The 56,241-nt window shown below is 65.5% G+C and carries 48 protein-coding genes (2 of these 48 running past the window's edge); 15 read left to right on the top strand and 33 right to left on the bottom strand.

Annotated features, from left to right (window positions below; translation table 11 throughout):
- Both ACVNHC_RS19315 and ACVNHC_RS19310 read right to left on the bottom strand, forming a co-directional pair.
- A protein-coding gene (locus ACVNHC_RS19315) for an SLAC1 anion channel family protein (RefSeq protein ID WP_457168815.1) crosses the window boundary here: on the bottom strand, positions 1 to 475 show its start. It extends 503 nt beyond the left edge of the window; 475 of the gene's 978 nt are visible here — the first part of the coding sequence; its start codon is at positions 473 to 475; the stop codon falls past the left edge of the window.
- Positions 476 to 587: 112 nt separating this feature from the next.
- Positions 588 to 1,529, bottom strand: coding sequence for an AraC family transcriptional regulator (locus tag ACVNHC_RS19310; RefSeq protein ID WP_457168813.1), 942 nt, complete (start codon positions 1,527 to 1,529; stop codon positions 588 to 590).
- Positions 1,530 to 1,739: 210 nt separating this feature from the next.
- Here ACVNHC_RS19310 and ACVNHC_RS19305 point away from each other — a divergent pair, with 210 nt between their 5' ends.
- The 5 genes from ACVNHC_RS19305 (at position 1,740) to ACVNHC_RS19285 (ending at position 12,684) form a co-directional block, all read left to right on the top strand.
- Positions 1,740 to 6,827 (top strand): autotransporter domain-containing protein, encoded by a 5,088-nt coding sequence (locus ACVNHC_RS19305; protein ID WP_457168811.1) that lies wholly within the window; start codon positions 1,740 to 1,742, stop codon positions 6,825 to 6,827.
- Positions 6,828 to 7,087: 260 nt separating this feature from the next.
- Entirely contained in the window at positions 7,088 to 9,394 is a 2,307-nt protein-coding gene (locus ACVNHC_RS19300) for a TonB-dependent hemoglobin/transferrin/lactoferrin family receptor (protein WP_457168809.1), read from the top strand.
- A gap of 4 nt (positions 9,395 to 9,398) precedes the next feature.
- On the top strand, positions 9,399 to 11,147 hold the full coding sequence (locus tag ACVNHC_RS19295) for an ABC transporter ATP-binding protein/permease (RefSeq protein WP_457168807.1): 1,749 nt from the start codon (positions 9,399 to 9,401) through the stop codon (positions 11,145 to 11,147).
- Positions 11,144 to 11,839, top strand: a complete 696-nt coding sequence (locus tag ACVNHC_RS19290; protein ID WP_457168805.1) for a hypothetical protein — start codon at positions 11,144 to 11,146, stop codon at positions 11,837 to 11,839. Before ACVNHC_RS19295 ends, ACVNHC_RS19290 begins: the two co-directional genes overlap by 4 nt.
- Complete coding sequence (locus tag ACVNHC_RS19285) at positions 11,836 to 12,684, top strand: ChaN family lipoprotein (protein ID WP_457168803.1); 849 nt, start codon at positions 11,836 to 11,838, stop codon at positions 12,682 to 12,684. Before ACVNHC_RS19290 ends, ACVNHC_RS19285 begins: the two co-directional genes overlap by 4 nt.
- 4 nt (positions 12,685 to 12,688) lie before the next feature.
- Here ACVNHC_RS19285 and ACVNHC_RS19280 read toward each other — a convergent pair whose 3' ends face one another.
- The 4 genes from ACVNHC_RS19280 to ACVNHC_RS19265 form a co-directional block, all read right to left on the bottom strand.
- Positions 12,689 to 12,955, bottom strand: a complete 267-nt coding sequence (locus ACVNHC_RS19280; protein WP_457168801.1) for a cytochrome C oxidase subunit IV family protein — start codon at positions 12,953 to 12,955, stop codon at positions 12,689 to 12,691.
- Positions 12,956 to 12,959: 4 nt separating this feature from the next.
- On the bottom strand, positions 12,960 to 13,535 hold the full coding sequence (locus ACVNHC_RS19275) for a cytochrome c oxidase subunit 3 (protein ID WP_457168799.1): 576 nt from the start codon (positions 13,533 to 13,535) through the stop codon (positions 12,960 to 12,962).
- Between the two features lie 469 nt (positions 13,536 to 14,004).
- Positions 14,005 to 15,489, bottom strand: a complete 1,485-nt coding sequence (ccoG, locus tag ACVNHC_RS19270; protein ID WP_457168797.1) for a cytochrome c oxidase accessory protein CcoG — start codon at positions 15,487 to 15,489, stop codon at positions 14,005 to 14,007.
- Entirely contained in the window at positions 15,486 to 15,731 is a 246-nt protein-coding gene (locus ACVNHC_RS19265; protein ID WP_122521648.1) for a DUF2249 domain-containing protein, read from the bottom strand. Before ACVNHC_RS19265 ends, ccoG begins: the two co-directional genes overlap by 4 nt.
- Before the next feature lie 113 nt (positions 15,732 to 15,844).
- On the opposite strand from ACVNHC_RS19265, the gene ACVNHC_RS19260 reads away from it, so the two are divergent.
- The gene (locus ACVNHC_RS19260) at positions 15,845 to 17,053 is read left to right on the top strand and encodes an NnrS family protein (protein ID WP_457168795.1); all 1,209 of its coding nucleotides are present in this window, start codon (positions 15,845 to 15,847) and stop codon (positions 17,051 to 17,053) included.
- Here the strand turns inward: ACVNHC_RS19260 and ACVNHC_RS19255 are convergent.
- The 9 genes from ACVNHC_RS19255 to ACVNHC_RS19215 form a co-directional block, all read right to left on the bottom strand.
- A complete protein-coding gene (locus tag ACVNHC_RS19255; protein WP_457168793.1) occupies positions 17,034 to 18,674 on the bottom strand; it encodes an FGGY family pentulose kinase in 1,641 nt (546 codons plus the stop codon). The two genes, ACVNHC_RS19260 and ACVNHC_RS19255, sit on opposite strands and share 20 nt — an antisense overlap.
- Positions 18,667 to 19,374, bottom strand: coding sequence for an HAD family hydrolase (locus ACVNHC_RS19250; RefSeq protein ID WP_457168791.1), 708 nt, complete (start codon positions 19,372 to 19,374; stop codon positions 18,667 to 18,669). The genes ACVNHC_RS19255 and ACVNHC_RS19250 overlap by 8 nt, the downstream gene beginning before the upstream one ends.
- Before the next feature lie 6 nt (positions 19,375 to 19,380).
- Complete coding sequence (locus ACVNHC_RS19245) at positions 19,381 to 20,865, bottom strand: mannitol dehydrogenase family protein (protein ID WP_457168789.1); 1,485 nt, start codon at positions 20,863 to 20,865, stop codon at positions 19,381 to 19,383.
- 49 nt (positions 20,866 to 20,914) lie between these two features.
- Positions 20,915 to 21,691, bottom strand: a complete 777-nt coding sequence (locus ACVNHC_RS19240; protein ID WP_457168787.1) for an L-iditol 2-dehydrogenase — start codon at positions 21,689 to 21,691, stop codon at positions 20,915 to 20,917.
- Entirely contained in the window at positions 21,688 to 22,686 is a 999-nt protein-coding gene (locus tag ACVNHC_RS19235; protein WP_122521673.1) for an ABC transporter ATP-binding protein, read from the bottom strand. Before ACVNHC_RS19235 ends, ACVNHC_RS19240 begins: the two co-directional genes overlap by 4 nt.
- A gap of 12 nt (positions 22,687 to 22,698) precedes the next feature.
- Positions 22,699 to 23,523 carry a carbohydrate ABC transporter permease gene (locus ACVNHC_RS19230; protein ID WP_050473731.1) on the bottom strand — a complete coding sequence of 275 codons (825 nt, stop codon included), beginning with the start codon at positions 23,521 to 23,523 and terminating at the stop codon, positions 22,699 to 22,701.
- 12 nt (positions 23,524 to 23,535) lie between these two features.
- The gene (locus tag ACVNHC_RS19225) at positions 23,536 to 24,408 is read right to left on the bottom strand and encodes a carbohydrate ABC transporter permease (protein ID WP_186392320.1); all 873 of its coding nucleotides are present in this window, start codon (positions 24,406 to 24,408) and stop codon (positions 23,536 to 23,538) included.
- Positions 24,409 to 25,112: 704 nt separating this feature from the next.
- Entirely contained in the window at positions 25,113 to 26,426 is a 1,314-nt protein-coding gene (locus tag ACVNHC_RS19220; protein WP_122521878.1) for an ABC transporter substrate-binding protein, read from the bottom strand.
- A 141-nt stretch (positions 26,427 to 26,567) separates the two neighbouring features.
- Complete coding sequence (locus ACVNHC_RS19215) at positions 26,568 to 27,524, bottom strand: sugar-binding transcriptional regulator (protein ID WP_050473733.1); 957 nt, start codon at positions 27,522 to 27,524, stop codon at positions 26,568 to 26,570.
- Positions 27,525 to 27,753: 229 nt separating this feature from the next.
- On the opposite strand from ACVNHC_RS19215, the gene ACVNHC_RS19210 reads away from it, so the two are divergent.
- On the top strand, positions 27,754 to 28,017 hold the full coding sequence (locus ACVNHC_RS19210; protein WP_457168783.1) for a helix-turn-helix domain-containing protein: 264 nt from the start codon (positions 27,754 to 27,756) through the stop codon (positions 28,015 to 28,017).
- A 99-nt stretch (positions 28,018 to 28,116) separates the two neighbouring features.
- On the opposite strand, the gene ACVNHC_RS19205 is transcribed toward ACVNHC_RS19210, so the two are convergent.
- The 9 genes from ACVNHC_RS19205 to ACVNHC_RS19165 form a co-directional block, all read right to left on the bottom strand.
- Positions 28,117 to 29,292 (bottom strand): saccharopine dehydrogenase family protein, encoded by a 1,176-nt coding sequence (locus ACVNHC_RS19205; RefSeq protein ID WP_457168781.1) that lies wholly within the window; start codon positions 29,290 to 29,292, stop codon positions 28,117 to 28,119.
- A gap of 18 nt (positions 29,293 to 29,310) precedes the next feature.
- Complete coding sequence (locus ACVNHC_RS19200) at positions 29,311 to 30,090, bottom strand: amino acid ABC transporter ATP-binding protein (protein WP_457168779.1); 780 nt, start codon at positions 30,088 to 30,090, stop codon at positions 29,311 to 29,313.
- An 11-nt stretch (positions 30,091 to 30,101) separates the two neighbouring features.
- Positions 30,102 to 30,767: an amino acid ABC transporter permease gene (locus tag ACVNHC_RS19195; protein WP_058900953.1), complete on the bottom strand. Its 666-nt coding sequence runs from the start codon at positions 30,765 to 30,767 to the stop codon at positions 30,102 to 30,104.
- Between the two features lie 137 nt (positions 30,768 to 30,904).
- Positions 30,905 to 31,825 (bottom strand): 4-hydroxy-tetrahydrodipicolinate synthase, encoded by a 921-nt coding sequence (gene dapA, locus ACVNHC_RS19190; protein ID WP_457168777.1) that lies wholly within the window; start codon positions 31,823 to 31,825, stop codon positions 30,905 to 30,907.
- 18 nt (positions 31,826 to 31,843) lie between these two features.
- Positions 31,844 to 32,587 (bottom strand): 4-hydroxy-tetrahydrodipicolinate reductase, encoded by a 744-nt coding sequence (locus ACVNHC_RS19185; RefSeq protein ID WP_457168775.1) that lies wholly within the window; start codon positions 32,585 to 32,587, stop codon positions 31,844 to 31,846.
- 79 nt (positions 32,588 to 32,666) lie between these two features.
- On the bottom strand, positions 32,667 to 34,088 hold the full coding sequence (locus ACVNHC_RS19180) for an aldehyde dehydrogenase family protein (RefSeq protein WP_457168773.1): 1,422 nt from the start codon (positions 34,086 to 34,088) through the stop codon (positions 32,667 to 32,669).
- Positions 34,085 to 35,473: an FAD-dependent oxidoreductase gene (locus tag ACVNHC_RS19175; RefSeq protein ID WP_457168771.1), complete on the bottom strand. Its 1,389-nt coding sequence runs from the start codon at positions 35,471 to 35,473 to the stop codon at positions 34,085 to 34,087. Before ACVNHC_RS19175 ends, ACVNHC_RS19180 begins: the two co-directional genes overlap by 4 nt.
- Positions 35,460 to 35,732 (bottom strand): 2Fe-2S iron-sulfur cluster-binding protein, encoded by a 273-nt coding sequence (locus tag ACVNHC_RS19170; RefSeq protein ID WP_457168769.1) that lies wholly within the window; start codon positions 35,730 to 35,732, stop codon positions 35,460 to 35,462. The genes ACVNHC_RS19175 and ACVNHC_RS19170 overlap by 14 nt, the downstream gene beginning before the upstream one ends.
- Complete coding sequence (locus tag ACVNHC_RS19165) at positions 35,729 to 36,910, bottom strand: NAD(P)/FAD-dependent oxidoreductase (RefSeq protein WP_457168767.1); 1,182 nt, start codon at positions 36,908 to 36,910, stop codon at positions 35,729 to 35,731. The genes ACVNHC_RS19170 and ACVNHC_RS19165 overlap by 4 nt, the downstream gene beginning before the upstream one ends.
- A 149-nt stretch (positions 36,911 to 37,059) precedes the next feature.
- Here ACVNHC_RS19165 and ACVNHC_RS19160 point away from each other — a divergent pair, with 149 nt between their 5' ends.
- On the top strand, positions 37,060 to 37,989 hold the full coding sequence (locus tag ACVNHC_RS19160) for a LysR family transcriptional regulator (RefSeq protein ID WP_058900960.1): 930 nt from the start codon (positions 37,060 to 37,062) through the stop codon (positions 37,987 to 37,989).
- 939 nt (positions 37,990 to 38,928) lie between these two features.
- Entirely contained in the window at positions 38,929 to 39,753 is an 825-nt protein-coding gene (locus ACVNHC_RS19155) for a transporter substrate-binding domain-containing protein (RefSeq protein WP_457168765.1), read from the top strand.
- 235 nt (positions 39,754 to 39,988) lie between these two features.
- Here the strand turns inward: ACVNHC_RS19155 and ACVNHC_RS19150 are convergent, their stop codons facing one another.
- The 6 genes from ACVNHC_RS19150 to ACVNHC_RS19125 all read right to left on the bottom strand — a co-directional run bounded on the left by ACVNHC_RS19150 (position 39,989) and on the right by ACVNHC_RS19125 (position 46,163).
- Positions 39,989 to 40,768, bottom strand: coding sequence for an aldolase/citrate lyase family protein (locus tag ACVNHC_RS19150; RefSeq protein WP_457168763.1), 780 nt, complete (start codon positions 40,766 to 40,768; stop codon positions 39,989 to 39,991).
- Positions 40,768 to 41,583, bottom strand: coding sequence for a 2-oxo-hept-4-ene-1,7-dioate hydratase (hpaH, locus tag ACVNHC_RS19145; protein WP_457168761.1), 816 nt, complete (start codon positions 41,581 to 41,583; stop codon positions 40,768 to 40,770). Before hpaH ends, ACVNHC_RS19150 begins: the two co-directional genes overlap by 1 nt.
- Position 41,584: 1 nt before the next feature.
- Complete coding sequence (locus ACVNHC_RS19140) at positions 41,585 to 42,484, bottom strand: fumarylacetoacetate hydrolase family protein (RefSeq protein ID WP_457168759.1); 900 nt, start codon at positions 42,482 to 42,484, stop codon at positions 41,585 to 41,587.
- Between the two features lie 720 nt (positions 42,485 to 43,204).
- Positions 43,205 to 44,185: a 3,4-dihydroxyphenylacetate 2,3-dioxygenase gene (hpaD, locus tag ACVNHC_RS19135; protein WP_457168757.1), complete on the bottom strand. Its 981-nt coding sequence runs from the start codon at positions 44,183 to 44,185 to the stop codon at positions 43,205 to 43,207.
- A 56-nt stretch (positions 44,186 to 44,241) separates the two neighbouring features.
- Positions 44,242 to 45,756 (bottom strand): 5-carboxymethyl-2-hydroxymuconate semialdehyde dehydrogenase, encoded by a 1,515-nt coding sequence (gene hpaE / locus ACVNHC_RS19130; RefSeq protein ID WP_457168755.1) that lies wholly within the window; start codon positions 45,754 to 45,756, stop codon positions 44,242 to 44,244.
- 2 nt (positions 45,757 to 45,758) lie between these two features.
- Positions 45,759 to 46,163 (bottom strand): 5-carboxymethyl-2-hydroxymuconate Delta-isomerase, encoded by a 405-nt coding sequence (locus ACVNHC_RS19125; protein WP_119396825.1) that lies wholly within the window; start codon positions 46,161 to 46,163, stop codon positions 45,759 to 45,761.
- A gap of 559 nt (positions 46,164 to 46,722) precedes the next feature.
- On the opposite strand from ACVNHC_RS19125, the gene hpaR reads away from it, so the two are divergent.
- Positions 46,723 to 47,211, top strand: coding sequence for a homoprotocatechuate degradation operon regulator HpaR (gene hpaR, locus ACVNHC_RS19120; RefSeq protein WP_457168753.1), 489 nt, complete (start codon positions 46,723 to 46,725; stop codon positions 47,209 to 47,211).
- Between the two features lie 455 nt (positions 47,212 to 47,666).
- Here the strand turns inward: hpaR and ACVNHC_RS19115 are convergent, their stop codons facing one another.
- On the bottom strand, positions 47,667 to 49,703 hold the full coding sequence (locus ACVNHC_RS19115; RefSeq protein ID WP_457168751.1) for an oxidoreductase: 2,037 nt from the start codon (positions 49,701 to 49,703) through the stop codon (positions 47,667 to 47,669).
- A 124-nt stretch (positions 49,704 to 49,827) separates the two neighbouring features.
- Here ACVNHC_RS19115 and ACVNHC_RS19110 point away from each other — a divergent pair, with 124 nt between their 5' ends.
- Positions 49,828 to 50,544 carry a TetR/AcrR family transcriptional regulator gene (locus ACVNHC_RS19110; RefSeq protein WP_457168749.1) on the top strand — a complete coding sequence of 239 codons (717 nt, stop codon included), beginning with the start codon at positions 49,828 to 49,830 and terminating at the stop codon, positions 50,542 to 50,544.
- A 61-nt stretch (positions 50,545 to 50,605) separates the two neighbouring features.
- On the opposite strand, the gene ACVNHC_RS19105 is transcribed toward ACVNHC_RS19110, so the two are convergent.
- Together ACVNHC_RS19105 and ACVNHC_RS19100 are read right to left on the bottom strand one after the other, a co-directional pair.
- Positions 50,606 to 51,520 carry a proline iminopeptidase-family hydrolase gene (locus tag ACVNHC_RS19105; RefSeq protein WP_457168994.1) on the bottom strand — a complete coding sequence of 305 codons (915 nt, stop codon included), beginning with the start codon at positions 51,518 to 51,520 and terminating at the stop codon, positions 50,606 to 50,608.
- Positions 51,521 to 51,573: 53 nt separating this feature from the next.
- A complete protein-coding gene (locus tag ACVNHC_RS19100; protein WP_050473755.1) occupies positions 51,574 to 52,356 on the bottom strand; it encodes a LuxR family transcriptional regulator in 783 nt (260 codons plus the stop codon).
- A 125-nt stretch (positions 52,357 to 52,481) separates the two neighbouring features.
- On the opposite strand from ACVNHC_RS19100, the gene ACVNHC_RS19095 reads away from it, so the two are divergent.
- The 4 genes in view from ACVNHC_RS19095 to ACVNHC_RS19080 are tightly spaced (at most 51 nt apart) and all read left to right on the top strand, a layout consistent with a single transcriptional unit that may run on beyond the window.
- Positions 52,482 to 53,372 (top strand): proline iminopeptidase-family hydrolase, encoded by an 891-nt coding sequence (locus ACVNHC_RS19095; protein ID WP_457168747.1) that lies wholly within the window; start codon positions 52,482 to 52,484, stop codon positions 53,370 to 53,372.
- A gap of 51 nt (positions 53,373 to 53,423) precedes the next feature.
- On the top strand, positions 53,424 to 54,362 hold the full coding sequence (locus ACVNHC_RS19090) for an ABC transporter permease (RefSeq protein ID WP_058900972.1): 939 nt from the start codon (positions 53,424 to 53,426) through the stop codon (positions 54,360 to 54,362).
- On the top strand, positions 54,359 to 55,210 hold the full coding sequence (locus ACVNHC_RS19085; protein ID WP_050473758.1) for an ABC transporter permease: 852 nt from the start codon (positions 54,359 to 54,361) through the stop codon (positions 55,208 to 55,210). The genes ACVNHC_RS19090 and ACVNHC_RS19085 overlap by 4 nt, the downstream gene beginning before the upstream one ends.
- Positions 55,207 to 56,241, top strand: partial view of a dipeptide ABC transporter ATP-binding protein gene (locus ACVNHC_RS19080; protein ID WP_457168744.1) — the 5' portion only. The gene runs 666 nt beyond the window's last position; 1,035 of the gene's 1,701 nt are visible here — the first part of the coding sequence; it begins with the start codon at positions 55,207 to 55,209; the stop codon falls past the right edge of the window. The genes ACVNHC_RS19085 and ACVNHC_RS19080 overlap by 4 nt, the downstream gene beginning before the upstream one ends.

The following is a 56,241-nucleotide window of genomic DNA, read 5'->3' as shown; positions in this document are numbered from 1 at the left end:
CCACATTGCCCACCGCCGGAATGAACCAGGCGGGCGTCAGGGTCTGGTGCTGGAAGGGGCGGTGGCCGATCCAGGCGGAGACGACCGACAGCGCCAGCACGCCCTGCAGGGCCGTGGCGGGCAGCCAGATGGCCGTGGCGATGAGGGGGGCCGGCTCGGCAAGGGCAGCGGCGAGCAGCAGCAGCGAGATGGGAATGGCCGGAAAGAAGGCGATGCGCACCGGGTGGCGCCATTCGGCGGCCACATCGGCGCTATGGCGCAGCAGCTTTGCCCCATAGAACAGGCTGACAACCGCAAGCCCTGCAATGGACAGCGCCAGCAGCATGCCGGAGACCTGATGCGGCCAGCCAAAGGCGGCCTCTGCGGCACGCCAGGCCAGCGTCAGGCCCATCATGCCCATGCCCGTGGCGAAAAAGGTGATGGGAAAATGCTCCAGCCGTGAATGCTTCACGCTGGCAACGGCAGTCTCGTCCATATCCGGCCCCTCTGTGCCTCAAGCTGAATGGTGTCAGCACAAGGCGAACTCATATTTTCAAAATATCGAAAATAAAAGCAAGTCCGTCAAAATGCGAAGGTTTGCCGCAGGGCTAGAATTCAAGGGGCAGGACGATATCGAGATCCTGACTGCCGCCGGCGGGATCCCACGGGGCCGTGCGGTAGAACTCGTAGCCGCCGTTGCTGTCGGGTGCGAAGGCTTCGCCGGTCTGGTTGATCCAGTCGATGCTGATCCAGGCATAGGTGGCCAGAACGAGGTCATAGCTCCCGGTATGGCGGATGTTGACGTAGCGCCCTTCCGGAAAGACATGCGGGTAAAGGCCGGTGCCGGACCAGTCCTGCCCCGTGTCGATCACCGCGCAGTCATGCCGGTAAAGGCCGGGGGGCGTGATCATGGGGGAGTCGAAAAAGATGCTGACGGGCTGCAGGTCCTCGCGGAACAGCCCCTTGTCCCGCAGATAGGCCTTGAACTGCTGCCAATGCTCTTGAAACTGCGGCATGGGGCCATGAAACCGCATGGCCAGCAGCCTGACCGGCTGGCGCCGCTGGGTCACCACAGGCACGGCAGGCGGAGCAGCTATGCCCGAGGCCGCCGGCAGCAGCTTCTGTGCCTTCTGGCGGAACTCCGAAGGCACGGATCCGAACTGGGTGAAAAAGCCGCGGACAAAGGCTTCATGGCTGGAGTAGCCCGCATCAAAGGCAATGCGGGTGATGGGAAGCTGGCTCATCTGCAGGTTCATCGCAGCCCGGTCCAGCCGGATACGGCGCATATAGGCCGAAGGGCTCTCCCCCATCACATCCTGAAAGACGCGCTGAAAATGGAAGGGGCTGAGGCCCGCGTCGGCGGCCACATCCTCCAGCACGATCCGTCCGGCGGGCGTGCGCTCGAGAAAGCGGACGGCACGGGCAATGCGCGGGTCCTCCAGCATCACAGGGGGGAATACGGTGCGCTTCTGCCCCTTCTCTGTCGGCCAGCCCGCCGTGAGGAGCTGCTCGTCGCGGATTGCCTCTTCCAGTGTTTTCAATGGGTTCACTTTCGCCTCAAGCCGTTGGTGCCGCTCTGCCCAACACCGGAAGGGATACAGCAATTGCTGAAAATAGACGGCAGGAATGGTCTTCTGATCACAGTGCAGTCATGGCTGTTCCCAGGCTTGTGCCGCTGCGTTGATACCGCAAGAAATATCAAGCACTGTCCACTCCAGTGATGCTACCTGAACGGGCAACGTATCCGGATCAGGTGGACCATGCAGCATCGATTTTTTCTCCTGCGCTCGAAGCAGGCATGGTCTGCAGCCTCGCTGACGCTGGTATTGGGCGTGTTTCCGGCCCAGGCGCAGAACCTTTCCGGGACCGGCACAGCCGATGTTTCCGCCGGACAGACGTGGGTCAGCAATGCTGACAATAGCAGCACCGTCTGGAGCGGCACCCTTCAGGGCGCAGGGAACTTTGAAAAGGCCGGCACCGGCACGCTGACTTTCTCCGGCACGAACACCTACACCGGCACTACGACGGTCAGCGGCGGAACGCTGGTAATCTCTAATGGCCTTGCCATTTATGACCATGGCCAAGTGATCGTAAGTGGCGGGGCGACGCTTCAGGTCGACACTGGCGAGAATGTAGGATCGCTTTCGGGAAGCGGCAGCGTCGTTCTCAATGGTGCTCTGGCCACTAACAATAACGATTCCACATCGTTCTCCGGCAACCTGTCCGGACCTTCAACACTGATCAAGCGCGGTACTGGTACACTTACATTATCCGGAACCAACACCAATGGCGGCGGCATCTCGGTCGACGCCGGCCATGTTATCCTCTCCGGCGGCAATGCGGTGGCTGATACTGCGGCGCTGACCCTGATTGGCGGCACGGCCGAATTGCAGAGCAGCGAAACGGTTGGTTCCCTGTCGGGGACGAGCAACCTCAATCTCAACGCCAACACCCTGACGGTCGGCGGCACCGGCGTTTCGGCCTATTCCGGCGTCATTTCGGGCAGCGGCGCGCTGGTCAAGAGCGGCACAGGCACGCTGACGCTGTCCGGCAGCAACACCTACGGCGGGACGACGACAGTCTCCGGCGGCACCCTGTCCGTTGCATCGGACGGCAACCTTGGGGCCGGGGCGCTGGTTCTGAACGGTGGCACGCTGGCCGTCACCGGCGCCACGGCGATCGACAATGCCGTCACCCTCGGGGCCAGTTCCGGCACCGTTGATACCGTCAGCAATGCGGTGACGTTCAGCGGCACCATCAGCGGCGGCGGCTCCCTCACCAAGACCGGCGCCGGGACGCTGACCCTGTCCGGCACCAGCAGCTACACCGGCACGACAACCATTGCTGCGGGTACGCTTCTCGTTGCGGCAAGCGGTGCGCTGGCCAATGACTCCACCTATGAGGTTGCCTCCGGTGCAACGTTGCAGACGGCTGACGGCGTCACCAATCAGATCCGTGGCCTCTCCGGTACCGGCGATGTCGTTCTGGGCAATGGCACTCTGACGGTTGCCGTTGCGGATACCGTCACCAACACCTTCTCGGGTACCATCTCGGGCACCGGAACTTTTGCAAAGGGTGGTCTTGGCATCCTCGTTCTGACCGGGGCCAGCAACGCGGTAGATGCTGATCTGAGGATGTCAGGCGGCATCCTGGAGTTTGACGGCGGCACCTTCACCGCAGGCGGTGACTTCATCATGAACGCCGGACAATTCCACATCAAAAATGGCGGCAGCCTGACCTCACAGATGTTCGTTGTTGAAGGCGTCATGGAAGTCTCCGGCGGTTCGACCGTCACCGCCAATGACTACACGCAGATTGGCGTGACCGGAAATTCGACCCTGACGATTGCCGGCGGGCAGATGGAGAGCAAGGGCCAGGCCCAGATTCTCGGGCTGTCCGGCAGCTCTGTCACCGTGTCCGGCAGTACCGGCAGCTGGACCATTGCCGACAAGCTGACCATCGGCATCGGGCAGGGCGGCACGAACAACCTGACCGTTGTGGATGGCGGCACGGTGGCGGTCACCAACGGCATTTCCGTGGACGAGTACAGCGCCATCCGGCTTGGCACCGGCGGGCAGACCGGCACGCTGACGGCAGCATTCATCGACAGCGCAGGATCCATTGAGGCAAACTTCACCGGCAGCCTCAGCCTCGACATGCCCATCAGCGGTACCGGCACTCTGGCCAAGAGCGAGGCCGGGACGCTGACCTTGTCCGGCGCGAACACCTACACCGGTGCGACGGCCGTCTCCGGCGGCACGCTTCAGGTTGAAGGCTCGCTCGGCAACACGGCTGTGAGCATCGCATCCGGTGCCACGCTTGGCGGCAGCGGCAGCATTGGCGGCACGGTGACGGTGCTGAATGGCGGCAACCTCAACCCCGGCAGCAGCCCCGGCACGCTGACGGTTGGCAGCCTTGTGCTGAATGACTCCAGCCTGCTCAATTTCGAGCTGGACACGCCGGGCGTCGTGGGAAGCGGCGTCAACGATCTGGTGTCCGTCACCAATGGCCTGACGCTCGACGGCATTCTCAACATCATCACGGGCAGCAACTTCGGCACGGGCACCTACCGGCTGTTCGACTACGGCACGCTGACGGCGGACAACGGGCTGGTGTTCGGCGATGTGCCTGCGGGCTACGAACTCACCTTCTCTCTGGCCACGCCGGGAGAGGTGAACCTCGTCGCCGATTACACCGGCCTGCAGTTCTGGAACGGCGGGCAGACTACGGCGAACAACGCCGTCAACGGCGGCTCCGGCACATGGGACAGCAGCACCACCAACTGGACCAGCCAGGCTGGCAATGTCGCCACGAGCTGGGCCGGCCTGACGGCGGTCTTTGCCGGCGCCACGGGCGGCACGGTCACCGTGTCGGGCACCCAGACCGTGGCAGGCCTGCAATTCGCCACGGATGGCTACACGCTGTCAGGCACGGGCCAGCTTGAGGCAGGCTCCGGCGGCCTGGAGCTGCGCATCGACACTGGCCTGACGGCCACCATCGCAACCGGCATCAGCGGCTCCGGCGCCGTCAGCAAGACGGGTGTGGGCACCATCGTCCTGTCGGGCAGCAACAGCTACACCGGCGGCACGTTGCTGAATGCGGGCACGCTGTCGGTCTCTGGCGATCAGAACCTCGGCGGCACGAATGGCAGCCTCACCTTCAATGGCGGCACGCTGGCCACGACGGCCAACATGTCTTCCAGCCGCACGATGGTCTTCAACAGTGCCGGCCGGTTTGATGTGGCAACCGGGGAGGATCTGCAGTTGACCGGTACGCTCACCGGTTCCGGCGGACTTGTGAAGTCGGGCAGCGGCGCGCTCTATCTGACCGGCACCAGCAGCTATTCCGGCGGCACCACCATTTCCGCCGGCACGCTGCAGGTGGGCGACGGCCACAGCTCCGGCTCGCTCGGGGCTGGCAATGTCACGAACAATGGCGCGCTGGTGTTCAACCGCGCGGATGTGGTGACCTTCGCCGGGGACATAAGCGGTACCGGCACGCTGGAACAGGCGGGCAGCGGCACGCTGGTGATCACCGGCCGGGTGGATCTCTCGGGCGCAACCCTCATTTCGTCCGGCACGCTGCAGATCGGCGATGGCGGCACCAGTGGTGAAGTCACCGGCGCCATCGTCAACAACGGCCAGCTGATCTTCAACCGGTCCGATAGCTACACGGTGTCCAGCACTGTCAGCGGTTCGGGCAGCATCGACTTCACGGGCGGCGGCCAGGCGCAGTTCGAGGGCAGTTTCGCAGGCTCCACCTCCGTCATCGACGCGCAGCTAGTGCTGGACGGTACAGGTCTGACGGGCACACAGGTGTCCGTGGGCGGTGGCACCGGGCAGACCGGTATTCTCGGGGGCAATGGCACCATCGCCAGCCTGACCGTCCTGTCCGGGGGCATTGTTGCACCGGGCAATTCCATCGGCACCATCAACGTGGCCGGGCCCGTGTCCTTCGCGGCAGGCTCCGTCTATGAGGTGGAGGTGAATGCCAATGGCACGTCCGACCGTGTAATCGCCACGGGCACGGTGACCATCGACAGCGGCGCATCCGTGCGCGTGCTGGCCGAAAGCGGCAGCTATTCCGCCTCCACCACCTACACCATCCTGAGTGGTTCCAGCGTGTCGGGCAGCTTCGATCCGCTGGTCAGCACCAACTTCGCCTTCCTTGACGCAGCGCTCAGCTATTCGGCGACGGATGTGCTGCTGACGCTGACCCGCAACGACATCAGCTTTGCCGAACTGGGCCTCACGCCCAACGAGATCGCTGCGGCCTCGGGGCTTGAGAGCCTGTCCAATGCGTCTGAGCTGAAAGATGCAGTGACCGGCCTGTCGGCAGACGGCGCCCGCACTGCCTTCAATCAGGTCTCGGGCGAAGCGCATGCTTCCGCCGCCGGGCAGATGCTGGAAGACAGCGCCATCCTGCGCGGCACAGCCCTCAAGCGCCTGACGCAGGAAGCGTTCGACCGGCGGTTCGAGGGCGGCGACCTTGCCTTCGAAGGCACGCGCATCTGGGGTGAGGCGCTCGGCAGCTTCGGCCGGGCGCGGGCGGCGGACACGGCCTTCGGCTTCAGCCGCAACATGGGTGGTCTGGTTGCGGGCATCGAGGCGCGGCCAACGGACAACGTGATGGCCGGCATCATGGCCGGTTACACGGGCAGTTATCTGGACAGCAAGCCGCTTGGCTCCAGCGCAACCGTGACGGCCTATCATGCAGGCGTTTACGGCAGCTATGACTTTGCCGCCACGGACTGGGGCGCTGTGTCGCTGCGTGGTGGTGCCAGCTACAGCTGGCAGGATGTCTCCACCCGGCGCAACGTCAACTTCGCCAGCATCTCGCAGCAGTTGAAGGCGGATTACGGCGTGTCGCAGGTGCAGGGCTTCGGCGAGCTGGCCTATGGCCACATGTTCAGCGGCGTGATGGAGGGCGCCTTCGTGGAAGGCTTCACCGGCCTTGCGTTGGTGCATCAGGACGGGGCCAAGTTCACGGAAGCCGGCGGCAGTGCGGCGCTGACCGTGCGCGGCAAGGCGATGGAAACCGCCTTCTCCACCGTGGGTGTGCGCGGTGCGGTGCAGACCGGGGTTCAGGGCATTCCGGTCAAGCTGACGGGTGAGTTCGTCTGGCGCCATGCCTTCGGCGATGTTGCGGCAACCCAGACCATGGTTCTGGCCGGTGGCAACCCGTTCGCCATCCGTGGCCGGGCGCTGGACCGGGATGCGCTGCTGATCGGTACGGGCGTTTCGATGACGATGACGGAAAAACTGGACCTCACGCTCGCCTATCAGGGCGAACTGGCGGCCAAAGCCACCGACCACAGCGTCAAGGGCAGCTTCCGCCTGCGCTTCTGAGCCTTCCGCAAGCCCGATATCCAGAACCGCCCGGATGCCCGCCATCCGGGCGGTTTTTCTTTGCGCTGGTGGAAAGCCCGGTCCGGCGGGTGTCATCGTCGCGCCATATTTAATACTTGACTCTTAATATCAGGTTTTATATTTCCCGGTTTGTATGAACGGCCGTCATCCTTGCCGTTCTCCCAGCCAGCCCAAAGCAAGCAGTCACACTGTAGACCGGCTCCATCCGCACAGCGGGGAGCTGCCGGGGAGCTATTTTCATGTCGAGATACGAAGGGCGCAAAGCCCTCTGGCTGGCGGGTTGCGCCGGCCTCGCCCTCCTGTGCGCGCAGCAAGGCCAGGCCCTTGCTCAAACTGCCGCCCAAACCGCCACCCAGCCGGACGCTGCGGCCACTGATGCGCAGGCAAGGGCTGATGCGCAGGGGCTGATTACCCAGCTCAGCCGCGTCACCCTGTTCGCAGACCGGCAGGAAACGGCGGTTCTGGATGTTCCCGCGCATGTGTCCGTCGTCACGGGCGCGGATATCGAGCGGCTGGGCATTTCCGACATGCAGCAGCTGACGCGCTATCTGCCCGGTGTCACCGTGGCCCGGCAGACCAGCGCCACCGATCCGTTCAACACTTTCGGCGGCTTCACCGTGCGCGGCGTCGGCGGCAACCGGGTGCAGATGCTGGTGGATGGCTCGCGCGTCGCCGAGCGCATCACCGATGGCACCCGCGACTATCTGGACCTCAATTTCGTCCGTCAGGTCGAGGTGGTGCGCGGCCCGGCCTCCGTGCTGTGGGGGGCGGATGCCCTTGGCGGCATCGTCGCGGTGGAAACGCTCGATCCGGAAGACGTGCTCAAGGGCCGCAGCATGGGCGGGCAGGGCCGGGTGGCCTATGACAGCCTTAACGGCTCGGGCACGGTATCAGGCGTGTTTGCGCAGCGCTGGTCGGACACATTTGCCGTTCTGGCGGCGGTTTCCCGCCAGTCGGGGCATGAGGCACGGCTCTCCAACGCCCGCGCCGATGGCGGCATCTATGGCTGCCCGCGCAATCTGACTGCCGGACAGTTGCCCTGCAACAAGCTCGACAGGATGGGCACGGACAGCTACCGCGGCCTGCTGAAGTTCGTCTGGACGCCCACCACCGAACACCGGCTGGAGCTCTCCGCCGACATGATGCGCCGGGATACGGATGTGGACTACACCCGCACCCTCGGCCGCCAGACCAATGGCAACACGGTCACCTCCTATGACCGCAAGCTGGAGCTGACGCGCCACCGCTTCGGCGCCGAGCATCAGTGGACGCCGGAAAACGGCCTGCTGGATTCGCTGAAGACCTCCTTCGCCTTTGCCCCGCACAAATATGACCGCAGCGGTCTTCTGCGCGGCACAACGGCCGCCCTGCAGGCCTACCGGACCGAGGACCTGCTTGGCTATTCGGAAGATTTCTACGAACTCGACGTTCAGGCCACCAAGAGCTTCAACACCGGGGCTCTGTCGCACGAACTGACCTTCGGCTTCGACGGGGATTATTCCACGCAGGACTATGTCCGCCGCGACCGCACCACCAACCTCGTCACCGGCGCGGTGACCGAGGCGCGGGCAGGGGGCTTCAACTTCGCCAATGCGCAGACCCGCCGGGCGGACGTGTATGCGCAGGACAAGATCGGCCTGTTTGACGGCAAGCTGGAGCTGACGCCGGGCCTGCGCTTTGCCACCTACCGCATCGAGCCCAAGCCCGATGCCGACTACAAGCTGGTGGCAGGCTCCCCGCCGTTCGTGCGGCAGGACAACGAGCTTCTGAAAAGCCTCGGCGCGCTCTACCGGGTGGACCAGACCTGGTCCGTCTGGGGCAAGTATGGCGAGGGCTTCAAGATGCCGACCGCCCAGCAGCTCTACACTTCCGTTCCCGGCAGCTTCTTTGATCTTGTCCCGGCAATGGACCTGAAGCCCGAATATGTGCGCTCGCTGGAAGCTGGCGCAAGGGCAGAGATCGACAACGGCTATGTCGCCGTCACCGCGTTCCATGCCCGCTACACGGACTTCATCCAGAACTTCTACAACCCGCCGGGCACCAGCATCTACACCTACCGCAACCTCTCCAAGGTGCAGGTCTGGGGCATCGAGGTGGAAGGGGCCTACAGCCTGACGCGGGATCTGACGGCCACCGCCAGCCTGTCCTGGCAGAAGGGCATCCAGAATGTCTCGGCGGATGCGGACACCACGGCGCACACGCTGCCGCCGCTGACGGCGGTGCTGGGTCTCAGCTACGCGATTCCCGACTACAACCTGACGCTGGATGCGGTGACGACCTTGGCAAGCCCCGTCTACAAGGTGGGCGAGGTCAACGGCTTCAAGCCGGGCGGCTATGCCCTGCTGGATTTCTTCGCCAGCTGGAAGGTCAGCGAGATGGCGTCCTTCGATGTGGGGGTGAAGAACGTCTTCGACACCCGTTATTTCGAGGCCTCCGCCGCGGGCATGACCCTGCGCCCCTCCACGTCCGTTGCCAGCCAGAACCCGCTGGAGCTGCAGACCGGCGCCGGGCGGACCTTCTCCGCCGCCTTCAACGTGAAGTTCTGAGCCCATGCGCACAGTTCTCGCCCGTATCTTCCGCCTGACGCGGCTTGCCGCGTCGGGCCCCGGCGCGCCGGTGGCGCTTATCCTTTATGCTGTTGTTCTCAGCCTGCAATTTGCCGCCGTCTGGGTGTCGGTGCAGCTCATCAACTGGTTCAAGGTCTTCTATGACGCGCTGGAACAGCGGGATGCAGCGGAGGCGCTGCTTCAGGTCGGCCACTTTGCCCTGCTGACAGCCGCCTCTGCCGCCTGCTTCATCACCGGCGACTGGCTGCGCAAGCGGCTGCAGATGCGCCTGCGCGAGCGGCTGACGACTTGCGTGCTGGAGGCCTGGCTCGCCAACAAGGCCTACTGGCATCTGCGCCCCGGCTTTTCGGCGCAGCCGGTGGACAATCCGGACCAGCGCATTGCCGAAGACTGCCGCAAGTTCATTGAGCGGCTGCTCATCGAAACGCTGGACGTGATCTCCAATGTGGTGGCGCTCGTCTCCTATGTGGCGGTGCTCTGGTCGCTCTCGGCTGTTCCGCTCAGCTTCACCCTGTTCGGCCATGATGTGGAGATCGCGCGCTACATGGTCTGGGCAGCCTTCCTCTATGTGGCGGTGTCGAGCCTGATGACCCACCTGCTGGGCCGTCCGGTGAAGGGGCTGGTGTTCCAGCAGGAGCGGCGCGAGGCGGATTTCCGCCATGCGTTGATGCAGCTGCGCGAAGGCACCGATGAAATCGCCCAGTCCTCCGGCGAAGAAGCCGAACGCCGCCGCCTTGAGCGCAGGTTCGGTGAAGTCCGCCGCAACTGGCACCGGCTCATCCGCGCCGAAGTCATCCTCGGCCTGTTCGTCCGGCCCTATGTGCAGACCATCCTGCGCATTCCCACCTTTCTGGCGCTGCCCGTCTATTTCGCCGGGAACCTGACCCTCGGCGGGCTGATGCAGCTGGCACAGGCCTTCTCCACCACCGCAACGACGCTCAGCTGGTTCATCTTCTCCTACCGGGATCTGGCGGAATTCGTCGCCGTGTCGGAGCGTCTGGATGGCCTGCTGGCGCTGGCGCGCCATCCGCAGACGCCTGAGGGCGTGCCGCAGGCGGTCACACGCGGGCCTGCCCCCGGCGGCGGCCTGGCGCTGCGCGGTGTGGCGCTCTCCACCCCGCAGGGCATGCGGCTGGCGCCGGTTCCCGATGTGGCGCTGCGCCCCGGCCAGTGCCTCTGGGTGGCCGGGCCATCGGGGGTGGGCAAGAGCACGCTGCTGGCGGCGCTTTCCGGCCTCTGGCCCTTTGGCGAGGGCCGCATTTCCATGCCCGAGGGGCCGCGCCTTGTGCTGCCGCAGGCCCCGCGCGTCTTCCCCGAGGGCCTTGCCCATGCCGCAACCTATCCGCTGGAGCCGGAGGAGGTGGGGCGCGAGGCCATCGAGACGGCACTGAGGGCAGCCGGCCTCGGTCACAAGCTCGCCGCGCTGGATCTGCCGGGGGCGGAGGGCTTTGCGGGCCTGTCCATGGGCGAGCGCCAGCGCCTTGCCCTGGCGCGGGTCTTCATCCACCGGCCAGCCGTGCTCATTCTGGACGAGGCGACCAGCGCGCTCGATGCCCGCAGCGAGGTGGATCTGCTGGCCCGGCTGCGGGCGGCGCTGCCCGGTGCCACGATCATCTGCGCCGCCCACCGTCCCCCCGAAGCGCTGGGGGACTACGTGACCCTGCATCTGACCGCCTCGGACGCGGCAAACCGCCCGGAGCCTGAATTATCCGCCACAGGAGCCCTTGCATGAGTGAAGAGATCAAACGCCACCGCCTGGATGCGGCACCCGCCTCCGTTTTGGCGCTGCTGCCGGAGATGGACCGGCTGATGGTGATTGTGCGGTCTGGCGGCAGTCTGCACGAGCGGATCGGGCCGGTGGAGCGGGTGGTGCGCGAAAGGGATCTGCTGCGCATCGAAGGCGCCTGCCATGGCAGCGAGATCCGCCTTCCCCTGATCAAGGCGGTCGATTTCGACACGTCTTCCGTGATGAAGGACAAGGTCTATCCGCGCCTTGATTTTCTGGGCTCTGACGGCGGCGTGCTGTTCTCCGTGACCGGCATGGAGGGCGAGGCACCCTTTGCCGCCGCCCTTGCGGCCTTCCCGCGCCTGCCGTCCCTGCGCCCGGAACACCCCGGCACACCGGCGGGGCCGGAAGCGGCAGAAGAGGGCGATGCAGGCGGGGCCTTTCTGGCGGGGCTGACGGGCAAGGGTGAGGCGGCGATCCGCTTCGAGACGCCTGCCATCACCCAGCAATGGACCGGCCCGGTGGAGACCATCCGCCCGATGAGCGGCTATTTCAACATCATCACCAGCCACTTCCATCTGCATCTGCAGGCCGGCAGCGTCAGTGGCTGGAGAGAGGCGGACGGCTGGCAGCATGCGCTTGGCGCGGGCGGCGAAGCAGGTGCCCTTGCGATCCGCCACCCGGCAGCCGCCGCATGAGCGGGCACTCCTCCCCCGTCCGTCCCGGCATCTGGCTGGCGCCAGCGGATGGGCCGGAAGGCGGGCCAGAAGGCGCGGTGCACGTCAGCCATCAGGAGGTGCTGCGCCGGGCGGCTGCCGCGCCCGCCGTCCTTTTGGGCGAGCAGCATGACAAGGTGGCCCAGCACCGCTGGCAATTGCATGTGGCCGCCGGGCTTCTGGCGCTGCGGCCCGGCATCGTCATGGGCTTCGAGATGTTTCCCGCAAGGCTCGATCCGGTTCTGGCCCGCTGGGTGGCCGGGGAGCTGAGCGAGGCGGAGTTTCTGGAACAGGCGGAATGGGGCACGGTCTGGGGCTTTCCGGCAGAGCTTTACCTGCCGCTGTTCCGCTTCTGCCGCCAGTTCGCCATCCCCATGCACGGGTTCAACTGCCGCCGCGCGCTGGTCAGCGAGGTGGGCAAGGAGGGCTGGGAGGCCATCGCGGAAGAGAACCGCGACGGGCTCACCCCCGCCGTGCCCGCCACCCCGGCCTACCGGCAGTATCTGTTTTCAATCACCGGCGGCGGCGCGCCCAACCGCAAGGCGGCGGGCCCCGAAGATCCGGCCTTCGACCGCTTCGTCCGCGCCCAGCAGGTGTGGGACAGATCCTTCGCCTGCCGCATCGCCGCATTACGCAACCAGCCGGAGGCGCCGCTGGTGATCGGCATCATCGGGCGCGGACATCTGGAATTCGGCCACGGCACCCCCGCCCAGCTGGCGGACCTTGGCATCACCGGCACGCAAGTCCTGCTGCCCCATCTTGATGCAGCCCCGCCCGCTGCGGGCATCGCCCATGCGCTCTTCTGCCTTGATCCGGAGGAGGTGTGAGGGTTCACCCTGCCTGACCGGCCAGAACATGCAGGGCGAGGAGGAGGCAGAGGAGGAGGGCGAAGCTGCCGCCCAGCCCCACCTGCCAGCCGCGCCCGGCGTGGCGCAGCTCGGCGAAGACCAGCAGCACGGTCATGACCTTGACGAAGGTGAGCGCGAAGAGCAGTGGTGCGAGGCTGGCGGGCAGGGCGCTTGCGGGGAGGGCAATGATGGGGAGTGACAGGGCGGTCAGCACCAGAAGTGCGGCCGCGCTGATGTGCAGGGCTCTCATCGCATCACCTCAGGATATAGACCGTGGGGAAGATCAGCAGCCACACGATGTCGGTGAAATGCCAGTAGCGGACAAAATCCGGCAGGTTCTGCGCCTGTGACCGGGCAAAGGACACCAGCAGCAGCACCAGCCCGAGGATGACATGCAGGGCGTGGAAGCCGGTCAGCAGGTAATAGATCTGCGCGAAACTTTCCTCATAGCTGAAGGCCTCAAGGCTCTGCGCATATTCGCCCGCCTTGAACACCAGAAACAGGCTGCCGAACCCTGTTGCCCCGGCGAGAAACGGCCGGATGCTGCGGCCAAGGCGCTGGCGCTCCACCGCAATGGCCGCCAGCCAGCCGCTGAGGATGAGCGCAAAGGTCTCCATCAGCGCCGCAGTGCCGGAAAGCTGCGCCTGCCCGGCGAGAAAGGCCTCCCGGTTCAGCAGCTTTGCCACACCAAAGCCGCCCAGCAGCAGGGCAAACACCGCAACATCACCGAGGATGAAGATCCACATCAGCACATTGCCGGGCAGGCCTTCGAGTTCTTCATGTTCCAGCGGGGCAGCGGTCGACGGGTGGGGCATCGGATGGGCTTTCATGTTCGCGCTCACGGCGGCAGTTGGTGTTGACCCGGCACGGCGTTTCAGCTTCCAGCCCCCTTGAGGGGCAGTGTTTACATTGGATGCACGGAGGAGGAGTGCACAGGCATGATGGCAGGGCCCCTCCGCCCCCCTCCCCCTGGTGGGGAGGGGTGAGGGGTGGGGGGCTCCGAGCCTGCAAGGGTTTGAGAAGGCGGACTTTTCCTGAAGAAGCTGGAGAGGAGAAACGGGCTGTAATCAATGGATACTCTGCCAGCCGGATAGGCCTTCCCCCCACCCCTAACCCCTCCCCACCAGGGGGAGGGGGGCGGAGGCGCCGTACCGGAATGACCAGAACGCAGGCTTTCCTCAAACCATAACCGGGGAGCCTGACTGGCAGTCCGTTGTGAACACTGCCCCTCAAGGGGGATGGGAAACGAGAGGCCCTGCCACGGATCAAATGCCTCACTGCCTCCAATGCAAACCCAGCTCATGGCAGGAAGAACCGGCTCTGCGTTGCCGCTTCCCCGCCGTTTGCCGGGTTCTGCAGGGTGAAGCGGATGTCTCCGGCGAGTTTACGGCTGCCTGTCAGCGTCACCCGCAGCTTGCGGCTGCCATCGGCGGCAAGGTCCACGGCGAGGCTGCCATCTTCATCCGGCTCAAGTCCGGGGGAGGCGAGGGTGAGCGGGGCAGTGCCCGTGGCCGACAGGCGGATGAGTGCTGCCTCGCCCGTGGTGTTGGTGATCCGCACCTCATAGGCATTGCGGATCTGGCCATCGCTGAGCTGCACGGCGGCGGGGCTGCGCTCGTGGATGACGGCAAGGGCCAGCGTGGCACGCTCTGACAGGTGGATGGCCATGCCGGCGGCCAATGCCAGCGCGGCGAGCGCAATGGCCAGCACCTTGGGCCGCAGCAAGCGCACGGGCAAACGTTGCTGGCCCTGCATCTCGCGCTCGATGTTGGTCCAGCTCTCGTAGTCGATCAGCCCGCGCAGCCGGTCGAGGCGGAACATGGTGCTGTCGCAGGCATCCACGCACAGGCCGCAGTTGATGCAGGCAATGCTCGGCCCCTGGCGGATGTCGATGCCCATGGGGCAGACGGCGACGCAGGCATTGCAATCGACGCAATCGCCCGCCGGAAGGCCCATGTCCCGGGCGGTGACGGCCTTCTTGGCCGACATGCGCGGCTCGCCCCGCTGCGGGCGGTAGTTCACGGTCAGCGCCTGCGCATCCCAGATCGCCCCTTGCAGGCGGGGCCAGGGGCACATGAAGGTGCAGACCTTTTCCCGCGCAAGGCCCGCGAGGCAATAGGTGGTGAAGGTGAGCGTCAGCACCATGCTGTAGGCGAGCAGCGGTGCGTCGCCCGAAGCAAGACTGCGCAGCAGGGTCGGCGCATCGGCGAAATAGAGCACGAAGGCGCCGCCCGTGGCCGCCGCAATGCCCAGCCAGACCACGTGCTTGGCCGTCTTGCGCCAAAGCTTCGAAAGGGTGAGCGGCTGCTTCAGCGCCTGCATCTGCTGGCGGCGGCCGCCCTCGAACTTGCGTTCGACCAGCAGGAAGAGATCCGTCCAGATGGTCTGCGGGCAGAAGAAGCCGCACCAGACGCGCCCGGCCAGCGCATTCATCAGCACGAGAATGAGGGTCGCGAGCACCAGAAGGCCGGTGAGGTAATAAAGCTCCTGCGCCCGGATTTCGATGAAGAACACGTAGAAGCGCAGATTGGCGAGATCAAACAGAACCGCCTGATCCGGCTGACCGGCCCCGCGCCCCCAGCGCAGGAAGGGCAGCACGTAATAGACCGCAAGGCACAGCACCAGCAGCCGCCATTTCAGCGTGCGGAACTTGCCCGTCACCGCCTGCGGAATGACGCGGGTGCCATTTGCGGCGGGCAGGCCCTGCGGCCGGGGCGGCCTTGCAGCGATTGGCTTTGCAGAGATGGGTTTGCCCGTTATAGGGGGAATGATCTGATAGGTCATGGCCTGCCGATCCGCACCCGCCAGATCTGCGGGCCGCTTTCCAGAGTGTCCCAGGTGAAGCCCGCGACGGACCGCTGGGCGAATTGCGCCTTGAGGGGCGAGGGGTCGCGGTCGTTGACGAGATCGAAGAACCCGCCGGGCTGCAGGGCGTCGAAGGTTTCGCACACAAGCGCCCGGCGGATGACGCAGGGCAGGCCGCAGACATCGATGGCGGGGATGGTCTCGAACTGCGGAACGGTCATGCGGGCCTCCGGGCATTGTCTTGCAGGATCAGCCGGATCCTGACAGGGCGGGGGCGCTGCTTCTTTGTGCGGGCACAAACTCGGCAGGCGCAGGCGCCGCTAATGTCCGGCGCATGTCCCGTGACGTTGCGCCGCCTTCTCCCGAACTCACGCCCGCCATCACGCCCGCTGCTGGCCGCCTGCTGCCGTGCCAGCCACTGTTTCTGCTGGCCGGTCTCTGGGCATCGCTCGTGCCGCTGGTCTGGCTGCTTCCGGCCGGATGGCTGCCGGAGCGCGGGATCTGGCATGCGCGCGAGCTTCTGCTGGGCATGGCAGGGGCAGCGGCCGGCGGCTATCTGCTGACATCCCTGCCCGCCTGGACACAGGGGCAGCTTGCCCCGCTCCGCGTGACAGCGGGGGCCGTGCTTCTGTGGGGCCTGGCGCGGGGGGCGGCGGGCCTGGAGCTGATGGCCGTGCTGCCCGCAGGCGGCTGCATCGCGGGCCTTGCCAATGCCCTGTATTTTCTGTTCGTCGCCATGGTCCTGGCGGTGCCGCTGGCCCGCGCCGGAACGCTGGCCCGTGCCGGAGTGGCGGGCCGGGGCTGGATTGCGGCGGGGCTGATGCTGGCGGCTGCGGCAGGTGCGGGCCTGTCCGGCTTCGGGCACGGGCCTGCCGCCGTCCTGATGCTGCCCTTCACCCTGCTGCTGGCCCATGTGGGCGGCAGGGCGGTTCCTGCCTTCACGGGCGTCTGGCTGGCGCGGATATCCGCCGCAGCCGCCCCGCCTCAACTCCTTGCCCCGGTTCCCCTGCTGCCGGTCATCGCCGCCGCAAGCCTGCTCGAATGGTCCGGCTGGCGGGTGGCGTCCGGCTGGCTGTGGCTCGCCGCGGCGGGGCTCGTGCTGGTGCGCCTGCCGTCCTGGAAGACCTTCAGAACCGTCCGCTATCCGGCGCTCTTCTGGCTGCACATTGCCTATGCTTGGCTCCCGGCCGCCTTCCTGCTCCAAGCTTTGGCCATCTGGCGGCCGGAGCTGAGTGATCCGGCCTCCGCCCGCCATGCCCTGACGATAGGCGCCATGGGCGGCATGATGATGGCGGTGATGCTGCGCCCGGCGATGCGGCGGCATGACCGGCGCCTGCTCATGACACCGCTGATGACCACCGCCCTGATGCTGGTGCAGATCTCGGCGCTGCTGCGGGTTCTGGCTGCGGGCATCGCGTTTGACGGGGCGGTGAAAGCGGCTGCGCTCGCCTGGGTCCTTGGCTGGGCCTGCTTCACCTGCGCCTTCTGGCCCGCCGTCTCCGGCCCCGTCCCCCGCCCGGCCTTCAGCGCGCGGCGGGAGTGAAGCTGGAAGAGGTTGCGCTGGTTCCGTCAGGTTGCTGCAGCATGATCGCGGTGAGTTCTGCGCGGTGGCGCATCATGGTGGTGTGGAGGGCTTTGTCGCGGTGGAGGGCGGCGGCGGCTTCCGGCTGCGGGGTGAAGATCCGCATGGCAAAGCGCATCGCCTCGCCCGCCTCATGGACAGAGGGGAAGGCCCCGGCGGCTACAGCGGCATGCAGGGCGGTGCCGAGCAGCACCGCATCGCAGTTCGCCGGAACATGCACGCTTGCGCCCGTGGCATCGGCATGGAGCTGGGCCAGCAGCGCGTGCCCGGCAAAGCCGCCGCCGAGCAGAAGCCGCTCCGGCCTGCCAGCGTCAGTGGGTTGATGGTCGAGAATATGGCTGATGCCGCAGGCCAGCGCGACGCAGCTGCGCCAGTAAAGCCGCAGCAGCCCCTCTTCCGAGGAGTCCAGATCCAGCCCGGCGAGGCTGGCCGTCAGGCGCGGATCGGAGACGGGCGAGCGGGTGCCGTGGATATCCGGCAGCACGGTGATGGGCAGGCCGAAATCCCGGCCTTCGCTTTGCAGCCGCGCGCCGATGGCATCCAGAATGGCCCGGTGCCGCGCCTGCGATGGCTCGCCGCCGCCGGGGTGTGTCTTCAGCACATGGTCGAGAAAGGCACCGGAGGCGGACTGTCCCGCTTCCAGCAGATACAGCCCCGGAATGGCCGCGCCCTCGAAGCCGCCCCAGCAGCCGGGGCCGGAAACGGGCGTTTGCGTCAGCCGGATGATGCAGCTGGACGTGCCCGCGACGAAGGCCGCTTCCTGCGCAAGCGGCGCTGGCTCGCGCTCCCCGGCGGCAAAAAGGCCGAGGGCGCCGGCATAGGCATCGATCAGCCCCGGCGCCACGAGGCAGGCGGTGGTGAGCCCGAGGGCTTCCGCCGCTTCCGCCGAGAGATGGCCCACCGGCTGGTGGATGGGCTGCGACTGCGGCGGCAGGCCCGCGCGCTCCATCAGATCCTCAAGGCCCGCCTTTGCCAGAAAATCCTGCGGCGGCGCGCCGGGCGCTTCCGGCGTATAGCCCCATTTGGAGGCCATGGGCGAATGGCTGCGGGTGGTGGCGCCTGTGGCCCGCCAGGTCAGGTAATCGGCAAGATCGAAGATGAGACCGGCCCGGCGCCATATCTCCGGCAGGTGCCGCTTCAGCCAGAGCAACTTCGGGATCTGCATTTCCACCGAAAGCCTGCCGCCGAACCGGGCCAGCAGCGGATCTTCGATGGCGTTGCACTGGTCCGTCTCCGCGATGGCGCGGTGGTCCATCCAGAGAATGGTGTCGCGGGTTGCAGCGCCCGTGGTGGAGATGGAAAGCGGCTGGCCCTGTGTGTCGCGCACCACCAGCGAGCAGGTGGCGTCAAAGCCGATGGCGAGAATATCTGCGCCCGCAAGACCGGCCTCGCCGAGGGCTGCGCGGACCGCGCGGCAGACGGCGGACCAGATCTCTCCGCTGTCCTGCTCCATGTGCCGGGCCTGGGGGCTGTGCAGCGACACCGGCACAACGCAGCGGGCGAGTTGCTGGCCGCGAAGATCGAACACACCGGCACGCGCGCTCCCCGTACCAACGTCCACGGCCAAGATGTGGTCAGGCATCCGTTATGTCTTCCGGTCTCCTCGCTGGGAGCACAAACTGAAGCAATTCCGGCATGCCGTCAAACCGTGCATCGGGCTCAAGGTCCTTCAGCGCGGCGGTGTAGGAGGCGTGGCGGGTGTGCGCGCCGCCAGTGAAGGCAATCACGCCCATGCCTGCGGCCTGCGCGGCCATGATCCCGGCGGGGCTGTCCTCGATGACAAGGCAGGCCGAGGGCTCCACGCCCATGGCCGCCGCCGCATGCAGGAAGAGATCCGGCGCGGGCTTGCCATTCTCAACCATGGTGGCGCTGAAGATATGCGGCGCGAGCCCGCCGAGGAGGCCGGTGAGGGAGAGCGAGAACTCGATGCGCTCGCGCTGGCTGGAGGAGGCGACACAGCAGGCGATGCCATTGTCCTTCAGCGCGCCGATCAGCGCCGCCACCCCGGTGATGGGCTGAAGCTCCTGCCGGAAGCGGTCATACAGCACCTCGCGCATGCGGCTGAGAAACGGCGGATCGATCTCCACGCCGAATTCGGCCGCAACCGTTTCGCTCAGCGAGCCAAGGCTGCGGCCCAGAAACCGGCGGGCGGCGCCATCCGCATCAAGGCGGATGCCCTTTTCCGCAAGGGCCCCGATCAGCACGTCGAGCGCAATGGCCTCGCTGTCGACAAGCACGCCGTCACAATCGAAAATCACCAGCCGGATCTGCTGCGTGGTCATGGATAGTCAGCTCGCAAGGGTTCCATTCAGATAGCGCCGCAACGTATCTGCCGTGCCATGCGCCCGCAAGCTGGCCAGCGCCTCGCCGAAGCGCTGGCGGAAGCGCGGATCAAGACCCACAGGCCCGAAGATATCGGCCAGGCCGGTGAAGGCGTCCGGATCGGCGCGCGCGGCAAGGGCTGCGGCATGCAGCCGCTCTGCGGCCGGATCATTGAAGGCGATCGGCTTGCCGCCATCACTGACGCCCTCGAAATAGCGGCACCACAGGGCGGAGACGAGGGCAAGGCCCTGCACGTCGAGCCCTGCTGCCAGACGGTCCGCGGTGGAGGGCAGGATAAATTTCGGCTGCCGGTTCGATCCGTCCTGCGCCAGGCGCGGGATGGTGTCGCCGATCTTCGGGTTCGAGAAGCGGCTCTCGATCAGCGCGAAATAGTCCTCAAGGCGGGTGTCCGGCACGGGCGGCACCACGGGGATGATTTCCTCATGCTCCAGCTTGGCAAGGAAGCTGCGGATCAGCGGGTTTTCCATCGCCTCATGGACGAAGTGGATGTCCATCAGCGCCGCCGGATAGGCAATCGCCGCGTGGCCGCCGTTGAGGATCCTGAGTTTCATCAGCTCGTAAGGCGCCACATCGGGCACGAAGGTGACGCCCGCCAGCTCCAGCGCCGGGCGGCCCAGCGGGAACCGGTCCTCCAGCACCCATTGCTTGAAGCCCTCGCAGAACACCGGCCAGCCGTCTTCGATGCCATAGGCCTCCGCCGTCATGCGGATCTCCCGCTCGCCCGTGGCCGGGGTGATGCGGTCCACCATCGAATTGGGGAAGGCGACATTGGCGTGGATCCAGTCCGCGAAAGCCGGATCGGAGAGGCGCGCCAGCCCGCAGACGGTGGCCTCCGTCACCTCGCCATTGCCGGGGATGTTGTCGCAGCACATGACGGTGAACGGGGGAATGCCCGCCGCCCGCCGCGCCTTCAGCCCGGCGATGATCAGCCCGAACACGGTCTGCGGATGCTCCGGGTCCTTAGCGTCGGCGATGATGGCCGGATGGGCGGCATCGAACGTCCCCGTGGCCGGGTCGATGAAATAGCCCCCTTCGGTGATCGTCATGGAGACGATGCGGATCTGCGGGGAGGCGAGTGTGTCCATGATGCGGGCAAAATCCGGCGCGGTGATCATGTCCAGCATCGGTCCGGTGACGGTGGCGCCGGAGCGGTCCGCATCCTGCTCGACCACGGTGGTGAGGAAATCCTGCCCCTTCAGCACCTCGTGCATGCGCCGGTCGGAGGGCATGACCCCGGCGCCGATGATGCCCCAGCCGAGATCCCGTCCGGTGTTGAACAGCTCGTGCAGATAGACCGCCATATGGGCGCGGTGAAAGTTGCCGGTGCCGAAATGCAGGATACCGGGCGTGAGGTCTTCGCGGCGGTAGGCGGGCAGGACGGCCCGGCCCTTGAGGCTGGCGAGCGTTGCGAGCGAGAGCTTCGTCGTCATGAGTGCAGTCCTTGACTGGCGGGGGAGGGGCGGGAGGGCCATGCGGCCCTCAGCTCATCCAGTTGCCGCCGTCCACATTGTAGGTCTGGGCGAGGATGTAGGCGGCCTCGGCCGAGGCGAGGAACACCGCCATGCCGGTCAGGTCTTCCGCCCGGCCCATGCGGCCGAAGGGCACGGCCTCGCCCACCAGCTTCTTCTTCTCGCCAAGCGGCCGGTTCTCGTATTTCGCAAACAGGGCATCCACCCCGTCCCAGTGCTCGCCATCGACGACACCGGGGGCAATGGCATTGACGTTGATGCCATGCTTGATGAGGTCGAGTCCGGCGGACTGGGTGAGCGAGATGATCGCAGCCTTGGTGGCGCAATAGACGGCGACCAGCGGCTCGCCGCGCCGCCCGGCCTGGCTGGCCATGTTGATGATCCTGCCGCCTTTGCCGCGTGCAATCATCGACTTCGCCGCCGCCTGCAGTATGAACAGCGTGCCGGCCACGTTGATTGCGAAAAGCCGGTCATAGCTTTCCCGCGTGATCTCCGTGATGGGGGCAAGATCGAACAGGGCGGCGTTGTTGATGAGGATATCCAGCCCGCCCTGCCGCTCCTCGACTGTGCGCACGGCGGCATCGATCGAGGCCTGATCGGTGACATCGAGCTTCACCGCATAGGCGGCGCTGCCGATTTCCGCTGCGGTTTCGGTGGCGCGGAGAAAGTCGATGTCGGCAATGGCGACGGTTGCGCCCTCGCGCACATAGGCTTCGGCAAAGGCCCGGCCGATGCCCCGCGCCGATCCGGTGATCAGGGCGGACTTGCCCTCCAGTCTGCCGCTCATTGCGCCTGTCCCTCGCCGTTGAACCTGTGCAGGCGTGTGAGATCCGGCGTCACGTAGACGGTGTCGCCATGGCGGACGGGAAATTCGCCGCCGGTGCGGGTGGTGATGGTGCCCGCGCCCTCCACCTCCACATGCAGGAAGGTGTCGGAGCCCAGATGCTCGGCCACGGTGACCTTGCCCTGCCACAGCCCGCTGTCGAGCGAGAGGGTGACATGCTCGGGCCGGATGCCGATGGTGTGTGCCCCATGCTCAGCGGCGGTGGGGCCGCTGATCAGGTTCATCTTCGGCGAGCCGATGAAGCCGGCGACGAAGAGATTGGCGGGGGAGCGGTACAGCTCCAGCGGCGAGCCCACCTGTTCGATGCGGCCCTTGTTCAGCACCACGATCTTGTCGGCCATGGTCATGGCTTCCACCTGGTCGTGGGTGACATAGATCGAGGTGGCCTTCAGCTTCTGATGCAGCTCGGTGATTTCCAGCCGCATGGCAACGCGCAGCGCCGCATCGAGGTTCGACAGCGGCTCGTCAAACAGGAAGCAGCGCGGATTGCGCACGATGGCGCGGCCAATGGCGACGCGCTGGCGCTGGCCGCCGGAGAGCTGACCGGGACGGCGCTCCAGATAATCGGTGAGATTGAGGATGCGCGCGGCTTCCTCCACCTTGCGCTTGATTTCCGCCGGATCGGCTTTCGCCATTTTCAGCGGAAAGCCAATGTTGGAGCGCACGCTCATGTGCGGATAGAGCGCGTAGGACTGGAACACCATCGCCAGGCCGCGCTGTGCGGGCGGAGTGCGGGTCTGGTCCTTGCCGTCGATGAGGATGCGCCCGCCGGAGGCATCCTCGAGCCCTGCGATCAGCCGCAGCAGCGTGGACTTGCCGCAGCCGGAGGGGCCGACGAAGACCACGAACTCGCCATCGTTGATCTCAAGGTCGATCCCCGGAATGACGGCGTGTTCGCCGAAGGACTTGGAAAGCTGTTCGAGTTTGATGCTGCCCATCAGCGGGGTTCCTTACTTGACGGCGCCAAAGGTGAGACCGCGCACGAGCTGCTTCTGGCTGAACCAGCCGAGGATCACGATCGGCGCGATGGCCATGGTCGAGGCGGCGGAAAGCTTTGCCCAGAACAGGCCTTGCGGACTGGAGAAGGAGGCGATGAAGGCCGTGAGCGGCGCCGCATTGGCCGTGGTCAGCCGGATCGTCCAGAAGGCTTCGTTCCAGGCCAGGATGATGTTGAGCAGCAGCGTCGAGGCGATGCCCGGCAGGGCCATGGGCGTGAGCACATGGACGATCTCGTTGAAGAGCGAGGCTCCGTCCATGCGCGCTGCTTCCAGGATTTCGCCCGGGATCTCGCGGAAATAGGTGTAGAGCATCCAGATGACGATCGGCAGGTTGATCAGCGTCAGCATCACGGTGAGGCCGGTGCGCGTGTCGAGCAGGCCGAAGTCACGGAATATCAGGTAGATCGGCACCAGCACGGCGACGGCCGGCATCATCTTGGTGGAGAGCATCCACATCAGGATGTCCTTGGTGCGCTTCGTCGGCGAAAACGCCATGGCCCATGCGGCGGGAATGCCGACGAGAAGCGCCAGCACCGTCGAGCCCACGGCCAGCACCACCGAATTGAGGAAGGGCTTGATGTAGTCGCGCTGGGTCTGCACCGTGACATAGTTCTCCAGCGTGAAGCTGGGGATCAGGCTGAAGCCGCGGATGGCCTCGGTCTCGGTCTTCAGGCTGGTGATCAGCGTGTAGAGGATGGGGAAGAAGATCACGAGTGCCACCGTCCAGGCGATGAGCGTGACCGTGATCTTGCGGCGGGTGCTGGTGGCGCGGGCCATGTGCGTGTCTCCTTACCGGTCCAGGTTCTTGCCGGCGGCGCGCATCAGGAAGATGGCGACGATATTGGCGAGGATGACGGCGGTGATGCCTCCCGCTGATGCACCGCCCACGTCATAGCCAAGCAGCGCCGTGCGGTAGATCAGGAAGGCAAGGTTGGTCGAGGCATAGCCCGGCCCGCCATTGGTGGTGACGAGGATCTCGGCATAGACGCCGAGCAGGAAGATCGTCTCGATCAGGATCACCACGGTGATGGCGCGGGCCAGATGCGGCAGCGTCAGATAGATGAACTGGTTGAAGGCATTCGCCCCGTCCATCTCCGCCGCTTCCTTCTGCTCCACATCCAGCGACTGCAGCGCGGTGAGCAGGATCAGCGTTGCAAAGGGCAGCCACTGCCAGGCGACGATGATGATGATCGACAGCAGCGGATATTGTGCAAACCAGTCCACCGGATTGAGCCCCAGCGCCCGGTTGATATCCGCCAGCACGCCGTAGCCCGGATGCATGATCATGTTCTTCCACACCAGCGCGGCCACCGGCGGCATGACGAAGAAGGGCGAGATCACCAGAATGCGGACAATGCCCTGTCCGAACATGGGCTGATCCAGCAGTAGTGCCAGCAGCAGGCCGCCCACGATGGTGATGAGCAGCGCGCCGCCGACGATCAGCAGCGTGTTCCAGACCGACTGGAAGAAGGCCGCATCCGTGTAGAAATAGCGGTAGTTGAACAGCCCGGCGAAGCTGACATTGGCCGGGTTCAGCAGATTGTAGTTCTGGAACGAGAACCACAGCGTCATCGTGAGCGGCACGATCATCCAGATCAGCAGCAGCCCGACGGAGGGTGCCATCATCAGACGTGCCAGTGTGCGTGTGTTCTGAGTAGCCATGATGAAATCTTGCCCTGATGAGCGCTGCGCCAGAGGCCGCAAGGACCCGGGGAGCCCCGCCCGGACCCCTCATGAGAGGCCCGGACGGGGGAGGTGTGAGTTATTGAGCCGGAGTCCGCTCTTGATGAGACGCCTCTGCTGCCTTTCCCCTCGTGGGGCAGTGTTTGAAACAGACGGCCAGCAGGTGGATCGAGCCTTCCTTTTGCCGCAGCACCCCTCTCCCCCCTTGAGGGGGAGATGTCTGCGCCAGCAGACAGAGGGGGGTCGCAGCGCCTCAGTACGGCAGAACCTCTCATATGAGCGGATAGTCCCTTACCCCCCTCTGCCCCCTGCCGGGGGCATCTCCCCCTCAAGGGGGGAGAGGAGTTGGAGCCTGACTGGCAGTCCGGAGAAAACACTGCCCCGGAGAGCCTCTTTCCTTGCTCCCCACCAGGGGTAAAGGCGGTGGCTTTCTCTCCACGGCAGGGCCCCTCAGCCTCCCCTCCCCCTTGAGGGGAGGGGCTGGGGGTGGGGGTAACAGCCTGAAAACGCGGGATATTTCAGTTGCGGTTTTGCTGTCCCGAGTTGAGTGCCAGACATGCCGCGCTCCGCCGTGAAGACCCCCACCCCTCACCCCTCCCTCAAGGGGGAGGGGGACTGAAAGGCCGTGCCGGAAAGCTGACGCATCGCTGCGGTCACGTGGCAGAACCCCCTCCGCCCGCTGCTTACTTGATGTAGCCGCCGCGGGTCATTTCGCGGACGGTCATGGTCTGGGCCTGGGCGAGCGCGTCATCGGTGGACATCTGGCCGGCGAGTGCTGCCGAGAAGAGCTGGCCGACCGAGGTGCCGAGGCTCTGGAACTCGGGAATGGCCACGAACTGCACGCCCACATAAGGCACCGGCTTGACGGTGGGGTTCTTCGGGTCGGCGGCGTTGATGGAGTCCAGCGTCATCTTCGCAAAGGGCGCTGCGGCCTGGTACTCGGCATTCTCATAAAGCGAGGTGCGGGTGCCGGGGGGAACGTTGGCCCAGCCGTCCTTCGAGGCGACCAGCTCCAGATAGGCCTTGCCGGTTGCCCAGGCGATGAACTTTTCCGCCGCTTCCGCCTTCTGCGTGCCGGCCGGGATGGCGAGGTTCCAGGCCCAGAGCCAGTTGCCGCGCTTGCCGAGGCCCGTGTCGGGCGCCAGTGCAAAGCCCACCTGTTCGGCAACGGTGGAGTCCTGCGGGTTCGTCACGAAGGAGGCGGCGACGGTGGCGTCGATCCACATGCCGCACTTGCCCTGCTGGAACAGCGCCAGGTTCTCGTTGAAGCCGTTCGAGGAGGCGCCCTGCGGACCGGCGTCATTCATCAGCTTCACATAGAAGTCGAGGGTGTTCTTCCATTCCGGCTGATCGAACTGCGGCTGCCAGTTCTCGTCAAACCAGCGGGCGCCGAAGGCATTGGACGTGGCCGTCAGGAAGGCCATGTTCTCGCCCCAGCCCGCCTTGCCGCGCAGGCAGATGCCGTTGATGCCATTGGCCCGGTCGGTCATCTTGCGCGCCGCATCGGCGATGAAGTCCCAGGTGGGGGCGTCCGGCATGGTCAGCCCGGCCTTTTCCATCAGATCCTTGCGGTACATGACGAAAGAGCTCTCGCCATAGAAGGGCGCGGCATAGAGCTTGCCGTCCTCGCCGGTCAGGCCCGAGCGGATGGCCGGCAAGAGATCGTCCACGTCATAGTCCGCGCCGAGGTTCTCCAGCGGCAGCAGCCAGCCCTGCTTCGTCCAGATCGGCACCTCGTAGGTGCCGATGGTCATGATGTCATACTGGCCGCCCCGGGTGGCGATGTCGGTGGTGACACGCTCGCGCAGGACATTCTCCTCCAGCGTCACCCACTGGACCTGAATGTCCGGATTCTGCGCCGTGAATTCGGAGGTGAGGCCCTGCATGCGGATCATGTCGCCGTTGTTGACCGTCGCAATCGTCAGGGTTTCGGCCGAGGCCATGCCGGCAAGGGCCAGCAGCGAGCCCGCGCCCAGCAGAATCGTCTTCAAGTGCATGTCTTCCTCCCAGAAGAAAATGAGCATTCGCCTTGCTCGTGGGCAATTACTCACTTTGAGCGCGCAAAATGTCAATCCGGATTCCATGCTGCGATGCCGCAAGGATCAGGTAAGAAATTGATATGGCTTGGGAAAAAAATCTTACGTGCGGGAAAGGAGGTGCCGGGCGGCCTCTTCATCGGTGATGAGGCTGTTGATATGCCCGCCCCGCACGGCGGCGAGGATCGCCGCATGCTTGCGCTTGCCCCGGGCGATGCCGGTGACGGTGGAGGTCTGGCGCGAGGGGATTTCGAGGCTGGCGACCCGTTCGTTGACCGGGTGATCCAGCAGCTTGCCGTCCGCGCCGAAGATCCAGCCGCAGATCTCGCCCGCAGCGCCCGCGCGCAGGATGTCTTCCATCTCCTGCGGTTTCAGGAAACCGTCCACCAGCAGCGGCGCGCTCATGTTCATCTCGCCGATGCCGACGAAGGTGACATCGCTGCAGTGCCCGAGGGCGATGGTGGGGGCGACGAGCGGCTGGCTGTGCAGCAGTTTGCGTTCTGCCGGAGAGGAGACGATCACCGGCAGCGGCATGGGGAAATGCGGTGCCTTCACCGCATCGGCCATGGAGAAGATGACGTTGAAATAGGCGGCCGAGCCATCCGGGCTGATGTTGCCGGTGAGCGAGACGATCTTGTGCTGCGGGCAGTCCAGGGGCGGCAGCTGATCGATCACGGCCCGCAGGGTACGCCCCGTGCCCATGGCAATGACGAGCGGGTCGCTCTGCTTCAGCCAGCGCTCCAGCTGGGCGGCACCGGCCTCGGCAACGCCGACCGTGGCCGATTCTGCGGCCGGATCGGTGGGCACGATCTCCACATCCTTGAGGCCCCAGCGCGCCTTCACCGCTTCGGCCAGTTCCAGGCAGGCGGCGATCGGGTGGTCGAGGCGCACCTTGATCAGCCGTTCGGCCACCGACAGCGACACCAGCCGCTGCGCGCTCTGGCGCGAGATGCCCATGGCGGCGGCGATTTCGTCCTGGGTGCGGCCCGCGACGTAATAGAGCCAGCCGGCCCTTGCCGCATCATCCAGCCTCGTCTGCCCTTCGCCACGTTTCGCCATGAAAGCTTTCCCCGTCTCTGGCGACAGTGCTGCCAATTTTGCCCGCCGCTGTCAAATCGGCCGCCTGCGCGAGCGATGGTACAGAACGGTATCGTCGGAAGCTGAGAGCATTGAAAAGATACCTTTCTGTATCTTTTCTGCGTGCCCGGCATCAATGCTACAGAAAGGTATCATCTTGTGGTTCTCAGCTCATGATGCTACAGATGTGTAGCAGATTGGCGAGGTGCAGATGGCATTGTCTCCGGCAGAAGAGCGGCTGGCACGGGAGTTCGGCGCGGCCATCCGGGCGCGGCGCAAGGCGCTGGCGTATACACAGGCGGATCTTGCCGGCATGATCGGCACCAACCGCCGTTTCGTCAGCGAACTGGAGCGGGGCAAGGGCACCAGCCATCTCGGCCCAGCACTCGCCGCCGCCGAAGCGCTCGGCCTGCGCATCGGCGCCCTGATGGCAGGCCCGCTGCAAACCTCCCCCAGTCCGCTTCCGCCTTTGTAAGGAACTGAGCCTTGCAGCTTTTTTACGAGCGCCATCTGGCAGGCAGCATCATGGAGCGGGACGGGAGCGCGCCATTCTCACCCGTGTCGCGCTGGACCGTTAATATTGAGCCGCAGCGCTGCCGTTGAGCAGCGGGGCGAGGTAGGGGCCGGTGAGCATGGCGTCCACGTCGAGGGAGGCCGGGTCGAGCATGCCGGTTGCGGCCAGTTTGCCGCCGGCAAGGCCGCTGATGAGGGTAGCGGCATAGGCGGTGGCGGTGGCCGTGAGGGCGTTGACCGATTCCCTGCCAGCGCCGCCACCATTGCCTCCGCCGTTGCCTCCACCTGTGCCGAAGCCTGCGGGGCCATGCAGGGGGCCAAGCAGGGGGCTATGCGGGAGGCCGAAGCGCAGGCATTGGGTCCGCTCCACCGGCTGGCGGCCGCGCATGGCCTTTACCGTCAGCATCACATGCAGCACGTCATCCTCCACCACCGGCAGCCCGTTGCAGAGCAGGGATTTCAGCATGTCGCGGCGCTGGCGCAGGCCAAGGTCATCGAGCAGAAAGCGCATGTAGTCCAGATGGCCGGGATAGCGCAGGGTCTTGAAGGTGACGCTGCGCGGGGAGAACCGGGCCACCGCATCCAGATCCCCCAGCCCGCCCGACGTGGTGAAGGCCTCGAAGGCGACGCCATCGATGTTGAGGCGCTCGTAATCCTCCAGCGGCGACAGTTCGGTGCTGCGGCCCTCGCGCAGGGCGGTGCAGGGGCGGGTGTATTCGTCGATCAGCCCGTCCACATGCCAGATCTGGCCATAGCCCAGCCGGTTGGCGGGATAGCGGGGCAGGGCGCCGACGCGGATGATGAGGTCCGATACCGGCGCATAGCGTTTCAGCAGGGCGCAGGCGAGGGTTCCGGCAAGGCCCGGCGACACGCCGCAGCCGGGCAGCACGGCGCGGGCTGCCGCCAGATCCTCCAGCGGCTGGCGGGCCGCTGCCGGCGTGGCGATGAAATCGAGATAGTGGACGCGGGCGCGCCGGGCAGCCTCTGCCACGGCGGCGACGGCGCTGTCCGGCACGGCGGCCACCACGAGATCCTCACCCGCCAGAACCGTGTGCAGCTCCTCCCCATGGCACAGGAGGCGTGTTTCCAGCGGCGCAGTTGCGTGGCGCAAGCCGTCGAGCGCATCCTCGGAGCGGTCAAGCACCCGCACCCGGAAGCCGGCATCCTGCGCCAGCAGAGCGGCAAGGGCCGTGCCCATCCGCCCTGCACCCACGATAGAGATCTTGAAGCCGGACATGGCTTTCTTGCCTTTCTGTCAGGGCCGGAAACGGGCCACAAACGCCTGGAGACGGGGATTTTCCGGGTTGAGGATGACGCTGTCCGGCGTGCCGCTTTCGGCAATGACGCCCTGGTCGAGAAACAGCACCCGTCCGGCAACTTCGGCGGCGAAGGCCATTTCGTGGGTGACGATGGCCATGGTCATGCCCTGTTCGGCGAGCGAGCGGATGACGGCCAGAACCTCGCCGACGAGTTCCGGGTCAAGGGCGCTGGTCACCTCGTCCAAAAGCAGAACCTCCGGCTCCATGGCCAGGGCCCGGGCAATGGCCACCCGCTGCTTCTGCCCGCCCGAGAGATGGTTGGGGTAGGCCGCGTGTTTTTCGGCAAGGCCGACCTTTGCCAGCAGGTCCATGGCCAGCTCTTCGGCTTCCCGGCGCGGCCTGCGGCAGACGGTGACCGGTCCTTCGGTCACGTTCTGCAGCACGGTCATGTGCGGAAACAGGTTGAAGTGCTGGAACACCATGCCGACATGGCGGCGCAAGGTGCCGATGCCGATCTTGCCAGCACTGTCACGGAAACTGTCGCCCACCGGCTGCTGACGGAAACGGATCTCGCCGCCGGTCGGATGCTCCATGCGGTTGAGGCAGCGGATGAAGGTGGATTTGCCCGAGCCCGACGGCCCGATCAGGGCCACCACTTCGCCCCGGCTGAGGCTGAGATCAAGGCCCTTGAGGACGTGGTGATTGCCATAGCTCTTCTGCAGCCCGGAGGCTTCGATCACCGGGCCTGCGGCGTCACGGCTGGTTTCGCTGGTCATGCCCTTCTCCTTCAATCGCTCACGCGCAGCCGCTTTTCCACCCGGTCGGCGATCTGCGTCACGGGCAGCAGCACCGCGATGTAGAGGACGGCCATGACCGTGTAGGATTCGAGCGGGCGGTAGGTCTGGCCGTTGACGACGGCCGCCATATAGGCCAGGTCGGCCACCGAGATCACCGACACCAGAGAGGTGTTCTTGAACTGGATGACGGACTGGTTGATGAAGGACGGCAGCATCCGCTTCAGCGCCTGCGGCAGGATGATGCGCTGCATCGACTGCCAGGGGCTCATGCCGATGGCGGCGGCCGCCTCGCGCTGGCCCCGGTCGATCGAGACGATGCCGCCCCGGAAGATCTCCGCATAAAAGGCCCCGACATAGAGCGACAGGGTCAGCATGGCGGCCACCCGGTTGTCGATGGTTCCGCCCACCAGCAGCGGGAAGGCGTAATAGAACCACAGCAGCTGAACCAGAAGCGGCGTGCAGCGGAAGATTTCCTGATAGGTGCGGGCGGTCAGGTCGAGCACCTTCCAGCCGGACAGGCGCATGGCGCAGGTGAGAAAGCCGATCAGCACCCCGAACAGGATGGAGCCTGCCGTGTAGAGGACGCTGATCCAGAGCCCCCACAGGAACAGATCCCTGTACTGCCAGGCGGAGTGAAAATCCCAGGTGTAGGTCACGATCCGCCTCCTGTTCTGCCGGGGGCCGGCGCATGTGATGTGTCAGTCATTCTGGTCCCTCTGGTTCTTCCGGTTCTTGTGTTTCTTGGCCGCCGGGCGGTCTTTCCGCCGCCGGGCATGGCAGGCGCTCTGCCGGGTCAGCAGGCGCTGCCGGAAAAGCTGCCGGATGCCGAGCCGAAACGGCTCAGAACGGCGGCAATGGTCTGGCGGCTCCGGTCGGAGACGGGCACCATCGGCAGGCGCATCTCGGGTCCGGCGAGATTGGCGAGGGCGAGAGCCGCCTTCACCGGACCGGGATTGGACTCGATGAACATGCTGCCGGCAAGCTCCGCGACCAGTTCATGGACCGCCAGCGCGCGGGCCGTGTCGCCCTGTTCCCACGCCTTCACCAGTTCCACCATCTCGCGCGGGGCGATGTTGGAGACGACGCTGGTGACACCGCAGGCGCCCAGCGACAGGAACGGCAGCGTCAGGCCATCGTCGCCCGAATGAATGATGAGGCGGCTGCCGCAGGCCTGCCGCAGCTCCGTGACGCGTGACGGTGACCCGCCCGCTTCCTTGATGGCAACGATATTGGCGTGCATGTCCATCAGCCGGGCGCAGGTTTCCGGGGCAATCTCTACGCCGCAGCGGCCGGGCACCGAATAGAGCACCACCGGCAGGGAGGTTGCCTTGGCCACGGCGCTGTAATGGGCGGTGAGCCCGGCCTGTCCCGGCTTGTTGTAATAGGGGGTGACGACGAGCACGCCATCGGCCCCGGCAGCTTCCGCCCGGCGCACCTTGTCCACGGCCTTTGCCGTGTCATTGGCGCCTGCGCCCGCGAGGATGAAGGCGCGGCCCCGGGCCAGTTCCACCGTCCGGCGGATCAGGTCTTCGGCTTCCGCATCGGACAGGGTTGCCGCTTCGCCGGTGGTGCCCACGGGCACAAGGCCCGTGACCCCGGCCGCAAGCTGGCGTTCCACCAGGGCGGCATAGGCATCATGGTCGATGCCGCCGTTGCGGAACGGGGTGACGAGGGCGGTGAAGACACCGCGGAAACGGTCAGAAAGCTGTGTCATGGGGCTCTCCCGTGGACGTCATGTGGTCTGGGTGTCGGCGAGCGTGTAACGCCCGCAGTCTGGTCTGGCCGTACGGAGCCAGCTGGCGGCAGCCATTGCGCCTTCGGCATAGGCTGCCAGTGTGTGAACCTGATAGGTGAGCGTCAGCCCGGCGGACCCCAGGTCAAAGCGCACCTCGTTGATGCCGGTGACATCGCCCTCGCGGTTGACGGTGATGCCCGGTTCGCTCGCTGCAAAGCCCATGGCCGCACTCCGCGCCTTTCGCACGGTTTCCGCCAGCCAGCGGGAGGTGCCGGACGGTTCGGCTTTCTTGCGGGCGTGATAGACCTCCCGCACCGTGGCTTCGGCGCCCGGCATGGTGCTGGCAAAGCGTGCCGCGCATTGGCGGAAAGCCTCAAAGCCAAGCGCGAAATTGGCGCTGATCACCATCGGCCGGTGGGCGGACCAGCCGGTCAGCTGCTCCTCCTGCCCCCTGGAAAAGCCCGTCGTGCCGATGACGCAGGGCAGCGGGCTGCTGCCGATCTGCTCCTGCAGCCAGAGCGAGGCGGCAGGGGCCGAGAAGTCGATGATCACATCGCAGCGGGTGTTCATGGCCGCTTCTGCGGGCCGGTATTCCAATGCGCCGCCCGCCACCGGCTGCCCCACATGGCGTGAGGTGGGCGAGACAAGCGCGGCCACCAGCTCCAGCCCCGGACTGGCCAGCACCAGTTCCACCAGCTGTGTGCCGACACGGCCGGATGCTCCGAAGATCGAGATCCGCATTGCTTCTGCTCCTCCTGCCAGGTCTTGCGATGCTGGCGCATCACGCCTTGACATTGCTCATGCCCTGCGCGGGCTGGTGTCAGTCGATGACCACCTTGGTTTCGGACATCTCCCGCAAGGTGATGCGCACGCCCTCGCGGCCCAGCCCGCTGCGCTTGATGCCGCCGAAGGGCACATGTTCGGCGCGGAAATCCGGCCCTTCGTTGATCATGACACCGCCCACCGCCAGCTCGCGGGAGAACAGCTTCACCAGTGCATGGTCATTGGTGAAGACCCCGGCCTGCAGGCCATAGTCGCCCGCATTCACCTCGCAGATGGCGGCCGCCGGATCGCTGAAGCTGCGGATGGCGATGACCGGCCCGAAGGTTTCCTCGGCAATGACCGGGGCATCGGCAGCCACGTTGCGCAGCACTGTGGGTGCCACGAGCGTGCCCTCGCGGGTGCCACCGGCCAGCAGCTTTGCGCCGGCCGCAAGGGTCTGGCTGATCCGGCTCTCCACCAGAGCGGCAGCCGCCTCGTCGATGACCGGGCCCATCACCGTCTCCGCCTGCCGGGGATCGCCTGTGCGTATGCCGGTGACTTCGGCCAGAAGCCGGGCGGTGAACTCTTCCTCGATGTCCTCATGCAGGTAGAGCTTCTTCACCGCTGCACAGCTCTGACCGGCGATTTCAAAGCGGTGGCCGATGGCCGTCGCCACGGCCCGGTCGAGATCCGCATCCGGCAGCACGAACAAGGGGTCATTGCCGCCCAGTTCCATCAGGCAGCGCACCAGCCCGCAGGCTGCCTTCAGCGCAAGGCCGGCCGCCGGGCCGCCGGTGAAGGACAGAAGGTCGATGGGCGCGCGGGCCAGCGACAGGGCCGTTGCGGCCCCGCCATGCACCACCTGAAACAGCCCGTCCGGCCAGCCCGCCTTTGCGGCGAGATCACAGAGCATGGCAGCGGCCAGCGGGGCTTTCGGCGAGGGCTTGGCGATCACCGCATTGCCCGCGGCAATGGCCGGCCCCAGCTTGTGGCACAAGAGGTTGAGCGGATAGTTGAAGGGCGTGATGGCCCCGACAACGCCCACCGGCTGATAGGTGATGGTGGCGAGCCGGTCGGCGCCGCCCTCGACGATGGCGCAATGCAGGGCCTCACCATCGAGGAAGGTGGCTGCATCGCCCGAGAGCCGCAGGGTGTTCTGGGCGCGGCGCACTTCATTGCGGGCTTCGGTGATCGTCTTGCCCATCTCGTTGCAGATGGTGCGGGCGAGTTCCTCCGCATGGGCGGCAATCTGCGCGGCCAGGGCCTCCAGCAGCCTGCGGCGCAGCGCCGGGGTGGAGTGCCGGAAGTCGGCCTGTGCCTTGCGGGCGCGGGCGAGGGCGGCAAGAACCTCCGCCCCGGTGCTGACCGGCACTTCCCCTGCGAGTGCCCCATCAAAGGGATTGCGCACCTCGATGGCAGCAGCGCTGGCAGGAGAGAGTGTTGGGGAGAGGGTGGGGGCGGTCTGGACCGGCAGTGTCATTGTGGGGCCTCTTCAGCGTGGTCAGCCTTGCCGGGCTCGGGCCGGATCAGGCTGGAAATGGGAACGGGGCGGACAGGCCAGCGGTGGCCGGTGATCGTGGAAACGGGCAGGCTGCTGCCGGTCAGTTCGGCCACTGCGGCAGCGGTGTTCGCGGCGCAGAACCGGCCCTGGCAGGCGCCCATGGCAAAGCGCCCGTTCAGCTTCAGCTCACGGCCGGAGAGGCCGGGGTCTGCGGTGAAAAGCTTGCGCAGATCGCCCATTGTCCTGCCTTCGCAGCGGCAGAGCGCCGTGTCATCGGGCAGGGCGGTGAAGTGCTGTGCTCCGCCTTGCGGCGAGAAGGCGCGGGCAATGAGATCCTGCATCTTCCCATATCGGCTTGTTGCAGTCTGCAGCCGCTGCTGCAGGCGCTCCGCAGGCTCTGCCCGCCCTGCGAGCACGTGAAGGCAGATCTCTCCGGCGGTCTCTCCGCTGCACGCGGCGGCAGGGGCGCCGAGCGCCTGACGGCAATCCCCGGCTTGCAGCACCAGCGGATGGCCGGGCGCACCTTGCGAACTGCCTGAAGGGGCAAGCCCGAAGCTGTTTCCGGCAAGGCCGTCATGCAGCGCGACGCGGTCTGCGGCCAGCGTATGAACCCGGCCATGCCGGTCCTGCCACTGCGCCGCAAGGCCGTCTGCCGCCGTTTCGATGCCGGTCAGCCTTGCACCCCGGTGCCAGGGCACACGGGCGGTGAGAAGGGAGGCCACATAGCCGCCGGCCTCCAGACAGAGGCCGGGCCAGCGCAGCAGGCCGAGCCCGGCGCTGAGTTGCCGCAAGGGATCACCCGCCTCGATGACGGCCAGCGGCGGGGTGCCGAGGCGGACAAGCTGGGCGGCCACGGCCAGCAGCAGCGGGCCGGATCCGGCCAGAACGGTGCGGCCAGCCGGGGCTTTGCCCGTTTCCTTCATCATCACCTGCAACCCGCCAGCCGTCATCACGCCGGGAAGCGTCCAGCCGGGGCGCGGCAGCACGCGCTCCACGGCCCCGGTGGCAAGGCACAGGATGCGGCAGCGGAAGGTCTTCACCTGCCCGGCCTTCCGGTCCTCCAGCATGACGAGGCCGTCCGCATCGAGGCCAAGATAGAGGTGTTCCGGCAGGCGCTGGATCGCGGGTGTGTTTTCAAGGCCCGCAAACAGCCGTTCCCGCAGGCGCTTCTGCGCTCTGGCGAGGGACAGGGGCGGCACGCCGGGAATGGCCATGCGGAAGATGGCGCCGCCGGGGCCGGGCCGCTGGTCCGCCAGCAGCACGCTGGCGCCGCCGCGCGCTGCGGTGAGGGCGCAGGCCATTCCCGCCGGGCCGCTGCCGATGACGATGACATCGTGAAAGGACTGGCCGTCAGCGTGCATCATTGCCTCCTGCGCTGGCCGGCGTCACCGGCCGGACCTCGCTGCCGCTGCGGGCGGGGGTGAGGCAGGCCTCGCGGATGGTGCCATCAACCAGCACGGCACAGGCCTGACAGGCACCGATGCCGCAGAAATAGCGGGCGGGCTGGCCGTTTGCGTCTGTGCCGAGGTGCAGAATGCGGGCCGCTGTCAGCGCCGCTGCAATGGTTTCGCCCGGCCGGAAGGGGACGGTCTCATCGCACCAGAAAAAGCTCGGGCCAGTCATGCGGTAAACCTCAGGCTGGCGAAGCGGTCCGGTGCGAAAGGCGCCAGATCCAGCTCCGGCTCCCGGCCGCAGATGAGCGCTGCCATGGCCTTGGCCACCACCGGGCCAAGGCAGATGCCGTCGCCCTCAAAGCCGGTGAGAATATAGCCATTGGTGCAGCCGGGCAGGCGCCCGGCAAGTGGAAGGGCATCGGCAACGGCCGTGCGCGCTCCGGCAAAGCTGCGCAGCAGCCGCAGGCGCGCAAGGCCCGGCACCAGATCCGCGGCCTGCCGCAGCATGGTGCTCACGGCCTCAAGGTCCGTCTGGCGTGTGTCGCCGTGGTCCTCACGCGTGCCGCCGATGAGAAACTGTCCTGTCCGCAGCGGGTCGATGACAAGGCCGAAGCCGCGCTGATCCCTGGCGCCTGCCGCCTTCTGGCTGCCTTTCGACAGGAGATAGCGGCCCGACATGATCGAGCCCGGCATGCCGGCACTCAAAGCCCGGTCCCGCTCGGTGACCAGAAGCTGGCCCTTGCGCGGGGTCAGCACGCCGGAAAGGCCGAGCAGGGCGGAGGTGCCGTTGCCGGTGGCGATCAGCACCGCGCCGGCATTGAGGGTGCCCTTGCTGGTGTGCACGCCGATGATGCGGCTGCCATCGGCGCAGGTCAGGAGGCCTTCCACCTTGCAATTGCGGTGAACCGTGGCCCGCGATGCGCTTAGCAGCCGGTGGACGACCTGATAGCCGATGGCGTGGCCCTCGCCATGCACTTCCAGCACAAGGCAGGCAGCGGGCGAAAGCGCGGGGAACCGGCGGACGATCGCGGGGCCGGAGAAGGCGGTGACCCTGATCCCGGCGCTGGCAAGGGCGGCCCCGTGCCGCTCCAGCACCGCCTCTTCCTCAGCCGTGGAGGCCACGATGAAGGTGGAGCGCTCGTGGAATTCGGCGGCCAGCAGCCCTTCCTGCGCCAGTGACCGGTAGAGCGCGATGCCTTCCAGGGCCGCGCTCATCAGCGGGCCCGGCCGCTTGCTGGCGACGGAGACCGCACCATCCGACGCGCCCGAGGCTCCGGCCGCAGGCATTGCCGCGTCGAGAACTTCGACGTTCAGGCCCTGCCGGGCGAGAAAATAGGCAGCCGCACTCCCGGCAATGCCGGCCCCGGCGATGATGATGGGAGAAGTCTGCGCGAGCGGCGTGTCCACCGTCTGGTCCCCTTGTTCTGACTTGCGCCCAAGTGTGAGGCGGCAGACGGGGCAGCGTCGATACAAGAACACAGCATTCCCTGTTCCTGAATTTTGTATCGGCTAACTCATTTCCGGCCATTATGGCGGAGAGAGAGAGGTAGACCAGCATGGCCAAGATCAGCCTGACACTCATTCAGACATTCTACGAAGTCGCCCGCCACGGCTCGTTTTCGGGCGCGGCGCGGGAGCTCAATCTGAGCTATCAGTCCGCCGCCAATCATGTGAGGCGGCTGGAGCAGCTGCTGAACGGACGGCTGATCGAGACCGAGCAGGGCGCCAAGCGGATCATCCTCACGCCAAGGGGGGTGATGCTCTACAACCTGCTCTATCCGGAACTCGACATCATGCTGGAGCGGCTGACGAAGCTGATCGAGAACCAGCGGACCGCGCTGCGGGTCGGCATGCCGCAGGCGATCTTCTTCTACCTGTTCCCGAAGGTGCTGAGCCGCTTCCGCGCCCAGTTCCCCGACATGGAATTCGCCGTCTACGAGCGCGATACGGTGCTTGCCGAACTGGTGAAGAACGGCAGTCTCGACATCTGCATCTCCGAACGCTACTTCGGCGATCCCGTGGTGCCGCAGCGGCAGCTTGGCACCTACCGGCTCTCCCTGGTCTATCCGCAGTCCTGGGGACCGGCGCCCGAGGTGCGCGACATTCCCCGCTGGGCGCGGGACAAGCCCTTCATCACCTTTGAGCCGGGCCAGACCCTGCGCAATCTGACGATGGATTTTCTCAGCCGTGACGGGGCCAACGTCCAGCCCACGATCACCGCCTCCGGCAGTTCCAGCGTCAAGCGCTGCGTGGAGGAGGGGCTGGGCTTTTCGATCATCCCCGAATGGTGCCTGCTGCCCGAGGATCAGGGCATCACCAGCCTGCGCCTCACCAACCTGCCGGAGGTGCGGGTCTATTTCGGCACGGCCGGTTTCCTGCAGAAACATCAGGCCGTGCAGCAGCTGTTTGATGACTGCCGCAAGGAACTGGTCGGCCCGATCCTGGAGGCGCCGCGCGGCAGCGAACTCAACTATCCGGTGCCGTAGGACGGACCGGCATTCAGGGCGCCCGCGTCACGCTGCGGCAGATCCACCCACCGCGCCGCCCCTCCGCGCTGCGCTTCAGCCTCTCCGTTGGGCACTGTGCCCGGTAAACGGCACAGAGTCACCCCGGCCAAGCGCAGCGCGAGCCGGGGCCTACTCATTTGCAGAGGGATGCCGTTGTCCTGAGTGCGGCNGGCGCCCGCGTCACGCTGCGGCAGATCCACCCACCGCGCCGCCCCTCCGCGCTGCGCTTCAGCCTCTCCGTTGGGCACTGTGCCCGGTAAACGGCACAGAGTCACCCCGGCCAAGCGCAGCGCGAGCCGGGGCCTACTCATTTGCAGAGGGATGCCGTTGTCCTGAGTGCGGCGACAGGCTCCCCGCCCGGAGCAAGCCGCCGCGCTGCGCTTCAGCCTTTCCGCTCTGCAAGCGAGTGGTTCCCGGATCTCCGCTCCGCTTCGTCCGGGACGACGCCGAGGGGGGGGGTGAGGACAGTGTTTCTGCCGCTGGCTTCGCCTTGGTCACTGACGCAGCTCTGGCTTTGGCGGCAAGCCCCACAACCGGGTAACTGGCACTGGGTCACCCCGGCCAAGCGCAGCGCGAGCCGGGGCCTGCTCGTTTGCAGAGGGATGCCGTTGTCCTGAGTGCGGCGGCAGGCTCCCGGCCCGGAGAAGCCGCCGCGCTGCGCTTCAGCCTTTCCGCTCTGCAAGCGAGTGGTTCCCGGATCTCCGCTCCGCTTCGTCCGGGACGACGCTGAATATATGGTGAGGCACTGGCTCAGGCAGCGCTGCACATATAAAAAACAGGATAAGGGCGGCCTCTTCCTTAGCATTGTTCAATCCCGCGCCGCAGCTAGGCTGAAACCCGGCCAGCAGTGCTGCCGTTCCACTAGAAGATGTGGAGCAGGCAAAAGCAATTCCAGGGGAACAACGGAGGCCCGACAACATGAACTTTCTTGCAAAACTCTGCGGCATCGCCGCCATGGCGCTGGCTGCGGGAACCGCAGCAGCCAGTGCCGGTACGATTGATGATATTCGCGCCCGTGGTGTCCTGCGCATTCCGGCCATCCTCAATGAGGTGCCCTATTTCAACAAGGACCCGCGCACGGGTGAATGGCAGGGCTTCGTCATCGACATGGCCAGCGACATTGCCAAGACGCTGGACGTGAAGCTGGAAGTGGTGGAATCGAGCTGGTCCAACGCCATTCTGGACGTGCAGAGCGGCAAGGTGGACATGGCTTTCGCCGTCACCGCAACGCCGGTCCGCGCCATGTCCGTCTCGTTCTCGAACCCGACCTATTACAACAGCTTCATCATCGTGTCGGCCAAGGACGAGCTGACGGGCAAGACCTGGCAGGATCTCAACGACCCCAAATACACCTTTGCCGTGGACATGGGATCGGCGCAGGACCTGATTACCCAGCAGTATCTGCCCAATGCCAATATTCTGCGCTTCAAGACGCGCGATGAGGCGATCATCGCAGTCACCACCGGCAAGGCGGATGGCCTCGTCAACACCATGCTGAACGGCCTGGTGATTTCGAAGAAGGCCCCGGCCGTCGGCTCCGTGAAGGTCCCGGTGCCGGTGCTCTCGACCCCTTCCGTGATCGCGCTGAACTATGGCACCGACGAAACCTTCAAGAGCTTCGTCTCCGCCTGGGCCGAATACAACCGCCGCATCGGCAACAACCAGACCTGGATCGTGAAGAGCCTTGAGCCCTTCGGCATCACCCTGACCGACATGCCCGAGGGCTTCGGCTTCGGCGGCTGATCAGGGCATCAGGCCACAACACCACGCAGCGCCCCGCCACAAGCGGGGCGCCGAGGTCGATGACAAAACAAGAGTTCTCCTCTTTCGTCATGGCCGGGCTTGTCCCGGCCATCTGCAAGCCATTGATTTGGTTAGATCCTCGGCACAAGGCCGAGGATGACGATGGAGAGGCCGAATGTTTGTCAGCAGCCTGAGCGCCCCGCCACAAGCGGGGCGCCTTGCGTTTGAGGGAGGCTTATCCCTCCGCCTCTTCCTTGAACCGGCCGAGCAGCTGGCGGGCGCCGGTGGCGAGCAGGCCGACGTCGTGGCCGATGGCGATGAAGGTGGCGCCCATCTGCCGGTAGGTGCGGGCAAGGGCAAGGTCTGTGCTCAGCACGCCGGCTGCCTTGCCGCAGGCGGTGATGCGGGCGATGGCATCGGACACCGCCGCCTGCACCTGCGGCGCGCCGGGGCGGCCGAGAAGCCCCATGTCTGCGGCCAGATCCGACGGGCCGATGAAGACGCCGTCCACCCCTTCGACCGCGCAGATGGCTTCGAGATTTTTGAGCGCCATCACGCTCTCGGCCTGTACCAGCAGGCAGATCTCGTCATTGGCGGTTTCCAGATAGCCCTCGATCCGGTTGTAATCCGAGGCCCGCGCCAGCGCCGCGCCCACACCCCGGATGCCGGCCGGCGGATAGCGCACAGCCTGCACGAGGGCAGCGGCCTGATCGCCATCCTGCACCATGGGGATCAGCAGGGTCTGCGCGCCGATGTCGAGCATCTGCTTGATCATCCAGGCCTCTCCCATGGGCGGGCGGATGACCGCATGGGAGGGCGAGCCGCGCATGGCGCGCAGCTGTGCGGCAAGCCGTGGCACGTCATTGGGTGCATGTTCGGCATCCAGCAGCAGCCAGTCATAGCCGGTTCCGGCGCAGATCTCGACCGCGGCCTCGCTGCCGATCGCCTGCCACAGGCCGGTCTGCAACTGCCCTTCGCTGAGGGCCTTCTTGAACGGGTTGACGGGCGCGGGCATCAGGCGTCTCCCTTGGCAAAATGCAGGCTGACGCTGCCATGCGGGCCGAAGTCTGCGCTCACCGTGTCGCCGGGCCGGGCTTCGACCGGACGGATGAAGGAGCCGGCGAGCACGATCTGCCCGGCCTCGATGCCCTCGCCATACTGCGCCAGCCGGTTGGCAAGCCAGGCGACGCCGCGCGCTGGCTGGTTGAGCACGCCCGCGCCAAGGCCGGTTTCCTCCACCTCGCCGTTGCGGCTGACGATGGCGCCCATCCAGCGCATGTCGGTCTGGTCCGGCCGCAGCGCCCGCCCGCCGGTGACGATGCCTGCATTCGCCGCATTGTCGGCGATGGTGTCGCAGACATTGCGCGTCTGTTTCGTTTGCGGGTCCATCCTCAGGATGCGGGTGTCGAGGATCTCGATGGCCGGGGTGACGTAATCCGTGGCGTTGAGTACGTCGAAGACGGTGACGCCCGGCCCCTTCAGCGGCGCCTTCATGATGAAGGCGATTTCCGCCTCGATGCGCGGCTGGATGAAGCGCTCCGGCGGGATCTGCGCCCCATCCTCGAACAGCATGTCATCCAGCAGCACGCCGGAATCGGGGATGTTGATGTTCAGCGCATATTGCATGGCCTTGGAGGTGAGGCCGATCTTCCAGCCAATGACACGCCGCCCCGCCGCCAGCTTGCGCCGCACCCAGGCGGCCTGAATGGCATAGGCATCATCCATGGTCATGCCCGGATGGGCGAGCGACAGCAAGCCGGTCTGGATGCGGCTGCGCTCGGCCTCGTCCAGCTTTGCGGCGGCTTCCTCGATCTGTGTTGCGCTCAGCATCTCACGCCTCCCTTGCCGCATCCGGCATTTCATCCGCGATGGTGTTGCGCAGCGTGCCGAGCCCGTCTGCGCTCACCTCCACCACATCGCCGGGCTTCAGCCAGACAGGCGGTTCGGCCCGCGCCCCTGCGCCCGTTGGCGTGCCGGTCACGATCACATCCCCCGGCACCAGCGTGGTGAAGGTGGAAATGTAGCTGATGAGCCGGCGCACCGGGAACAGCATCCGCCCCGTTCTGTCGTCCTGCCGCAGCTCGCCGTTCACCCGCGTCTGCAGGCTGATGTCCTCGATCTGGGCGGGGGAGGTGAGGGGCACCAGCCAGGGGCCCATGGAACCGGAGGCATCGAAATTCTTGCCCTGCGTGACGTTGAAGCGCGCATGGCGCACCCAGTCGCGCAAGGTTCCCTCGTTGCACAGGGTCAGCGCCGCCACATGGGCCAGCGCGTCCGCCTCCGCAATCCGCCGCCCCGCCTTGCCGATGACCACGGCGATCTCGCCCTCATAGTCGAGCTGATGGCTCTCCGGCGGCCGCACCAGCGGCTGGCCGTGGCCGGTGAAGGACCCGGCGAACCGCACGAACAGCGAGGGATAGGCGGCGGCCTCCTTGCCGTCCTTGTATTCCTCGTTGCGGTCGGGAAAATTGACGCCGGTGCAGATGATCTTCTCCGGCCGGGTCACCGGAATGGTGAAGGTGATCTCTTCAAGGCTCATGTCCGGCGAGAACCCGCCGTAGCCATCGGCAATCTCCGTCAGGCTGCCCTGCGCGATGATGTCCATCAGGCTGGAAAACCGGCCCTTCAGCCGCGCGGACAGATCAATCACCCCATCTCCATCTCCCGCTACAAGACCGAAGCCCTGTTGGTTGCCTGCGGTGCGAAAACTCAGAAAACGCGGCTGGGTCATGGCTGGTTTGTCCTCGTAGTCTTGGTCATTGGCTGGCTGCTGACCTGAGGCCTCTCCGCCCCCCTCCCCTTGGTGGGGAGGGGTTAGGGGTGGGGGGAAGGCCTTTCCGGCTGGCAGAGTATTCATTGATTCCTGACAGCCGCTCCTCTTGATTCCTCTTCAGGTATCTATGTGTTTTCCATATCGTTTTCGGCTCCGCGCCCCCCACCCCTCACCCCTCCCCACGAGGGGGAGGGGGGCTGAGACGCTGTGCTCTGAACCAGATGCATCACTGCGGGCGTTGTCTGAGCCCGATATGTGAATCCGGTCGCTCAAGGGGGAGAGGGGCGCTGCGGCAAAAGGCGAGTGCATTGCACCTCTCCCTGGTGGCTACTGCATGAACAGATCGTATTTGAGGGGAGAGCCTGAAGTCTGGTCGCTCTGGCACGGCGCCTCCGCCCCCCTCCCCCTGGTGGGGAGGGGTTAGGGGTGGGGGGAAGGCCTTTCCGGCTGGCAGAGTATTCATTGATTTCATACAGCTGCATCCTCCGATGCCTCTTCAGGTATCTATCTGTCTTCCATACAGCTTTCGGTTCAGAGCCCCCCACCCCTTACCCCTCCCCACGAGGGGGAGGGGGGCGGAGAGGCCCTGCCACAGATCAGATGCGTCACTGCGGGCAGTGTCCGAACCTGATGTGTGAATCCAGTAGCCCCCACGAGAGGGGCTGAGGCGCTGTGCCTTTACGGCGCGATGATCGGCTGGGCCTTCAGAAGCGGTTCCTGCGGGGTGGTGCCGGAGAAGAGGCTGCCGTGCTCGAACCAGGAGCGGGGGGCGGGGGCGCCCCAGAGGGTCTGGCGCTGCGGGTCCTTCAGGTCCCACTTGATCGGCTCCAGATCCGGATCAACCGTCTGATAGTCGGAACAATAGATCTCGATGCGGTGGCCGTCCGGGTCGAGGATATAGAGGAAGAAGGCATTGGAAATGCCATGGCGTCCGGGGCCGCGCTCGATGCTGGACACCCAGCCGGTGGTGGACATGAGGTCGAGAAGATCGATGATGTTGAGCGGCGTCGGCACCCAGAAGGCGGTGTGGTGCAGGCGCGGGCCGCGGCCATTGGTGAAGGCCATGTCATGCACGCCGCCCTTGCGGTGGGTCCAGGCGGCCCAGAGCCGGCCCGTCTCCTCGTCCTCGGTATATTCCGTCACCCGGAAACCCAGCTCGTTGTAGAAGGCGACGGAGGCGTCCACATCGGGCGAGAAGCAGTTGAAATGGTCGATGCGCAGCGGCTTCACGCCCCGGTAGAGCGCATATTTCTGGTGGATCGGCGGCAGCCGGTCCATGCGGGCATAGAACTCCAGCGGCGTGCCGAAGGGATCGCGCGTGCGGAAGGTGCGGGATTGGAAGGGCCGCTCCACCCGTTCCACCGGCAGGCCTTTGCCCTTGAAGAACTGCGCCGCCCGGTCCAGATCCTCCTCCGAAAACACCTTGAAACCGAGATCCCGGGCTGAGGCCTCGTCCGACTGGCGCAGCACGATGCAATGGTGGCCGCGCTCTTCCATGGCGCGCAGGTAAATGCAGCCCGCGTCCTCATCGGTGACCTGAAGCCCCAGCGTGTCCACGTAGAAGGCGCGGGAGCGGGCAAGATCCGTGACGGCGAATTCCACGTGGCTGAGGCGCACGATGTTGAAGGGCGGATAAAGGTTGGGTGCGGGAACGGGCATGACGGGTCTCCTCCCGGTCTTGCGGATATCTGGCGTAAACGGCGGCGGCGGGCGGTTCAGCCGCCCAGCTTCGGGATGGCATGGGCGCCGGTGGCAAAGGCGATGTTCTTGGTTTCCATGTAGAAATCAAACGACCAATCGCCGCCGTCGCGTCCGATGCCGGAGCTTTTCACCCCGCCGAAGGGGGTGGGCAGGTGGCGGATGTTCTCCGAGTTCACCCAGATCATCCCCGCTTCCAGCGCCTCAGTGAACCGGAAGGCGCGGGTCACGTCCGAGGTCCACAGATAGCCGGTGAGGCCATAGGCGACGTCATTGGCCAGTGCCAGCGCCTCCGCCTCGTCCTTGAAGGGAATGGCCGTCAGCACGGGGCCGAAGATCTCCTCCTGCGCGATGCGCATGGAATTGGCGGCATGGGTGAAGAGCGTGGGCGCCACATAGCAGCCGCCGCCGGGGCCTTCCGCCTTCTCTCCCCCTGCGGCAAGGGTTGCGCCTTCCGCCTTGCCGGTGGCGATATAGTCCAGCACCTTCTTCTCGTGCACCGGATGGATCAGCGGGCCGATGACGGTGGCCGGGTCCAGCGGATGGCCGACCTTGATGCGTTTCGCCTTTTCCGCAACGCGCGCGGTGAATGCGTCGTGGATCGAGGCTTCCACCAGCAGGCGGGAGGACGAGGTGCAGCGCTCGCCGTTCAGCGAATAGATCATGAAGACCGCCGCATCGGCGGCCCGCTCCAGATCCGCATCGGCAAAGACGATCACCGGGTTCTTGCCGCCCAGTTCGAAATGCACCCGCTTCAGCGTCGCCGCGCCCTGCTGCATGATCATCGAGCCGGTACGGCTTTCGCCGACAAAGCCGATGGCCTTGATCAGCGGATGTTCGGTCAGCGCCCGCCCGGCATCTTCGCCAAAGCCGTTGACGAGGTTCCACACACCGGCAGGAAGGCCCGCTTCCTCGGCGATTTCCACCAGCAGCCGGGCCGTCAGCGGCGACAGCTCGGCCGGCTTGTGCACCACGGTGCAGCCCGCTGCCAGCGCCGGGGCGATTTTCCAGGTGGAGAGCATGAAGGGCGTGTTCCAGGGCGTGATCACCCCCACCGGGCCAATCGGCACGCGGGTGGTGATGTTGACCTGACCGGGCGCCTGCAGCGCCTTGCCGTCGCGCGCTTCCGGGGCGCGGGCGGCAAAGAAGCGGAAATTCTCCGCCCCGCGCAGGGCGGCCTTGGCCATGAACTTCAGCGACTGGCCGGTGTCCATGCATTCCACCAGCGCGATTTCCTCCGCCCGCGCCTCGATGGCACCGGCAATGCGGTTGAGGATATCCCGCCGCGCCTCGCCGGAGAGGGCGGCCCAGGCCGGGAACGCCGCCTTTGCGGCCTTTGCGGCCCTGTCGATATCCGCCGCCTTGCCGTGGGCGACGCGGGCAAGCACCTTGAGGTCCACCGGCGAGATGGTCTCGAACTGCGTGCCGTCCAAAGCATCCACGTCCTCGCCGCCGATGCGGTTCTTCACGCCCGCTTCAAAGCGCGCCAGAAAGGCGCTGGCCCGGGCGATGTTGTCTTCCAGTGAGGGCATTGTCACTCTCCGGTTCCGGTCTGCATCTGGCGGATGCGGGGGTGGATGGCGTTGCGCTTCCAGCTGAGGGGTGCGCTGATCTCGCGGATTTCCAGCGACAGCATGAAATGCGGGCTGGCGAACTGCGGCGCCAGAAAGGCGCAGGCCGCAGCGAAGATGGCCTCTCCGGCGCGCTGCCGGTCTTCCAGGCTGCGGCCCTCGCCCATGCGCAGGGACATGTCGATGAAGCCGTTCTGTGCCAGCCGGTCGGCCACCACATGCACATCGCAGCGGAACCCGCGCACACGCACGGCCCCCAGCTCGAACAGCCCCGTCTCCAGAAGCGCGTCATGCAGGCAGCCCGCAAAGGCAGGCATATCCACCCCGGCCTCCAGATTGGCCGAATAGTCAAAGGACAGATGCGGCATGGTCTCCTCCCGGCCGGCTTGATACTTAACACGTTAAATGATTTTGCGTGCCTGTCAACAGGGCAGTGTTTGCAACGGGAGCAGGGAGGAGTGGGCCCTCGTCTTGCCGCAGTACCCCTCTCCCCCCTTGAGGCTACTGCATGCACACATCGGGTTTGAACGCCGCCCGCAATGAAGCATCTGACCTGTGGCAGAACGCTTCCGCTCCCCTCCCCCTCGTGGGGAGGGGTAAGGGGTGGGGGGGCTCTGAGTCTGCAAGGATTTGAAAAATCGACCTTTTCTGATGAGGCATCAGGAGGAGCAGCTGCCCATAATCAATAAATACACTGCCAGACGGAAAGGCCTTTCCCCCCACCCCTAACCCCTCCCCACGAGGGGGAGGGGGGCTGAAACGCTGTGCCCAGTCACACAGATTACAGTCTTTCTCCAATCCGTCTCCTGCCTCAGGCACGATGTCTGCATGCAATAGCCCCACGAGGCGGAGGGGGGCTGAAACGCTGTGCCGGTGCAACTCGGCTGCCGGTTTGCAAAAGCCGGTTTTCTGCCGCATAGAGAGGGCATGAAGCCTGCTGATCCTGCCCCGTCCGACCCTGATCAGGGCGCGCTGCTGCCGCGTGACACCCGCCGCTCGCTGCCCATCGCCCTGCTGCGGGCGCGCGAGGCGCTGATGGCGCATTTCCGGCCCCTGCTGGCAGCGCATGACCTGACCGAGCAGCAATGGCGGGTGATCCGCGTTCTGGGCGAGCGCGGCACGCTGGATGCCTCCGAAGTGGCGGACCGGGCCTTCATCCTGGCCCCGTCGCTGACGCGCATCATCCGCACGCTGGAAGAGCGCGGCCTGATCCTCAGGGAGCGCGGCGAGGCCGACGGCCGCCGCGTGATGCTGAGCCTCACGCAGGAGGGCCTGCGGATCATCGATGAAGTGGCCCCGGAAAGCCGCCAGATCTACGCCAGCCTCGAAGCCCGCTTCGGCGCCGCCTGGATCGCCGACCTGCTCGACCGGCTGGAACGGCTGTCGGAGTTCAATGACGGGGGCGGGGAGGCCTGAGGGCTGCAGTGGCAGCCGTTGTGTCCATGGCACCGCCTTTCAGCCCCATCCCCCTGGTGGGGCTATTGGGTTCACACATCAGCTTCCTGCACAGCCCACAATGAAGCATCTGATCTGTGGCAGCGCCTCTCCGCCCCCCTCTCCCTGGTGGGGAGGGGTAAGGGGTGGGGGGGCTCTGAGCCTGCAAGATTTTGAAAAATAAACTTTTTCTGATGAGGCCTCTCGTTTCCCCTCCCCCTTGAGGGGAGGGGGTAGGGGTGGGGGTCTTCACCCAGGAGCGCAGCTTGACTGGCATTCGTCTCTAGACAGGGCGTCTTCAATGAAAATACCCCTTGTTTTCAGTCTGTTACCCCCACCCCTCACCCCTCCCCTCAAGGGGGAGGGGAACAGATAGGCCGTGCCCTTGAAACAACGGCTGCCACCACCTCCCATCCACCCCTGAGGTCTATCCCCCCTCACATGTCCTTCACCAGCCGCAGCGCGTCGTAGATGGCGGCGTGGGTGTTGCGGGAGGCGACGGCGTCGCCGATGCGGAAGAGCTGGAAGGTGCCGCCGGGGTTGCGGTGGATCTCCTGCGGCTGGCCCCCGATCAGCGCCTCGTGCGACACCTCGCCAAGATTGGACGACAGCGGCTTCAGCTCGAAGTAGAGATCGGCGAGTGGCAGGGTGCCGTGGTTGATGACCACCTGATCCACCGTCCGCGTCTCGCTGGCCCCGCCGTAATCGCTGCCCAGATGGGCGGTGAGCAGGTTGCCCTGCCGCTCCACCGCCTGCAGCTGCCAGGTGACGGTGAAGCGCGTGCCGAGCGTCTGCAGGCTGCGCATGTAGGGCACCAGGTTCATGGCCATCACCTCCGGCGCAAAGCTGCGGTCGGGGGTCATGATCTCGACGCTGGCGCCCGTCCTTGCGATGAGCTCCGCCGCCTGCAGGCCGGTGTGGTCGCCCGCATCGTCATAGACCAGCACCTGCCGTCCGGGCTTCACATCGCCGGAGAGAATGTCCCAGGCGGAGACCACCAGATCATTGCCTGTGCTCAGCACCTGCGTATCCGGCAGGCCGCCGGTGGCGATGATCACCACATCGGGCTTGTCCGCCAGAACATCGGCGCTTTCCGTCCATGTGTTGAAGCGGAAGGAGACGCCGAGCCGCTCGCATTCGGCCATGCGCCAGTCGATGATCGACAGCATTTCCCGCCGCCGTTCGCTCTGGGCGGTCAGGCGGATCTGCCCGCCGGGCCGGGCGGCGGCCTCGAACACGGTCACCTCATGCCCGCGCTCACCAGCCACCCGCGCGGCTTCCAGTCCGGCGGGGCCGGCGCCCACGATCACCACCTTGCGGCGGCGGGCGGCGGGGGCGATGTCATGCGGCATGGTCTCCTCGCGCCCGGTGGCGGCGTTGTGGATGCAGAAGGCAAGGCCGCCCTGATAGATCCGGTCGAGGCAATAATTGGCGCCGGTGCAGGGGCGGATGCGCTCTTCCTGCCCGGCGATGATCTTGCGCACCAGATGCGGGTCGGCCATGTGGGCGCGGGTCATGCCGACGAGATCCACCTTGCCGCTGGCCACCGCATGGCGGGCAGTGGCAACATCGGGAATGCGCGCCGCATGGAAGGTCGGCAGCTGCGTTTCCGCCCGGATGCTGCCGGCAAAATCCAGATGCGGGGCGCTGGCCATGCCTTGAATGGGGATCACATCCGTCAGCCCGGCATCCGTATCGATATGGCCGCGCACCACATTGAGGAAATCGACAAGGCCGCTGTCCTTCAGGTGGCGGGAGATTTCCAGCCCGTCCTCCGGCGTCAGCCCGCCGTCGAGCCGCTCATCGCCCGTGTAGCGGATGCCGACGATGAAATCCGGCCCAGTGCGCTTGCGGATCTCGCGCAGCACATCGAAGGCAAAGCGCAGCCGGTTATCGAGCGGCCCGCCATAGGGGTCGTCCAGCGTGTTGGTCAGCGGCGACCAGAACTGATCCATCAGATGGCCATAGGCTTCCAGCTCGATACCGTCCATGCCGCCGGCCTGCATGCGCTCGGCCGCATCGCCATAGTCCTTGATGATGCGCTCGATATCCCAGTCCTCCAGCTGCTTGGGGAAGGCCCGGTGCGCGGCCTCCCGCGCATGGGAGGGGGAGACGACGGGCAGCCAGTCGCCCTTGTCCCAGCGGGTGCGGCGGCCCAGGTGGGTGAGCTGGATCATGATGGCCGCGCCCTGCTCATGCACCGCGTCCGTCAGCTCCCTTGTCCATTTCACCACCTCGTCCTTCCACGCGAGGATGTTGTTGAACACGGGCGGGCTGTCCCGCGACACGGCGGCGGAGCCTGCGGTCATCGTCATGGCCACCCCGGCCTTCGCCCGCTCCACGTGATAGGCCCGGTAACGGCCCTTGGGCATGCCGTCTTCCGGATAGGCCGGCTCATGCGAGGTGATGATGATCCGGTTGCGCAAGGTGAGATGCTTGAGCTGGAACGGCTGAAGCAGCGGGTCGCTGGACATGGGTCTTGTGCCTCTCTGGAAGGGCGGTTTTCTTCAGCAAAGTGGAAATGTGCACTGGTGTCAAGTTTCAGTGCATGAGTGTCGTTTTCTTTGACGGGCCTGCGCCATCTGCTAGATTTGCGGCATGAAACAGGACACTGACATCACGGGCGAAACCGGCATCACGGGCGAAACCGGCATCACGGCGGAAACCGGTATCACGGCGGAAACCGGCTGGCGCGGCTCTGCGGATCTGTGGCTGGATGCGGCGCTTGAGGCGCTGCTGGACGCGGGCGTGGAGGCGGTGAAGATCCAGCCTCTGGCAAAGAAGCTCAATCTGTCGCGCACCAGTTTCTACTGGTTCTTCAAGGACCGGGAGGCGCTTCTCGCCGCGCTGGTGGCGCGCTGGCGGGAGAAGAACACCGGCGCCATCCTCCGCCAGACGGGCGCCTATGCGGAGACGCTGGCCGAGGCGATGCTGAATGTCATCGACTGCTGGCTCGATCCGGCGCTGTTCGATTCACGGCTGGAATTTGCGCTGCGCAGCTGGGCGCTGCAATCGCCGGACATTCTGCGGGAGGTGCAGGAGGCCGACCGCCTGCGGCTGGAAGCGCTGACCGGCCTCTTCACCCGCTTCGGCATCAGCGGCGCCGAAGCGGACGTGCGCGCCCGCACGGTCTATCTCACCCAGACCGGCTATATCTCCATGCAGACCCAAGAAGACCTCGCCACCCGCATGCACCGCATCCCCGCCTATGTCACCATCTTCACCGGCCAGCCCCCGAACCAGCGCGAACTGGCAAGGTTTCACGCAAGGCATGGCGTTTCAGTCCCCCTCCCTTCAAGGGGGGAGAAGAAATGAGAGGCTTCAGCCGGAAGAAACACCGCCCCCCAGGCGGCATGGGAGGCAGTTCACCTGCCGGTTAGTCGAAGCGGGAGAGGAAGTTTGAAACGGCCGTCAGGCACGGCATTTTTTCTTCGACATGCGGCATGTGGCTGGAGTTTTCGAAGATGATCCACTCACAGTTTCTGATGTTGCGGGCGTAAGGCTGGACGACAAGCGGCGTGGCCTCGTCATGCCGGCCGGACAGGAGCAGGGTAGGGGCCTCGACAAGATGCAGGCGGTCCTCGATCGTCCAGTCTTTCATCGTGCCGATGACGTGGAACTCGGTCGGGCCATTCATGTTGCGATAGACGGTGTTGTCGTCGTCCATGATGGCGAAGGTGCGGGCAACCTCGGGTGGCCAGGGAGAGACGCGGCAGACATGACGGTCGTAGAACACGCGGGCCGCCCGGATATAGTCCGGATCGGTGATCGTGCCGGCCTTCTCGTGCCGTTCCAGGGTGTCCTGCACCTCCTGCGGCAGATCCTTGCGCAGCCGGTTCGCTTCTGCGGTCCAGGTGTGCATGCTGGCAGGTGAATTGGCGATGACGAGTGCCTTCAGCCCCTTTGGCTGGCGTACGGCATGCTCGGCCCCAAGCATGCCGCCCCATGACTGGCCGAGAAAGGCATAGCGGCTGCTGATCCCGAGGTGGTCCAGCAGGGCATCAAGCTCTTCCAGAAACAGATCAGGCGTCCAGAAGTCCGGGCCCTTGTCCGGCAGGCGTGTCGAGTTGCCATTGCCCAGCTGGTCGTAGTGAATGACCGCCCGCCCGTCGATTGCCGTGATCTCCTTGAAGCTGTCAACATAATCATGGGTGCAGCCCGGTCCGCCATGGGCGACGACGAGCGGCAGCCTGCCGTTGCCGAGCGGTCCGGTGATGCGGTACCAAGTCTGGTACTCACGAAAGGGCAGGAACGCTTCCCTGGACGCCATTGCAGTCACGTGCTTCTCCATCCTGTGCCGGGTGATGGACAAGCATAGCCTCGGCAAAAAGGCTGCGGCAGCTATTACAAGTTATAGGATGGGCGGTCTTCGAGAAGCCGGTAATGGGTGGCGCGCACCACCGCCTGCGTCCGGTTCCTGGCGCCAAGCTTGCGGGCGGCGGCGTTCAGATGCATGACGACAGTCGGGACCGAGCGGTCGATGATGCGCGAAATCTCCTTGGCGGAATATCCCTCGGCCGAATACCGCAGGCATTCCCGCTCGCGTTCCGTCAGCCGCACCTTGCCGGAGCGGAAAGTCTCGGCCTCGAAGCGGTCTGAGGCGGCTTCATGGAAAACGTGGGCGAGCAGGTTGAAGTCGGCGATGTGACGCAGGGCATGGCGCTCGAAGGCCTTGCTGCTGCGGAAGTGAATGCCGGTGACGGTGGCATAGTCCCCGCGCGGCATGTGCACAGGCACGGTGACACCAGCGGACATGTCCCGTTCATGGAGGTAGCGGGCGACGGGCGCCGTGTCCTCGGTCAGGAAGCGGCGGATCACCGTGTCCGCATCTGCGCTGTAGTTCCAGAGGAAGGGTGCGGAGGTGCGCAAGGCCACCTGCTGGACGGGATCTATGCTGAAATACCCTCTTTCAAACCAGTACTCGTGCATGTCATCTGAGATGTTGCGCAGCTTGAGCAACGAGGGAAACATGATCTTTCCGTCGAGATCATACGGAACAGGCGTATAATCATAGATCAAGGCTTCAAATCCGATGGCCTGCATGGCCTCGAAAATTTGATCTATACGGCCGTCCAGAGTGTCCTGAGCGGAAAACTTGCTTCTGATCGCACCAATCTCGTCAATCATTGCTGGCTCCAGGCTCGCGCCGCTGTGACCCTATCACTTCTTATAGCTGGTTCCGGCTGGCGTTTCGGGTAAAAATTTAGCCGTGCTCAAATGTTGAGCAAGCAAAATCTTTGCCGGAGTTGCGAATGTGGCGTGAGATGGAGCCAGATGCCCGGCTTATGGTCGAGGTCGATGGCCACAAGGTTGCGGTTTACAGCTTCGGGGAAGGGGCCGAGACGGTTTTTTGCTTCAACGGCGGGCCGGGCCTGCCTTGTGACTATCTGCGCGAAGCCCATTCGTGCCTGTCGGGCAGGGGATACCGTGTGGTCGCCTTTGACCAGCTCGGAACCGGAGCGTCCAGCCGCCCGTCCGATCCGGCGCTGTGGACGATCGGCCGCTATGTCGAGGAGACGGAGACGGTACGCAAGGCGCTCGGGCTCGGCAAGGTGCACTTGCTGGGTCATTCCTGGGGCGGCTGGCTGGCCATTGACTATGCGCTGGCGTATCCGGAAAACCTGCAGACGCTGATCCTGGCCGATACGGTTGCGGACATGCCGCATCTGATCAGCGAACTGGAGCGGTTGCGCGCAGCCCTGGGGCCCGAGACCGTCGCAATGATGCAGAAGCATGAGGCGCAGGGCACGTTTGACCATCCGGAATATCTGGCTGCCATCACCATCCTGAATTACCGCCATGTCTGCCGGCTGCCGGAATGGCCCGCACCGGTGAAGCGCTCGCTGGATGACTGGAACATGGGCCCTTACGGCACGATGCAGGGGCCGAATGAATTTCTCTATACGGGCAATCTGAAGACCTGGAACCGCATTCCGGATCTGCCCGGCCTGCCGGTTCCGGCCTTGGTCATCTGCGGGGAGCATGACGAACTGACACCGGCCTGCGCCTTGCGGATGAAGCTTGCCTTGCCCGATGCCGAACTCAAGGTGATCGCCAATGCGAGCCACATGCCCTTTTACGAGAATCCGGCGGACTACTATCCGGTGCTTCTCGATTTTCTCGAACGGAACAGGATGAGCTGATGCACAGGCGGGGCGCAGACAGCATCATGCGGGGGAGGCGGCAAGACCGGCATGCATCGCTATAGGTTCGTTCTCTTCCGGCCATTGCAGTTCCTGCCGGTCCTTTTCGGCATCAGCATCATCACCTTTGTGCTGGTGCGGCTGATCCCGGGTGATCCGGCACGGGTGCTCCTGGGAACCAGGGCCACGCCGGCGGCCATCGCCAATATCCGTGCGCAGTACGGGCTCGATGAACCGCTCTGGCTGCAGTATCTCTATTTTCTGAAGAACCTGGCCAATGGCGAGATGGGCAAGTCGATCCTGTACAAGATCGATGTTCTGAAACTCATCGCCACACGGATCGAGCCAACGCTGGCTCTGGTTGTGTTCAGCGTCATCCTGTCACTTCTCATCGCGGTGCCCATGGCAGCGGTGGCCGCGCGCAATGCGGGCAGGGCGCCGGATCATATTGTCCGCATCGCCTCGACCTTTGGCATCGGCTTTCCGTCTTTCTGGCTCGGCCTGATGCTGATGATCCTGTTCAGCGTCAAGCTCGACCTGCTGCCGGTCTCCGGTTACGGCACAACGGCGGGCGAGAAGCTGGCGCATCTGATCCTGCCAGGCCTCACCATTGCCCTGTCCCTCTCCGCTGTTCTTATGCGCTCTCTCAGGGCAGCGATGATCGAGGCCTTGAAATCGGATCTGGCGACGGCGGCACGGGCCCGCGGCATGCCGGAACATATCGTCTTCTGGCGCCATGCCGTACCCAACGCGCTGGTTCCGGCGATCAACCTGCTGGCCGTCAACACCGGCTGGCTGATCGGTGGCACGGTCGTGGTCGAAAGTGTCTTCGCCCTGCCGGGCATGGGACAACTGCTCGTGCGCGCCATTTTCTCGCGTGACTACATGGTTGTTCAGGGCGTTGCCATGGTCTTTGCCTGCGCAACCGTGCTCGTCAATTTTCTCGCAGACATTGCCACGGTTGCGGCCGATCCGAGGGTGAAGCTATGAAGTCCGCCGCCCTTCTCCACTCTGCTGCCCGCTGGCGTGTTTTCCTGCGCAGACGCACGATGTTTGCTGCCGGTATCTCGATCCTTCTCATGTTCGTCCTGCTGGCCATCCTGGCGCCGCTGATTGCGCCCTATGACCCGATCCTGCAGGACGGGAGCGCCCGGTTGCAGCCACCCTCCCTGCTGCATCCGCTTGGCACCGACAACTTCGGCCGCGATATCCTGTCCAGGATCATCTGGGGGGCACGGATCGACCTGCAGATTGCCCTGATCGGGGTGTTCTTTCCGTTCGTGCTGGGCACGGTGGCCGGGACGGTTGCCGGCTTCTTTGGCGGTATCGTTGATGCGGTGTTCATGCGGATCATCGACATCATCCTGGCATTTCCCTTCCTGGTGCTGATGCTGTCGATCATCGCCATTCTGGGGCCGGGCCTGCTCAGCTTCTATATCGCCATGGCACTGGTGGGATGGGTGTCCTATGCCCGCCTGATCCGGGCGCAGATACTGGTTCTCAAGAACAGCGATTACGCCGTTGCGGCCGTCAGCCTCGGGTTCGGACGGATGCGCATCATGTTCCGCCATCTGCTGCCCAATGCGATTGCCGGTTCCATCGTCTTTTCCATGTCCGATGCGGTTCTGGTGCTGCTGAGCGGCGCTGCGGTCAGCTATCTCGGCCTCGGCGTCCAGCCTCCTGCTGCCGAATGGGGTGTCATGGTGGCCGAGGGCCAGAGCTTCATTACGACAGCCTGGTGGATCACGCTTTTTCCCGGCCTTTCCATCGTCCTGCTCGCCTTCGGTTTCAGCATTCTGGGGGATGCGCTTGGCGAAATGCTGGGAGTGCATGAATGACCGCTCCGGCCTCTTCCTCCCCGCTTCTGTCTGTCCGCGGCCTGACCGTTACGGCGCATGACGGCGGTGCGCCGCGCCGGTTGCTCGACGATGTGTCCCTGGATCTTGCCGAGGGCGAGATCCTCGGGCTGGTCGGTGAAAGCGGCTCCGGCAAGAGCCTGTTCTGCCGCTCTCTCATCCGGTTGCTTCCCTCCTCGAGGCTGAAGATGGAGGCCGGTTCCATCCTGCTCGACGGGCGTGACCTTGCGGGTCTAAGTGATGCGGACATGCGTGAAGTGCGCGGCCGCGGCATCGGCATGATCTTCCAGGACCCTTCAAGCCATCTCGATCCGGTGATGACGATCGGCGCCCAGATCTGCGAGGGCATCCGGTATCATCAGGGGCTGGGCAGCAGGCAGGCGCGCGAGGCTGCGATGGCCATTCTGGCGCAGACGGGATTTCCCGATCCGCTGCGCCAGTATAACAGCTATCCGCATGAGTTCTCCGGCGGCATGCGGCAACGGGCGATGATCGGCGTGGCATTGTCCTGCAAGCCGCGGATTCTGATCGCCGATGAACCGACCACGGCACTGGATGTGACGATCCAGGCCCAGATCCTGCAGCTTCTGATGGACCTGCGCGCCAGCCACGGCCTGTCGATCATCCTCATCACGCACGACCTGGGCATCGTGGCACAAACCTGCGACCGGATCGCCGTCATGCGCGGTGGCCGGCTGCTGGAGCAGGGGCCCAAGACGCAGGTCCTGTCCAGCCCGCAGGATCCCTATACGGTCCAGTTGATCCGCAGCCATCCTTCGCTGCCGGATGCGGCCCGGCCGGTGCAACCTGCGGCGCGGCAAGCCGGCACGGCGGTCAGGCCGCTTCTGGAAATCGATGATCTGCATGTGCGGTTTCCGGTCGGGGGGAGCTTGTTCAGGGGCGATCTTCTCAAGACAGTCAGCGCTGTCTCGGGCGTCAGCCTGCGGGTCATGCCGGGCGAAACGGTGGGCATCGTCGGCGAGTCCGGCAGCGGCAAGAGCACCCTTGCCCGC

The sequence above is a fragment of the Pannonibacter sp. Q-1 genome, assembly GCF_054073275.1.
This window is presented reverse-complemented; position numbering and strand designations above follow the sequence as displayed.

What these genes read in the sequence shown, in the direction of transcription:
- hpaH (WP_457168761.1), bottom strand. Translation starts at nt 41,583, where the DNA reads ATGCTGAGCGCAACACAGATCGAGGAAGCCGCCGCAAAGCTGGACGAG.
- ACVNHC_RS19230 (WP_050473731.1), bottom strand. Translation starts at nt 23,523, where the DNA reads ATGGCCCGCGCCACCAGCACCCGCCGCAAGATCACGGTCACGCTCATC.
- ACVNHC_RS19090 (WP_058900972.1), top strand. Translation starts at nt 53,424, where the DNA reads ATGCATCGCTATAGGTTCGTTCTCTTCCGGCCATTGCAGTTCCTGCCG.
- ACVNHC_RS19140 (WP_457168759.1), bottom strand. Translation starts at nt 42,484, where the DNA reads ATGACCCAGCCGCGTTTTCTGAGTTTTCGCACCGCAGGCAACCAACAG.
- ACVNHC_RS19160 (WP_058900960.1), top strand. Translation starts at nt 37,060, where the DNA reads ATGGCCAAGATCAGCCTGACACTCATTCAGACATTCTACGAAGTCGCC.
- ACVNHC_RS19095 (WP_457168747.1), top strand. Translation starts at nt 52,482, where the DNA reads ATGTGGCGTGAGATGGAGCCAGATGCCCGGCTTATGGTCGAGGTCGAT.
- ACVNHC_RS19260 (WP_457168795.1), top strand. Translation starts at nt 15,845, where the DNA reads ATGTCCCGTGACGTTGCGCCGCCTTCTCCCGAACTCACGCCCGCCATC.
- ACVNHC_RS19290 (WP_457168805.1), top strand. Translation starts at nt 11,144, where the DNA reads ATGAGTGAAGAGATCAAACGCCACCGCCTGGATGCGGCACCCGCCTCC.
- ACVNHC_RS19295 (WP_457168807.1), top strand. Translation starts at nt 9,399, where the DNA reads ATGCGCACAGTTCTCGCCCGTATCTTCCGCCTGACGCGGCTTGCCGCG.
- ACVNHC_RS19155 (WP_457168765.1), top strand. Translation starts at nt 38,929, where the DNA reads ATGAACTTTCTTGCAAAACTCTGCGGCATCGCCGCCATGGCGCTGGCT.
- ACVNHC_RS19100 (WP_050473755.1), bottom strand. Translation starts at nt 52,356, where the DNA reads ATGATTGACGAGATTGGTGCGATCAGAAGCAAGTTTTCCGCTCAGGAC.
- ACVNHC_RS19205 (WP_457168781.1), bottom strand. Translation starts at nt 29,292, where the DNA reads ATGTCCGGCTTCAAGATCTCTATCGTGGGTGCAGGGCGGATGGGCACG.
- ACVNHC_RS19185 (WP_457168775.1), bottom strand. Translation starts at nt 32,587, where the DNA reads ATGCGGATCTCGATCTTCGGAGCATCCGGCCGTGTCGGCACACAGCTG.
- hpaR (WP_457168753.1), top strand. Translation starts at nt 46,723, where the DNA reads ATGAAGCCTGCTGATCCTGCCCCGTCCGACCCTGATCAGGGCGCGCTG.
- ACVNHC_RS19175 (WP_457168771.1), bottom strand. Translation starts at nt 35,473, where the DNA reads ATGATGCACGCTGACGGCCAGTCCTTTCACGATGTCATCGTCATCGGC.
- ACVNHC_RS19220 (WP_122521878.1), bottom strand. Translation starts at nt 26,426, where the DNA reads ATGCACTTGAAGACGATTCTGCTGGGCGCGGGCTCGCTGCTGGCCCTT.
- ACVNHC_RS19180 (WP_457168773.1), bottom strand. Translation starts at nt 34,088, where the DNA reads ATGACACTGCCGGTCCAGACCGCCCCCACCCTCTCCCCAACACTCTCT.
- ACVNHC_RS19235 (WP_122521673.1), bottom strand. Translation starts at nt 22,686, where the DNA reads ATGGGCAGCATCAAACTCGAACAGCTTTCCAAGTCCTTCGGCGAACAC.
- ACVNHC_RS19105 (WP_457168994.1), bottom strand. Translation starts at nt 51,520, where the DNA reads ATGGAGAAGCACGTGACTGCAATGGCGTCCAGGGAAGCGTTCCTGCCC.
- ACVNHC_RS19115 (WP_457168751.1), bottom strand. Translation starts at nt 49,703, where the DNA reads ATGTCCAGCGACCCGCTGCTTCAGCCGTTCCAGCTCAAGCATCTCACC.
- ACVNHC_RS19285 (WP_457168803.1), top strand. Translation starts at nt 11,836, where the DNA reads ATGAGCGGGCACTCCTCCCCCGTCCGTCCCGGCATCTGGCTGGCGCCA.
- ACVNHC_RS19245 (WP_457168789.1), bottom strand. Translation starts at nt 20,865, where the DNA reads ATGACGACGAAGCTCTCGCTCGCAACGCTCGCCAGCCTCAAGGGCCGG.
- ccoG (WP_457168797.1), bottom strand. Translation starts at nt 15,489, where the DNA reads ATGACCTATCAGATCATTCCCCCTATAACGGGCAAACCCATCTCTGCA.
- hpaE (WP_457168755.1), bottom strand. Translation starts at nt 45,756, where the DNA reads ATGCCCTCACTGGAAGACAACATCGCCCGGGCCAGCGCCTTTCTGGCG.
- ACVNHC_RS19125 (WP_119396825.1), bottom strand. Translation starts at nt 46,163, where the DNA reads ATGCCGCATCTGTCCTTTGACTATTCGGCCAATCTGGAGGCCGGGGTG.
- ACVNHC_RS19265 (WP_122521648.1), bottom strand. Translation starts at nt 15,731, where the DNA reads ATGACCGTTCCGCAGTTCGAGACCATCCCCGCCATCGATGTCTGCGGC.
- ACVNHC_RS19085 (WP_050473758.1), top strand. Translation starts at nt 54,359, where the DNA reads ATGAAGTCCGCCGCCCTTCTCCACTCTGCTGCCCGCTGGCGTGTTTTC.
- ACVNHC_RS19280 (WP_457168801.1), bottom strand. Translation starts at nt 12,955, where the DNA reads ATGAGAGCCCTGCACATCAGCGCGGCCGCACTTCTGGTGCTGACCGCC.
- ACVNHC_RS19110 (WP_457168749.1), top strand. Translation starts at nt 49,828, where the DNA reads ATGAAACAGGACACTGACATCACGGGCGAAACCGGCATCACGGGCGAA.
- ACVNHC_RS19275 (WP_457168799.1), bottom strand. Translation starts at nt 13,535, where the DNA reads ATGAAAGCCCATCCGATGCCCCACCCGTCGACCGCTGCCCCGCTGGAA.
- ACVNHC_RS19225 (WP_186392320.1), bottom strand. Translation starts at nt 24,408, where the DNA reads ATGGCTACTCAGAACACACGCACACTGGCACGTCTGATGATGGCACCC.
- ACVNHC_RS19170 (WP_457168769.1), bottom strand. Translation starts at nt 35,732, where the DNA reads ATGACTGGCCCGAGCTTTTTCTGGTGCGATGAGACCGTCCCCTTCCGG.
- ACVNHC_RS19305 (WP_457168811.1), top strand. Translation starts at nt 1,740, where the DNA reads ATGCAGCATCGATTTTTTCTCCTGCGCTCGAAGCAGGCATGGTCTGCA.
- ACVNHC_RS19255 (WP_457168793.1), bottom strand. Translation starts at nt 18,674, where the DNA reads ATGCCTGACCACATCTTGGCCGTGGACGTTGGTACGGGGAGCGCGCGT.
- ACVNHC_RS19300 (WP_457168809.1), top strand. Translation starts at nt 7,088, where the DNA reads ATGTCGAGATACGAAGGGCGCAAAGCCCTCTGGCTGGCGGGTTGCGCC.
- ACVNHC_RS19210 (WP_457168783.1), top strand. Translation starts at nt 27,754, where the DNA reads ATGGCATTGTCTCCGGCAGAAGAGCGGCTGGCACGGGAGTTCGGCGCG.
- dapA (WP_457168777.1), bottom strand. Translation starts at nt 31,825, where the DNA reads ATGACACAGCTTTCTGACCGTTTCCGCGGTGTCTTCACCGCCCTCGTC.
- ACVNHC_RS19250 (WP_457168791.1), bottom strand. Translation starts at nt 19,374, where the DNA reads ATGACCACGCAGCAGATCCGGCTGGTGATTTTCGATTGTGACGGCGTG.
- ACVNHC_RS19200 (WP_457168779.1), bottom strand. Translation starts at nt 30,090, where the DNA reads ATGACCAGCGAAACCAGCCGTGACGCCGCAGGCCCGGTGATCGAAGCC.
- ACVNHC_RS19215 (WP_050473733.1), bottom strand. Translation starts at nt 27,524, where the DNA reads ATGGCGAAACGTGGCGAAGGGCAGACGAGGCTGGATGATGCGGCAAGG.
- ACVNHC_RS19150 (WP_457168763.1), bottom strand. Translation starts at nt 40,768, where the DNA reads ATGCCCGCGCCCGTCAACCCGTTCAAGAAGGCCCTCAGCGAAGGGCAG.
- ACVNHC_RS19240 (WP_457168787.1), bottom strand. Translation starts at nt 21,691, where the DNA reads ATGAGCGGCAGACTGGAGGGCAAGTCCGCCCTGATCACCGGATCGGCG.
- hpaD (WP_457168757.1), bottom strand. Translation starts at nt 44,185, where the DNA reads ATGCCCGTTCCCGCACCCAACCTTTATCCGCCCTTCAACATCGTGCGC.